A 57671-nucleotide genomic window follows, 5' to 3' on the forward strand; every position below is an offset into this window, starting at 1 on the left:
TAGGCTGGGTGGGCAATCTGGACTTCCTGAGCTCCCCGAACGGCTATCTGATCAACCTGAGCGAGGCGGGCACGCTCACCTACCCGGAGAGCTTCAACGGTCCTAATGAGGAAGCCTTCCGCAGCAATGAGGGCATCGAAGGTCGCAGCACTGGACAGTGGGAGGTAGACCCGCATCAGTATGAGCACAGTATGAACCTGATTGCTTTAGTCACGGATGCCGAAACGGGCAACCTGCTGCACGAAGGGGACGAGGTCGGTGCCTTCATCAACGGTGAGGTACGCGGCAGCGCGCAGCCGATCTACGTTGAGGCGGTGGATGCTTACCTGCTCTTTATGACCGTCTACGGCAACGCCGAGGGGGGCACGGTCACCTTCAAGTACTACGACGGTACAGACGGTGAAATCAAGGCCGTGGAAGAGTCCTTTGTTTTCATTGCAAACGACATCCTGGGCACGGTCAACCTGCCGGAGCCGCTGACGCTGCAGAGCGTGACGGATGCTGCTGCCCTTACCGGCACGGCGCCCCGCTTCGAGCTCTTCCCCAACCCGGCCACAGAGCGGGTGTACCTAAGCTTCGATGCACCTGCTGCTGCTGAGATTATCGTGGTCGTCAGCGATGCAACGGGCCGGGAAGTGGCACGTATCGAGACAGAAGCTGCTGCCGGAGGCAACTTGTTGGAATGGCGGCCTAATAACCTGGCTGCCGGGCTGTACTTCGTTACCCTGCACAGTAATGGCCAGGTACAGTCTGCGAAATTGAATCTACGACCTTAAATAAGCCTGCTGCCTGTCGCGGGGTTACCTTGCGCGGGCAGCAGCTCAAAAGCATCATCCAATGCGATATATATATTTTATCCTATTGATGGCTGTTGCCTTCAGGGCATCCGCGGGCCCGCCCGACTGGACAGCACCGGAGCCCGGGGTGTACGGCTACTCGGCAAGCATCAATGCAGCCCTGGTCATCGATGGAGCGCTGACGGCGAATGCCAATGACCTCATTGCTTTCTTCTCCAACGGGGAGCTGCGGGGCGTGAGCACGCCGGTAAGCATAGGAAATCAGGTCTTCCACCTGTCTACGGTTTTCTCCAATACTGCTATAGGGGAGGAGCTACAGGTGCGGGTCTACCATGCGGCTACCGATGGGGTTTACATCGCGCAGCAGCCCTACGCTTTCGTCCATCAGGGCGTGAGCGGCAGTTTTGATGCGCCCTACGAAATTGAAGTCTTCACAGACGGTGATGCGCCCATCGGGCTTCAGGCATTGCCGGCACAACAGACCTTGCAGGGCGTGCCCTTCGCGCCCCTGGGCCTGCAGCCTTTTCTGGAGCGGCAGGACAACGACGGCATTACCTGGTCGGCGGATTTCAACCCGCACGTCCTGACCTTTTTTAATGGGGCAGAGCTGACGCTGATCCCAACAGACCCCGCCTGGTTTGGTTCCACCACAGTCACGGTGCGCGCCACCGAGCAGACGCCCAACGCTTACTTTGCCACCGCAGAACTCAGCGTCACCGTTGAGGAAGCCTACGCCGGGCCGCAGTGGGAGGATATCCCAACACAGAGCGCGGAGCCGCAGGCCGGCTTTGAGCTGCTGAGCCTGCCCGGCTTCGAGGCGGGCTATGGCGGCCCCTGCCTGGACTACAGCCTGACGCCTGTACTGGCTACGGCAGGCAGCCAGCCACAGTTGCCCGCCAGCTGGAGCACTCCTCTTTTGCAACAGCCGTTCAGCATGAACCTCTCTGCCCGGGCACAGTATACGCCTTGGCTGCCGTTGGGCGATGAAGCCGACCGCCTGGCTTTCTTCATCAACGGCCAGCTGAGCGGCACAGCCGCCCCGGAGCTGGTCAACGGGCAGGCGTACTACTTTGCCACCGTTTACCATGCCATGCCGGAAGGGGAAATGGAGGTGCGCTACTACAGCGCAGCCCACGAAGCCCTCTTCACCTTGCCTGTCACGCTCAGTTTTGGCGGTAACGGCCAGCTGGGCAGCCCGGACGAGCCGCTGTTGCTCGATTTCTCCCCTTTCTTCTTTGAGCTGGACGAAGCCGGGCAGCTGGGCATCGCCCCACAGGACACGGCCTTCCGGGGGGCGCACCCGTACACCTTCCTGGCAGCAGACTGCGACTATCCGGAGGCGCTGCAGGACACGGTGTCCACGCAGCTGTGCTACGATATTGACAGCGATCAGGACGGGCTGTGCAATACGCTCGACCCGGCGCCCTTCGACCCCTGCTTCCCGGATTACGAAGCGCCGCCCCTGCAGGTGCTTGATAGCAATGGGGACACGCTCACGAGCAAAGGCATGCTTGAAGTGGGCACCGACTCCGGCGATTGCCACTACTCGGCTATCTGGCGGGCTTTTTCCATAGAAGACTGCTCGGGCGTGACGGTAGAGGCTGCCCTGGAAAACCAGAATGGCCCCTCGGCCGGGCAGCTGGAAACGGTGCTGCTTGATGCGGCCACCGGGCAGTATGCCCTCTACCTCACCGTACCTCAGGGCACCTACGAGCTGGAAGTCGTTGCCACCGATGATTATGGCAATGCGGAGGATTTTACCTACACTTTTATTGTAACAGATGAGGGAGCGCCGCAGCTGTCCTGCCTTGATGTAGAAGTAGCCCTGAGCTACGACGGCACCGGAGAGCTGCTGGCCGACGAGGTGCTGGACTTTACCAACAGCAGCGACAACTGCGGGCTGGACTACAGCACGCTGATGATCAGCCAGACAGCTTTTGACTGCAGCGATCTGGGCATACAGAGCCTAGAGCTGACGGCCTCTGACATACATGGCAACAGCAGCAGCTGCACTGCGCAGGTGGAAGTGCTCATCAGTGAGGACATCCCGCCGCCCTGGGGCACTGCCGATATCGGCATGGTGCCGGGCAGCAGCGCCTATGCTTATGACCCCTGTGCCACGGGCAACCCGTCCAAAGGGCATTTCACCCTCAACAGCCCGGGCTACAACCCCATTTCGGGGGGTACGGACCAGCTGGCGGGCGTGGTAAAGGAGCTGTGCGAAGGGTCCGGCATCCGCGCAGAGGTACAGTCGGTGGGCCCGGATACGTATGCGGGCATATTCATGCGCAACAGCAGCGCGGCCGGGTCGCCCATGGCGGGGCTGTTCACCAACCTGACGCCTGTGCTGCGCTGGGAGAGTCGCCTTCAGCCGAACGGCAGCAAGAGCTTTACGCCCTTTCAGGCGGTAGCAGCCCCGGCAACGCTGGGCATGCGGCGGCACAATGGCCTGCTGCAGGCTGTGTACCGCACCCCCGGCGGGAGCGGCTGGCAGTTGATCACACAGATACAAGACCACCTGGAGGAGTGTGTGGAAGTAGGCTTTGGCGCCTTCAGTAACGACCCGGGCGGAGCGGCTACCGCCGTTATTGGCCCGGTGAGCACCATAGGGGCTCCCAACAGCACCGAATTTGGGGGCAGCCCGGCCATGGAGCTTACAGGCAATTCTGGCACCGGGCAGCTGGCGCTTTGGCCCAACCCGGCCTCCCGGTCGGCCACTTTATCGCTGGGCGCACCGCTGGAAGCACCGGCGCAGGCCCGCCTGATGGACGGGCTGGGGCAGGCTGTGAGGGCCTGGTCTCTTGAGGCGGGCTTAACGGAGCATCCGCTGGCCGTAAGCGGCCTGCCGAATGGCTTATACTGGTTAAAGGTTGACGGGCAGCCGGGCGCACAGCGGTTGCTGATCAGCCGGTAAGGCCGCAGCGGCCATTCAAAAGATACCGAAAGGGGACAGTGATGAGCACTGCCCCCTTTTGTTTGTCATAATAGCATGTCACAATAATGTTTACCCCGTGCTATGGATCGTTCACGGCAATTGTTAAGGCATTCGCCACATATTTCAAATTCCCTTTCTCTTCTTCTGTAAATTTGAGTTATCGAAACGATCCCACCTACCGATTAATGAAGCTAAACCCAGATGGGCCATTTCAAGTAGAAGGTCCATACAGTTGGCATACTTAACCTTTAGCCTTAAGAATTTTATGGGGAACCTTTACGCTACAGCCCTTAACGGGTTGTTAGGGCTGTAGCTTTTTCACCCAAAAACAAACACTACACATATCCCGGTAATTAGACATTAGGGGAATATGCACGGGCGTTTATCGCCGATGAACAAACACCACATTCAAACACAATAACAACACGAACGGGATTAATTAAGTGCCTTAGGGCCTTCAATGGATATTTAGGAAAAAGGCTGCGGTAATCCCCGCAGCCTTTTCTATTGTGCCGACAGAGCGTATATCGCTAAGGCTTGCTTTTACTGCCCCCGAAACCAGCTTTTACCCCTCAAAGTGGAAGGAAAGCGTAAAGGTCCGGGAAAGTATCTTTTCCAGAACGGTAGACTCCTCGATATTTTCATTATAGATCAGCGTATTGCCGATGCCATGGGATATCTTGATTTCAGGAGAAAAGATGAAGAATGGGAAGAAGAACTGCACGCCTGCGCCATACTCCAGTGCGAATTCATTGGGGGCTATGCGCACGAGGGTCTCCGCCTGCCGGGTTTGCGAATCACTGGCCACATCAAAGGCATACTTCACACCAGCAATGACAAAAAGCCGCATATCCTTGTAGGGGGCCGACTTGTAGCGCAGGTGGAAAGGCATTTCCACGAGGACAGACTCTACCCGCCGTTCAGAAAAATTAGACCGCCGCCCAAAACGGGTGTAGCTAATCGTCCGCTCAGCAAAAGATAGGGTGGGGAGGAAGCGAAAATCGAAATGATCGCCCATTTTCAGGTTGGTGACAATACCAAGATTGAAGCCCGGCCCTGAGGCGGACTCGACCACGCGGATGGAGTCGCTTTGCAGGAACTGATCAGAGTTGAAGGGCGTGAACCGGGAGGAGTTGTACCCCAGCGTAATGCCGAAATAGTAAGGCTTTTGCTGGAAGTCAAAAAAGTTGTAATTGCCGGTAGGCTGGGCAGACATTTTCTGAGCCGGCAGCAGAAAAAGCAGGGCGCAGGCTAAGCCTAAGCTTTGCCACCGGAATAAATCGCGCAAACGCCAAGAGTTAGTGGTATGCATTGATTTGATTTGAAGCCAATTTTGCTAAGAATGTCGGTAAACTGTTCGCGGTCAGGAAATGCCTGCACCGATTCGTAAAGGTAACTGTAAGCCCTGGGGTCCTTAGAAGTCAGCCGGCCCACGGTGGGCAGGATGTTCCGGAAATAAAAGTTGTACAGTTGCTTGAACGGGAAAACCCGGGGTTTGGAAAACTCCAGTACCACAAGCTTGCCGCCCGGCTTTAGCACCCGATGCATTTCTTCGAGCCCCTTTTCCAGGTGTTCAAAATTGCGCACACCAAAAGCAACGGTGATGGCATCAAACGTATTGTCTGAAAACGGCAAATTCTCTGAGTCGCCCTGCTGCAGCTCAATGGTGGTGCTTAAGCCACGTTTATCGATTTTAGTCCGGCCAATTTCAAGCATCTCATTGGCAATATCAATGCCGATGATTTTCTCAGGCTGCAATTGCCGTGCGGTCTCCAGTGCCACATCTGCCGTGCCGGTAGCCACATCGAGCACCACCTTAGGCGCATCCTCCTTCAACAGCTTGATGGCCCGCTTGCGCCAGTACACATCAATACCCAGAGACAACAGGCGGTTCAGGAAATCATAGTAGGGCGCGATGCCATCAAACATCTTCGAGACCTGCTCTTTCTTACTGCCCGACTGATCATACGGCTTTACTTCCTCTGCCATAGTAATTTCAAAATTTTTGCAAAGATATATTTTGGGAAGGGAGTGGCCGTCATAGTAAAGCAAAATCCTGTTTTTTTCTTATCTTTGCCTGTCTTTGAAAAAAGGGCAAGAAAATACAAGAATAAACCGCTTACATGTCTTTGAAACAGCGAATTATCCCCGTTAATATCGAGGACCAAATGAAGTCGGCCTACATCGATTACTCTATGTCAGTAATCGTTTCCCGGGCGCTTCCGGATGTACGGGACGGCCTCAAGCCGGTGCACCGACGGGTCCTGTACGGTATGTCAGATTTAGGGCTAACCTACAACAAAAGCTATAAAAAGTCAGCGCGTATCGTTGGAGAGGTGCTGGGTAAATACCACCCTCATGGTGACTCTTCCGTATACGACACGATGGTCCGTATGGCACAGCACTGGTCTCTGCGCTACCCGCTGGTAGACGGTCAGGGCAATTTTGGCTCTATGGATGGCGACAGCCCGGCCGCCATGCGTTATACCGAGGCTCGCCTGGAGCGTATCTCTGATGAAATGCTGGCAGATATCGGTAAGGAAACCGTCGATTTTGCCTTCAACTTTGATGATACGCTGAAGGAACCAACGGTACTGCCTGCCAGAATCCCAAACCTGCTGGTCAACGGCGCCTCTGGTATCGCTGTAGGTATGGCGACCAATATGCTGCCGCACAACCTCACAGAAGTGGTCGATGGCATCGTGGCGCAAATTGCCAATCCGGATATTACCATCGAAGAATTGATGCAATACATCAAAGCGCCGGATTTCCCAACCGGTGGCATTATCTATGGTACGAGCGGTGTGCGCGAAGCATTCGAAACCGGCCGTGGCCGGGTCGTGGTCCGGGGCCGGGCCGAGATTCAGGTGGCTGATAATGGCAGAGAAACCATTGTGGTAACAGAAATCCCCTATCAGGTCAATAAAGCCAACCTGGTCGCCAAGATCGCCGAGCTGGTGAATGACAAAAAGATCATCGGTATCAGCGATATCCGGGATGAGTCCGACCGCGATGGCCTGCGCATCGTAGTGGATGTGAAGCGGGATGCTATGGCCAGCGTTGTGCTGAGCATGCTGTACAAGTACACTGCTTTGCAGACTTCCTACGGTGTCAATAACGTAGCCCTGGTTAATGGCCGGCCTGAGCTGCTCAACCTGAAAGATATCATCGCGGAGTTTATCAAGTTCCGCATCGAGGTTATCGTGCGCCGTACGCAGTATGATTTGCGCAAAGCGATTGCCCGTGCGCATATCCTGGTCGGCCTGCTCATTGCGCTGGACTACATAGATATGGTCATTGACCTCATCCGTGGCTCTGCTACGCCGGAGGATGCCCGCAATGGTTTGATGGCAGGAGCCTTTATCGAGGATATGGATAAGTTCTGGAAGCAGTTTGGCCCGCTGATTGAGCAGGCGGACACCGATGAATATCCGAGAGAAGAGGGCAATGCGCTTTCAGAAGCTCAGGCGCGCGCGATTCTGGATATGCGGCTGCAAAAGCTGACTGGCCTGGAGCGGGATAAGGTGAAAGAGGAGTACGATGAACTGCAGGAGCGTATCGCCTATTTGAAATCTATCCTGGAAAGCGAAGAGCTGCAGCGTGAAATTGCCGCAGAAGAATTGCAGGAGATCAAAGAAAAATACGGAGATGAACGCCGTACTGATATCACAGCTGCGGATGGCGAAATCAGCATTGAAGACCTGATTGCCAATGAGGAGGTTGTGGTTACGATTTCCAGTTTAGGCTACATCAAGCGGACACCGGTCTCTGAATACCGTAAGCAAAGCCGGGGCGGGCGTGGCTCCCGTGGCAGTAAGACCCGGGATGCGGATTTTGTGGAGCACTTGTTCATTGCAAGTACCCACAACTACCTGCTGCTCTTCACGGAGTCCGGGCGTTGTCATTGGTTAAGAGTCTATGAAATACCGGAAGCGAATAAGACCTCAAGCGGCCGGGTGATTCAGAATATCCTGGCTATTCCAAAAGACGATAGTATCAAAGCCTATATTAATATTCAGGACCTGACGGATGAGGAGTTCATCAACAATAACAATATTGTTTTCTGCACCCGCAATGGCCTGATCAAGAAGACGCTGGTCGAAGCCTACTCCCGTCCACGGGCAGGTGGCATTAACGCTATTACCATCAACGAAGGCGATCAGCTGATAGAGGCGAAACTAACCAACGGTAACCAAGAGGTATTTATCGCCAGCCGTTCCGGGCGGGCGATCCGCTTTGAAGAATCCAAAGTGCGGGCTATGGGCCGTACCGCTGCCGGTGTCCGGGGCATTAGCCTGAATGAAGATGGCAAAGATATCGCGGTAGGCATGGTCATCATTGATCCGGAAGAAGCCGAAACAGCCATTATGGTCCTTTCTGAAAAGGGGATGGGCAAACGTACGTTGTACAGTGACTATCGTTTGACCAACCGCGGTGGTAAGGGGGTCAAGAATATGCAAATCACAGATAAAACAGGTGGGGTGTTCTCCATCAAAGCAGTGAGCGAGGATAGTGACCTGATGATCACCACTCGTGATGGCATCGTGATTCGTATGGCCGTTAGCGATATCAGGGTGATGGGCCGTGCCACACAGGGTGTGCGCCTCATTAAGCTGGATAAGCACGATGAAATGGCCGATATCGCCGTGATTCATAAGTCAGAGGATGAAGATGAGCCAACGACGCCTCCGGCATTCGATGAAGAGGAATAGGAACTGGTTTTAACATTTTGTAAATACCGATTCTTTCCGGAAATTCGTCTAATAGAGTGAAAAATTGGGGATTTTGGGGTCTTTTTTGATCTTAAGCCCCGTTTTTCGGGTTATTTGAATACAAACCAAAAATGAAAATTGCATACAACATGAAAAAACTGATCTTAGCACTGACTGCTGTATTGATGGTATTTGCAGTACAGGCACAGGACGGTAAGAAGGCGGTTCGTAAGGCATCAAGTGCTCTGGGTGCTTTTAATCTGGACCCTACCAACAACAAAGAAAAGCTGCAAGAGGCTATTGACCTTATCGAGGAGGGCGCTTCAGATCCGGAATCCTCAAAGGAGGCCAAAACTTTCCTGACTAAAGGTGAGATCTACAATGAAATCGCGAATCAGTATCTGATTGCAAGCCAGCTAGGAGACACGGTAGCAGCGAAAAAACTTCCACAAGTTGACGATCCTGCTATGATCGCTGCTGAAGCTTTCCTTAAGGCTTATGAGCTGGCCGAGAAAAAATGGGAAACCAAAGACGCTACCAAAGGAATGGCACAGGCTCAGGGCCACCTTTCCAACAGCGGTGTGATGGCTTTTCAGGATGAGCAGAACTATGAGAAGGCTTACAATGACTTCAAAATGGTGCTTGACCTGCACAAGGTCCTGACTGATGAGAAAGAGGATAGTAACCTGAAGAGCGAAGACGACTACCTCAATCAGTTGTACATCACCGGGCTTTCTGCGATCAACGCTAATGAGATGGACGCAGCAAAGGGCTATTTTGACCAGCTCTACGAAAAGAAATATGACAAGCCTGTCATTTACGAATCGCTGTACAAAATTACAGCAACGGATGAATCCAAAATGGACGAAGCCTATGCCTATCTTGAAGAGGGCCGTAAGCTGTTCCCGGACGATGTATCTCTGCTGTTCGCAGAAATCAACCACTTCCTCCGTATTGGCAAACTCGATGTGCTGATTACCAAGCTGCAAACGGCTATTGAAAAAGAGCCGGACAACGTTTCGCTTTACTCTACTTTGGGTAACGTCTACGACAACCTCTACCAAAAGGCACTAAAGGCCAACGATGAAGCAGCCGCAAAGGAGAACTTCGACAGCGCAATGAAGTACTATCAGCAGGCGGTCAATAAGGACGCCGATTACGTTGATGCGATCTACAGTATCGGTGCCCTGTATTACAACAAGGCAGCGGTTATGACACAGGACCTCAATAAGTACGCTGATGACTACTCCAAGGAAGGCCTGAAGAAGTACGAAGAGCTCAAGAAGAATATCTTCGAGGAGTTTGATAACGCACTGCCATTCTTCCAGAAGGCGGAGTCGATTAACCCAAGCGACTTGAACACGCTGATTGCCCTCAAGGAAATCTACGCACGTAAAGACGACCTGGAGAAGTCCAATGTCTTCAAGGAGCGTATCGACCGCATTCAGGCGGGTGAGACAATCGAAGATGCCTACTTTGATAAGTAAGTTAGCTTTTATAGGGTAACATAAAATGCCCGGGCAACGCTGTTGTTGTCCGGGCATTTTTTATACGTCGTCTTGCTGGTCAATGGCCCGAATGACCCGGCAGGGGTTCCCCGCGGCAAAGCTATCTGCCGGAATATCACGGGTGACCACGCTCCCGGCTCCAATCACTGCCCGGTCGCCAATCGTCACGCCAGGGCACACGATAACACCGCCCCCCAGCCACACATCATCCCCGATGCGGATCGGCTTGGCATACTCTTTTCCACTGCTTCGGGCTTCTGCGTTCAGCGGATGAGTAGCCGTGTATAGCTGCACATTGGGGGCGCACATGACCCGGCTGCCGATGTACACCGGTGCCACATCCAGCACCACGCAGTTGAAATTGAAAAAGACCCGCTCGCCGGCATAAATGTTATAGCCGTAGTCACAGTAGAACGGCGGTTCAATCCAGAGGTCAGGCTGACTGTTGGGCAGCAGTTGTTGCAGAATTTCCTGACGCTTGTCTTTTTCGTCATCCCCGGTCTCGTTCAGGGCTTTGAACAAAAGGCGGGCTTTTTGGCGTTCTTCAGTGAGGGTCGGGTCAAGGGGTACATACATTTCCCCGGCGATCATTTTCTCTTTTTCTGTACGCATGTTGTAAAAAATGAGGAAGTGAAAGAAATAGGCAGACGCTATTGCCTGATATTTTTTACCTTGCGCAATTTCTGAAAATTTTGATGTAACCAATTAATACAGTTCGATAATCATGAAGCGTCCAGTTCGGGTTTTTAAATTTGGAGGATCCTCACTCAAAGATGCAGCGGCTATTCAAAATGTAGCTAATATCCTTCGTGACTTTAAAGACGAAAGCCTGGTGGTGGTGGTTTCTGCAATGGGCAAAACGACCAATGCCATGGAAACCGTAGTCGAAGCCCATGCCGCTCAGAACGGTAAAGCCTTTGATCTGCTCAACGAAATCAAAGCCCAGCATTACCGGATTATGGACGAGCTTTTCCCTTCTCAAAATGAGGAGGTCTATGCTGCGGTTAATGATGTATTCGTAGAAGTGGAGTGGGTGCTGGAAGAACCGCCGCATGACAACTACGACTACATGTATGATCAGATTGTCTCGATCGGCGAACTGGTCTCCTCCAAAATTGTGAGTGCTTTCCTGAATCAAATGGAATTGCCGACCGCCTGGCTCGATGCAAGAGACGTGATTCTGACCGACGATATCTTCCGGGAAGGCTGGGTACAGTGGGAACAAACACAGGAACGCGCCACAAAACTGGTAACCCCACTACTGGAAAAGCCGGGCTTTGTGCTGACACAGGGCTTCATAGGCAGTACTACTGAAAATTTCACCACTACTCTCGGACGGGAAGGCTCCGACTATACCGCTGCGATTTTTAGCTTTTGCATGGATGCCCAGGATATGACCATATGGAAGGATGTCCCCGGTGTCCTGACGGCAGATCCCCGAAAGTTCGAGAATGTTACCCTTCTCGACCGCCTCTCCTACAAGGAAGCCATCGAGATGACCTACTACGGTGCTAAGGTCATTCACCCCAAGACCATCAAGCCGCTTCAGAACAAGAGCATCCCGCTGATGGTGAAGTCTTACATCAACCCGGAAGGCGCGGGCACCTATATTTCCGATGAGGTAGAGGATAACTATCCGCCAATGGTCGCCATCGAAGGCGATCAGGTATTGCTGCAGATCAGCACCCGCGATTTTTCCTTCGTTGCAGAGCACCACATCCGGGAACTGTTCAACATTATCGCTGATCTTCGCATTCAGGTGAATATGATGCAAAACTCAGCCATCAGTTTCAGCCTGTGCGTCAATGATGTGGACGATAAAGCCGACCGTTTCGCCCAGCGCATTGAGCAGGACTTCAAAGTGATGATGGACCGCGGGCTCGAACTCATTACTGTTCGGCATCATCAACCCGCTATTATGGAAGAACTGCGCAAAGGCAAAATTGTCCTGCTGGAAGAACGCATTAAGGACACCACCATTCAAATGGTAGTGAAGGATGTGCCGGTCATGCGCCGTAAGAAGGTGCCCACAGCATAAACTTGCCGGAAAGTGGTTTTTATCGGATTGACTCCCAACCCTCCGGGCTGGTTTTTCGTCTGTACACGAAAACAATCATCCGATGAAAGTCCTAAAAATTTTGACTGCCGTGTTGATCTTCTCCACCCTTTTTGGGGCTTGTGAGCAGTCAGAGGGCGATGGATTAATCCTTTGCCCAACAGGAACCTGTGAGGATCATGTACAGGTGAGTGACGACCTTTATGAGGATGGGCCGGACGACGAACACATGATTTCCAACGCCTTCATTTTTGACGATTGCCTGGACGTGACCTTCCGATACGGAGGTGGATGCGGAGAAGTGGAAGCTCACCTGTTTGCCAGTACAGGTGAAGGTGAGAGCCTGCCACCCACCCGTTTCATCAGGGTAGGTTTTCAGGACGATGATGACTGCGAGGCGTTGCTTGTCTACACCAAGACTTTTGACTTGACGCCTCTTCGCTCCGGGGCGCATTCTACCGTCCTTCTTCAGTTGGAAGGGTACGAGGAAGTGCTTGAATATAACTATTAAAGAAAAGCCTTAACTTACTGAATAAAAAAGACTGCACATGAAAAAACAACTTCCCTCGCTGTTCCTGCTCTTAGTATTGGCTTTATCCTGCGGGCAGGGGCCTGTGGAGACCGCTTCCGAAACACCGGCAAGCCCCGAAGAAGCCAACCGGCCGGTGGGTGCCGCTTACGACAGTCTGCTCGCTCAGGAGCTGGGTGCGGATGACTACGGTATGAAGGTCTACGTGATGGCTTTTCTGTACCGGGGAGAGGCTACAGGACTGGATTCCCTGCAACGGGCTGAGCTGCAGCGCGCCCATCTCGATAATATTACCCGCATGGCAGAAGCCGGCGACCTGGTCCTGGCCGGCCCGTTTATGGATGGGCAGGATCTTCGGGGCATCTACGTATTTGACGTCAGAACCGTTGCTGAAGCGGAGGCGCTGACCAATACAGATCCGGCAATTAAGGCAGGGACGCTGCGCATGGAACTCCGGCCCTGGTATGGTTCGGCAGCCTTAATGAAAGTCAATGAGCTGCACGAACAGGTGGCCAAGATTGATATTTAGCAAGGGTCAAAAGATAGGGCCCAAAAAGTCGACTAATCCTTCTTTCCAATGTTTATCCCCTAACGGCTTGACCATCAGGGAGTGTTTCACTGAGCGCCGCGTCAGCCCCATAGACTGCTCACCGGAGATCATCATCCACACGCAGGGGTTGCTTACAAGCTGGAAACCATTGTCCAGGTAAAGCTGGTGCTGACTGGCTAGCAGTACCAAAAAGTCTATCTGATGAGCCTGCCCAAGTGCGGAGAGTTGATTCAAAAGGTAGCTCGCTATGCGCCGGCGTTGAAAAAGTGGATCCACACAAAGATCAATGACCCCAAAAACAGGATATACCTGCCCTGCATTGTGCATGAGGCGGTGCTCAACAGCCATGTGCGCCATCAAATGACCTTCCTGATAGCCGAGATAGCGGAAATCAGGCAGCTGCCGGTAGAATGTCCGGTCCGGATAACCCGGGAAAGCCATCTTCAACAGCTGTTGAAGATGCTGATGCTGAAGGTTGGTCAGCGCAAACTCTTCCACCCGTTCCAGTTGTATTCCCTCAGGTAATTTAGTAGTACTCACTCAATAACGATTTCAGTTCCTGCTCATCAAGTTTGCGGCGCAGCTCGCCCTCTGCGGCAATAGATATTTGCCCGGTTTCTTCTGAGACGATAAAAGCCGCTACATTCGCCCGCTCCGTGATGCCCACTGCTGCCCGGTGCCGTAAGCCCGCACTGCTCGGCAGGTTAGGGTTTTCGGATACCGGCAGGACACAGCTGGCAGATTGCAGCCGGCCATTGCTCACAATAACAGCTCCATCGTGCAGAGGGCTGTGTTTATTAAAGATACTTTCCAGCAAGGGCTCCGTAATATCTGCATCCATAGCCACTCCGGAGCTGACCAGCCCGTCAAGGTCAAGATTGCCGGCCAGTACGATCAGTGCTCCTGTTTTGCGCTTGCTCATGCGCACTATTGCAGAGCGCAGGGCGCGCAACTGCCGCACTTTTTCCTCCGTACTTTCCAGGTTGCGATCCAGAATCCGCCCCAGAAAGTTAGAGCGTTGCCGAAGTGTGGTATTGCCCAGGAATAACAAAAAGCGCCTCACCTCAGGCTGGAAAATAATGATGATTATGATGACGCCCACGCTCACAAACTGGTCCAGAACTGCCGAAAGCAGGTCCATTTCCAGCTGATTGACCAGCCACCATACCACATACAGGGTTAGTACCCCCACAAAGATATTGAAGGCAATATTGCCGCGCAGCAACTTGTAAATCTGGTACATCAGGTACCCGACAATGATGATGTCGAGCACATCCCAGATTCTGACTGGCAAAAAACCAATATCGAAGAGGTAAATCATGTACGCGGTTTAATCCCGTACGGGCGTTTTCAAGTGGTACAATAGAAACGCCATTATATCTGCTGCTGTTTCATCAAATGCTTGTGCCTGCGGTACCGGGTAAATGATTGCCGGTGCCTGGGCAGTTTGTTGATACTGTAACGCAGCACCCATTTTCCAGGTATGCACAGGCATTACAACATCACTGTTGAGATGTGCAGCGAGCATCGTGGCCGGATACTGGTCTGCCGGTAGTTTATGCACAGGCGAATAGGCGAAAATAGGATCAAACTGATTGGGGGCATCGGGGGCTCCAAATTCAGGTAGCCACTTCCACCCGGACCCAAACTCCGGATAACGGAGCAGGTCATAGAGCCCGTCAATGCCTGCAACAGCTCCGAAGAGATCAGGGCGTTGCGCCAGGCTTGCACTGGCAATCAGCCCGCCATGGCCTTCGCCGTATACCCCAAGGCGGCTTGCCGTTGTGTATTGATTGGCGATCAGATACTCGGCAGCTGCCTGGAAGTCGTCAAACGTATTTTGCTTATATTCCCGCTGTCCTGCCCGGCGGAGTTTGGTGTTCAGTGCACTGCCCCCTCTGAGGGCGGGAATCGCACAAATGCCGCCCTGCCTCAGCATGAGCTGTGCCATCAGCCGTTCCTGCGTATTGTACATGGGCGCAAAAGGCCCCTCCTGACGCCCGCCGGCGAAAATAAGGGTGGGGTGCTGGCCATTCAGCTTTAGCTCTCTCGTGTGAATCACGTACATGCTGATTGGTGTCCCATCGTAACTTTCCAAACGCACCAGGCGGGTTTCAAAATTACCGGGCTTCAGGATAGTGACGGGGGTATGGAAAGCCGTCATCCGTTCTGCTTCAAGATCGAGGTGGTAAACCTGAGGCGGCTCCAGAATATTACCATAGCTAATGAAAACATTTGGGTCATCATACTGACTGCTGATATCAAGTATATGGCCGTTTTCAGGCAGTTTCGGGCGTTTGAGCAGCTTACCTTTCGTATCGTATATCGCCATGGCGCTGCCGGCTTCTCCCTGATATACAGCCAGAAGGTTGCCATTTACCCAATGCACGGATGACAGTGGTGAGGAGCTTGCCGGCAAAATAGTCTCCCAGTAGTTAGGGGCAGACAGATCTGGGTCAACCCGTATCAGGCGGCGGTTCGGGGCATCAAGGTTGGTAATAAGATAAAACCCGGCTGCATCAGCTCCTGCCCATTCCAGTTGATGTTCCAGCCCCTCAGCAATGGTTGTAAAGCCCGCGTCTGTTTCCCCGGCAGGCCGCCCGTATATCGCCTGATGCCCATCGGCATCAGTGGACAGTAGTACCAGGTAGTCCTGCACCGGGCTCAGGTGCACCTCAAACCTGAACCTGGGGTCGCTGCGATCTGCATAAATGAGCTCGTCTTCTGATTGGTCAGTGCCCGGTCGATGGTAGCAGACCTGCTGGAAAAGATAAGGCTCGGTGGGGCTGCCCGGGCGGGCGTAGCGGCTGTAGAAAAAACCGCTGCCGTACCAGGTGATATTGCTGTGGCGAACAAACCGAAGGGTGTCTGAAATGAACTTCTCTTGCTCAAGATCGAACAGGAGAAGATCTTCCCATTCAGAATGGGCTAAGGACCGCTTCAGGGCCAGTAATGTGCCATCCGGAGAAGGTGTAAAGCTGGTAATGTCAGATGCGGTTGGCCAGCCCAGGCTTTGCGGGTTGATTAGTTGTTTTTCCGGAGCATTTAGGCTGTCTCTACGGAAAAGGCCTTTGCACACGCCTCGCTCTGACTTGAGGTAATAGTAGGCACCTTTGATAAGCCGGGGCGGGCTGATTGAGGTATAGTCGCTCAGCTGTGCGATTTCCTGTCTCAGTAAATCACGCCCCGGTAGCTGACTGAGATAGGCACGGGCTACCTCTGACTGGGCGGCAGTCCATGCTTTCGTTTGCGCAGAATCGGATTGTTCCAGCCACTGGTAAGGCGCGGGCACTTTATAACCAGAAAAATCATTGATCGCGGCTGTATCTCTTGGCGTATCGGGGTAGCTAACCGGGATGTGCGGAAAATCATAAGCCTGATCTGGTGAGCTGGATTGACAACCAAATAGCAGCAATGCTGTGCAACATAAAAGCAATAAGCCCGTATTTTTCATTAGGTTATAATTTTGGTTTGTCCTTTTTGCCTGACCCGAATCTCAATTAATAGCTATCTTGAGCTTTCCAGGCTGCAGGCTGGTGATTGTGTCCCGGGCTTGACTCGTACCCGGTTGAAACATTGGGGCTACATGGGCCATCCATAGCAGACAGCAAAGCCGTAGCCTGCCCGTTTTATTCGTTTCGCTATTAGCAATATAGGGAGGAAAGCTCAATCTTTCAGACCATTTGCAACGGCATAAAAACTTCATAGCATGCAAATTAAAGCATTTTTCGCCATCCTGATGTTTTCCGGGCTGCTAATCAGCAATGCTTATGCTCAGGATGAGGTTTTATATGATGAAAAAGAACGGCCTTATGTGCTGAATAAGGAAGGCAAACGTGCGTACCTCGTGCCTATCCCGGAAGGAGAAGCAGTGGGCCCTGACCATGCTGTACTTGACGTTGAGGTAACTCCTCTGCCCGGAGCCACAGTTATCACTTCTGAAGATTTGCGCCGTATTGCAGACCGGAAAGCTCAACTTGCGCAGCAGGCTGCTGCAATCGCCCGTCAGCGTGCAGACGAGGCACGGGACCATACCCTTTCTCTTCAGGAGCAGCTGGACTCAGCTATGACAAGGGAAAATAATACAGAACAAATCCTGCAACTGGAGGAACGGCTGAAAAATGCCCGGGAAATCGAATCGATTGCCATCAGGGAGGCCCGTATGGCACAGCAGGAAGCCGCTAATGCCAGGCAGATTCGAGATAATCAAACCTATGTGGAAGCTTATCAGCGCGAGCAGGACCGCAAAAGGCTGGAACTGCAGCAATTTGAAGGGATGGATGTGATCTCTTCGGATTCCTACGAAAATGTACTGCTTGATGATGACTACCGCCCCTTCGGCCATACCAATGAAGTGGTGCAATTCCCCAACTACAACTGCGTCTTTGAGTTTGAGGGCGTCAACTCCGGCGGAAAGTACCAGGTCAGCCAAAAGGAAGAGTTGTTGTTTACTCATACCCCAACCGAGCGCCTCCGGCCAGTGTTGGGAGGAAAGGAGTACCTCACCTGCCGGGCAGCTTTCAATCAGCTGGGCGGCTACCGGTATATCTCTATGGATTTCACCTTCGCCATGGACAATGCCAAACAGTTGTACGGCACGATTCAGAAGAGCTCCTTCCTGGTGATGATGACACTCAACAATCAGTATGTTAAGCTGCTGGCCGGCAACGGGAGCAGTGGTGTGCTCAACGAAAAGACCGGTGAGCTGACCTATCGGGTTATCTATCCGATAGACCAAAGCCAAATGAATTTGCTGAAACGTTTTGAGCTGGATAAGATCATTCTGGGGTGGAGCAGTGGCTATGAAGAGTATGAAACTTACCATCCGGGTCTGTTTATGCATCAGATTCAGTGCCTGGAGTCTCGTTGATTGGCTATATTTGCAGCCCGCAATAATCATGATACCCGCTTATGGACGTTAGAACCCGCGAAGAAGAACTGAGAGCCGTGCAAATGCTTGGGCTGAAGCTGCCTACCGATCCCCGTTGGGTCAATATGGCGGAAATGGAACTTGAGGAAATCCTTACCGATCACGCTTACTGCGAACAGAAGGCCGCCACTTCCTGCATCTCCCTGATTCAGGGCTACCCGGAACATGAGGACCTGGTCCGGGAACTGGCCCCCATCGTTACTGAGGAGTGGGGGCATTTCCGCATGGTCCTCAAAGAGTTGGACAAGCGTGGGCTTAAGCTCGGCCGTCAGCGCAAAGACGAATACGTCAATAAACTACTGGCTTTTCACAAAAAGGGCGGAAGCAGAGAAGACCGCCTGCTGGATAAACTCCTCACCTGCGCACTGATTGAAGCCCGCAGCTGTGAACGCTTTCGCCTGCTTTCCCTGAATATCCGGGAAGAAGAATTGAAAGAGTGGTACCACAAATTCATGGTGGCTGAAGCCGGGCATTACCGCTTGTTTATTGACTTAGCCAAACAATACTGCGATGAAGCCAAAGTCCGTGCCCGCTGGAAGGAATTCCTGGAGCGCGAAGCAGAGATTATGGAAGAGCTGGACCTGCGGGGCGACCGCATGCATTAGTCATTATCTCTGTGCGGCAGATTTTCTTTTCTCAGCAGATATGCTTATTATCGCTTTCCCTACCATAAGACCAAAGCAGGAAATCCGGTAGCATAGCTGCACAAAGACAGTGCGCGTGCCGTTTCCTATCCGAAGACCGCAATGAAATCATTGATGATGGCAAAGGGGCAGGTGCTATCCTGTCCTGTACCCAAAAGGTCTGTGATTTTAGGCAATTCCATCTTAAAACCGCACTAATTTAACTTCATGCCGCAGCAAAACAAGACACCGCAGGACCCCCTCTGGTTTAAGGACGCCATCATTTACGAACTCCACATTAAAGCCTTTCAGGACAGCAACGCCGATGGGATCGGCGACTTTAACGGGCTAATACAGCGGCTGGATTACCTGCAGGACCTTGGTATTACTGCTATCTGGCTCTTGCCCTTTTATCCGTCACCTCAACGGGACGGCGGCTACGATATCTCAGATTATTACTCCATCAATCCCGACTACGGCACGGTCCGGCAATTTAAAACACTGCTGGATGAAGCCCACAAACGCGGGCTGAAGGTGATTACAGAGCTGGTCATCAACCATACCTCCGATCAGCACCCCTGGTTTCAGCGCGCACGCAAGGCACCGGCCGGCAGCCCCGAGCGCGACTATTACGTTTGGAGCGAAACGACCGACCGGTACAAAGATGTCCGGATCATTTTCCAGGATTTTGAAAAGTCTAACTGGACCTGGGACGATCAGGCACAAGCCTACTATTGGCACCGCTTTTACAGCCATCAGCCCGACCTGAATTTTGACAATCCCGCCGTGCAGGGGGAAATCTTTAAGATGATTGACTTCTGGACGGACATGGGCGTAGATGGCTTCCGCCTCGATGCCATCCCTTACCTGTTTGAACGGGACGGGACCAATTGCGAAAACCTGCCGGAGACCCATGTTTTCCTGAAAAAACTTCGCGCCCACGTTGAAGCCCGCAACCCCAACGTTATGCTTCTGGCAGAAGCCAATATGTGGCCGGAAGACTCTGCCTCTTACTTCGGGGATGGGGACGAATGCCATATGAACTACCACTTCCCCATCATGCCCCGCATGTTTATGGCGATTAAGATGGAGGACCGGTATCCGATCATCGATATCATCGAACAGACACCGGAAATTCCGGAAAACTGCCAGTGGGGCATTTTCCTGCGCAACCACGATGAGCTTACGTTGGAAATGGTGACCGATGAAGAGCGGGACTACATGTACCGGGCTTACAATAAAGATTCTGCTTCCCGCATCAATCTGGGGATCCGTCACCGCCTGGCCCCACTGCTGGACAACAACCGGCAGAAGATTGAGCTGATGAATTCCCTGCTCCTCAGCCTGCCCGGCACGCCGGTCCTGTACTACGGCGATGAAATTGGCATGGGCGACAACGTCCACCTGGGCGACCGGGACGGGGTGCGTACGCCTATGCAGTGGAATGTGGACCGCAATGCCGGATTTTCCAATACCCATCCGCACAAACTTTACCTCCCCCTGATCAACGACCCCGAGTACCAGTATTCCACCATCAACGTGGAGGTACAGCAAAACAATTCCTCATCGCTGCTTTGGTGGATGAGGCGCATTATTAACGTGCGGCGACGGTACAAAGCCTTCGGGCGTGGGGACATCAAATTCCTTTCGCCGGAAAATGCGAAGGTGCTGGCTTTCACCCGTTCGTTTGAAGACGAGCATTTGCTGGTTATTGCCAACCTGTCGAGGCATGCCCAGGCAGTCGACCTCGAGCTTCCCGAGTTTGAGCGCTATCAGCCAATCGAAACCTTCGGGCAGGCACAGTTCCCGCCCATTACCCGCGGGCAGAATCGCTTCACTATCGGGCCATTTGGCTACTATTGGTTTGAATTGGAACCGGCCTACCAGAATGGCCGCTCCAACGTTAATATACCGGAGTTGCAGTGGAGCCCTGAGCGATGGACGGATTTTATTCAGGACAAGAAGTACCATCCGGAATTCCGGGAGGTGGTACGCAAATTCCTTAGCCGGACCCAGAAATACAACATCGATGGGCGTAAGCTGGACAGTGTGGAAATCGTCAAGGTAGACCCGCTTCGCTACGAAGGTGGCCGTTCCCTGCTGATGATCCTGCGGACCCACTACACGGAAGGTTTTCCTGAGTTGTACTTCATGCCACTGGCTATGCGCAAAGGCGACTATCAGCGGCAGCCCAACGCTCCGGCAGCCAATCAAATTCTTTGCTGCCTCACCGGCATGGAGCAGGAAGGCTATATTTTTGAAGCTGATGAGAGCACCGGTTTCCGAAACTACCTGCTGCGCTATCTGCTCGAAGACAAAACAGAGCTCCCTGAAGGCTTTAGCTTCCAGCTGAGCAATCGTCTGAATGGCGATACTTCCGATCAGCCGCTGCCGCCCGCCCGGGTCATTGCCACTCAAAGCAATCACCGGGCCCTGGCCTTTGGCGACCAGTACTTCCTGAAGGTGTTCCGCCGGTTGGAAGACACGCCCAACCCGGAACTGGAAATCAACAAATACGGGCATGACTCTGACTTGCCGGTGCCAGGCTATTTGAGCCACCTGGAGTATCAGGACAAAAATAAACACCCTTATGTCCTCGCGGTCCTGGAGCCTTATGTAGCCAATCAGGGTACAGCCTGGACGTATTTTTATGATAATGCCAGGCGCTTCCTGGAATACATCAGCGTGGAGCGGGAGAACCTGCCACCTTTGAACGAAGGAATTCAGGCACAATTCTTTGGGGATATCCCCCTGACCCGCGCCCACTTGCTGGGGCAAACCGTGGCGGCCTTCCACAAAGGGCTAACAGAAAATGACCTGCCTGACTTTCAACCGGAGGCCTTCTCGCTCCACTACCAGCGGTCGCTGTTTTCGGCATGGAACTCTCAATTGCGGTCTGGGTTTCAGTTAATGAATAAGTCCAACCGGATGCCCGACCACCAAAAGGTCATGCTGCTGGAGCATAAAAAACGAATCACAGACGAGCTGCGCCAGATTTACGACCACAAACTCGATGCAGTAAAAATCCGGGTACACGGCGACCTGCAGCTGGAAAAAGTCCTGTTTACGGGTAATTCCTTTGTGCTGTTTAATTTTGAAGGGGACCGGACGCGCAGTTTTAGCGAACTTCGGCTCCGGAAGTCTCCTGTCCGTGACCTGGCCAGTCTGTCGAGCTCACTCTACTATGCTGCTCTGGGAGCTCTGATTACCCAGATTAAGCCCGTGCAGCCCAACGAAAGTCAATTGCTGGCGTATGCAGAGGCCTGGTATGATGCGATCCACAGTGCCTTCCTGGAAGGGTATTTGCCAGTGGCCCGGGAGGCCGGGCTCCTGCCATCCTCAGATGAAGACTGGGAGCTGCTCATGCATACTTTCCAGTTGGAGCGGCACCTCTACGAACTGGGCTTCGAGCTTCAACAGAACCGGGGATGGGAAGCTATTCCTTACTGTGGGCTGCTGCGGCAAATTGGTGCAAAAAGATAGGTGAAAGGTGCAGGTTTTAATCAAATGGTGTAACTTTATTGGCGATAGAGTTCCATTATTTTGTTGATAACCTATTGTTATGCCAGACGAATTATTGCTGAGCCTTCTGTTTTTGCTCATCGGGCTGTTTGCTGGTGGGCTGGTGGGCTGGCTTGCTGCCAAATTACGGTTTCAGCGCGATACTTTCTCTCAGGAGGACGTAGATGCGCAATACGTACATCGCAGCTTGTACCAACAGCTGGAGCAGCAGTCCGATGCGCAACGGGAAGACCTGTTTGAGCTACAGGAAGCCTACCGCCTGGCATCCGAAAAAGCTGCCCGCCTGGAGCAGGCTAACCTGCAGCTGGAAGATACCCTTCGCCACCAAAAGGAAGAGTCGGTGCAGTTGCAGCAACGCTTCCAGGCTGAATTTGAAAACCTGGCCAACCGCCTGCTGGAGGAAAAGAGCCGGAAGTTTACCGTACAAAACCATCAGCAGCTGGATCAGTTGCTGTCCCCACTCAGGGAACGTATTAAAACCTTTGAGGAGGGGATCGAAAAGCGGTTCGTGGAAGAAACCCGGGACCGCATCAGCCTGAAAAAGGAAATTGAAGGGCTGCGGGCACTCAATCAGCAACTGAGCGAAGATGCCAACAACCTGGCCAGCGCACTCAAGGGAGACAACAAAGCGCAAGGCGACTGGGGAGAAATACAGCTGGAACTCCTGCTGGAAAAAGCAGGGCTACAGAAAAACGTACACTTCCAGGTGCAGCCTACTTTCCGGGATGAAAATGGCAAAGCGAAACGCCCTGACTTTATTATCAATCTGCCAGAAGATAAAACCCTGATTATCGACTCCAAGGTTTCCCTGAAAGCCTATGACCGCTGCTTCAGTACCGAGGACAAACAGGAAAGGGAGCGCCATCTGAAAGCCCATATTGACAGCATACGGCGCCATATCCGTGACCTTAGCAGTAAGAATTACACCAATCTGTACCAGGTCCACACACCGGATTACCTCTTGCTTTACATTCCCATAGAACCAGCTTTCGCCCTGGCTGTGCAGCAGGACCCACAGCTATTTGTGGATGCCCTAGATGCCAACGTGGTGGTCGTATCGAATTCCACCTTACTGGCCACGATGCGCACCGTTAGTTATATCTGGAAACAGGAGAAACAGAAAAGTAGCGTGTTGGAGATTGCCCGGCAGAGCGGTATGCTCTACGATAAGTTTGTCAACTTTGTGGATGACCTGAAAGGGGTGGGGCAGCGCATTCAACAGGCACAACACGCCTACGATGATGCCATGAACAAACTCGTGGATTCAAAAAAGTACGGTGACACATTAGTAGGCCGGGCAGAACGCATCCGGGAACTGGGGGCCCGGACTTCCCGGCAGCTGCCTGAAGATATCGTGGAAGCTGCCCGGTCATCTGAGCTGGAGCCTCCTAAATCTGACGATGATTGATCTCTGAACCGTGGGGCCAGAAGTAGATGGTTTTCTTGTGGTAGTTGATTGCAAAGCGGTAACGTGCCAAAAACTCCAGCCCCAGAATACCATCAATATTCGAGGATATCCCTTTTTTTAGGGTAGCGAAAACGAAGGTGGTCGCATCAAAAGGCCGGTCTTCGATTTCCATTCCTGACACTGGTGCTTTGTCGAAGTAGTCCGGCATATTGGCAAAGTCCAGCAACTTTTGTTGCGTCGCCCGGCCCAAAACTTCTTTGGGAAGTTGTGGCAGGAGGTGCTCCCGCATCAGGTTGTAACGGCCACCGATGTCCAGCCCCAGCCGATAGGTTTTCCCACCAATTTCAGCTTGCAGTACCGGCAGCCCCTGTTCAAGGTCAAAAGGCAGGCTAAACTGTGGTTTGTGTTGTTCGTGCAGCCAGGTGTCCCTGCGGTCATAGAGCAGGACGACCTGATTGCGGAAGTCAAACATAACTTCAGATTGCCGCAACAGCTCTGCCCCAATAATCCCCATGATCTCCTGATTGGCCGTTGACTCAAGATGGCTGATGTTCATCGCCACGGCTTTCATGTCCTGACGTTCCATGCCTGCCCATTCAAATTGGTCCACACTTACCGGAATACCGCTAAACACAGACCGCTGCTGTTGGGCCGGAACCCTTACCAGGCCATTTACTTGTTGGGGGTTGACTACCGATTGGGGGAAGCCGGTATCCAGGATAAAGCTGCCCGTTTCTCCATTCATACGGGCTTCTACAATGACCATGTTATTGACCAGGCGAAAAGGTATCTTTTTGAAGTCGTTGCTTTGTGGAAGTACAGTATGGCTACAGAACGCAGCAAATATTAGTGTGGTAAGTAGTTTCTTCATCTCTTCTTATCTTTTCCACACGTTGCCCTGTCCAAAAACACCAGCAGGGTAACGTTAAATTAATAGTAAGTTAACATACAGTTAACATTAAACGTTTGTCTGTGGAGATAAGTTTCCTGTTCAGCAATATTTCCCATATTTGCGGCAGAACTTAATGAAATGGGAAAGCGACTTGCAGAATTTTTGCTCGGGTTGTCCGGCTGGCGCCTAAACCCTTCCGTGCCTGAGGAGGTCAGCCACTGCGTAATCATTGCGGCGCCGCATACGTCCAACTGGGATATCTACTATGCCCGGCTGGGTTTTTACGTCATGGGCGTGCCCCTGAAGTTTACCATCAAACGGGAGTGGATGCGTTTTCCGCTCAACCTGATTATTGGCCCGCTCGGAGGCTTAGCCATCGACCGCCGGCCGCGGGGAGCTTCCGGCGAACGGCCCAGCTACACTCAGTTGATGGCAGAGCTGTTGGAAAAGCACGATAAAATTGCCATCATGGTCACACCGGAGGGGACCCGCGCAAAGCGCGATAAGTGGAAAACAGGCTTTTACTACGCTGCCCTTCAGGCCAAAGCACCCATATGCCTGGGCTATCTCGACTATGTCAAAAAAGAAGCTGGTGTTGGCGGCACGGTTTATCCATCCGGTGACATCGAAGCAGACCTGAAAAAAATCATGGATTTTTACAAAGATATTTCTGGTAAGCACCCGGAGCAGTTTGCGCTGGATCAGCGGTATGCCGGATAGTGGCCAATAGCCATCAAATTATTCTGCTGAATGGTGCAGGACAGGCTGGCGGAAGACTTGGGTGCCCACATTTGCGCGAAGCAGGTACCAGCCCCGGGGCAAGGATGGAGGTATGGGTAAACGGACCGGTTGATCGGAGCGCAGGCGCATTGTCCTTTGCAAAATTAGCCGGCCATCCACACCAAGTAATTGTATCTCTGCCTCTGGCGCAGCAGTAGTAACTTTCAGTTGCAATTGGCTTCCAAAGGGGTTGGGCCAGGCTTGCAGTGCATTTCCGGTTCTTTTCGGCGCATCTGCACTACTGATCAGCGGTTGCTCCTGAATATCCACACAATAATCTTCCACTTCTCCAAAGTGGATATGAGGCTCACAGGGCTGGGGGCGCATGCTGCCAAAACCGGCCCATTTAAGGCTAATACGCATCAGGGTATTGCCGGTCGCTGCACCGTCAGGGATAAACAGTTCTGTGCCCAGACTGTCATATCCCGGAAGTAGTATGGTATCTACCAAGAGCTCAGCAGTTGGTGCAAAGTGCCCGTCCTGATTCAGGTCAATCCAGATCCGAATGTATTCCGGATAGGCGATATGCTGAAACCCCGGGCGTACACTAACCGGGACGATCTGCCCACGTGAAGCTGAAAAGCCCGCTCCCGGAAATAAGGGGTTACCTTCATTCAGCCCACTGTGGTGGTATTGTGTACCGAAACTCACCGCATCGATCCATTCCGTGCCGGAGGTACCACCGTAGGAAGTACAGTACTCAAAGTCGGTACAACTACCGCAACCTGTGGTCACAAAACGTAAACTGGAAAAGCTGTTGCTGTCTTCTGCACAAGTTGTAGTCAGGTAGGCTTCGTAAGCGGTGCAGGGGGAGAGCCCACTCAGCTGCAGGCTATGCCCACTGTGGGTGGTGTTGAAAATCCAGCCTGAGTCATCCTGCACCCGAATTTGGTAGGCCGTATTGTTTTCAGAAACTTCCCAGCTTAGGGCGGCACTGGTATTGCCAACTGATGTGGCAGTGAGTTGGGCAGGAGGAAGGCAGCATCCCTGCGTGCGTACCTCAGCTATCGGAGATACTGAAGTCAGGCCGTCTGTACATTGGCGGACCAGCCTGACTTCATATCCGGTGCAGGTGTCCAGGCCGGTCAGCAGGAATGGGGAAGATGCATTAGGGGCTGATTCCCATTCGGCAGAACCAGCAGGGCGCCAATCGAGGGTAACCGAAAGGCTGCTGTCTGCGGTAGTCCATTGGGCGAGGGCTTCCTGTGTTCCATTGGGGGTAAGGTTCAGATTGTAAACCGGAGCACAAGGGGCACAGTTGAGCGCAAGCTCCTGAAGGGCCCGGAAGGTATTAAGCCGTCCTCCGGTAACTGTTTGTCCGGCCATAGAAGGCAGGGCATCCGTGGTGTTGAGCAGTATAGACTTGGCTTCCAGTGCTGCAGCGCCGGGATCAGTATGGGCAAGGCTGCTTAAGTCAGGGCAGGTGGCACTGTACAGCAACCCGATGGTGCCTGCGGCGATAGGGCTGGCAAAGGAAGTGCCGGAGCTCCAGCCGTAACTTCCGCCCGGGTGTGTGGTGAAAACTTCTTTTCCAGGTGCTGCCAGGTCTACAGACACCGGGCCATAGGCACCTGTGCATTCATCCATGCGGTCAGAAGCAGTGACGGTAATCAGATAGGGGCTGCTGCAGGCGGTAGGCATATCACCTACTTCGTCAATGTTCCAGCCTGAGTTGGAAGTAGCGGCACAATTTAGGATACCTGCTTCCCCCAGGTCATCGTAAATCTGACACCAAACCGGCGCTTCCGAGGGAGAAAGGCCGTTGACGCCCCATGATGTATTAGTGGCTACTACAAATGCGCCAGCTTCCCCTTGTGTTTCGTTGTAGCGTAGTCTTTGTTCCAGTACATACGCATAGGCGGCGATAGCATCTGCTTCAGTTTGGCTGCTGCCGGCTACCACCATGATTTTAATCTGAGGAGCTATGCCTGTGCCTCCGTTGCCATTTTGCCAGGCGGCACCAATCATACCTGCTACCGGTGTGCCGTGGTGCCCCTGATGGATGTGGTCGCTTTCCAAAACAGGGTTCCAGCCATGGTAATCGTCTACGTAGCCGTTTTGGTCGTCATCGATATGGTTATTAGGTATTTCCTTCCGGTTATGCCATAGCTTAGGGGCAAGGTCAGGGTGGTTGGCCTGAATGCCATCGTCCAGCATAGCGATGACGATGGTGTCCCCAAATGCTGTAGCCGGGCCATAGGAGGGGAGGCTCCAGGCTAGTTCGGCGTCTACATCTGCATCGGGCACGCTGTTTTGGGCGGACAGGTTTTGCCATTGCCACTGCTGCGGAAAGAACGGATCAGCGGGTATAGTGTCCCGGATTTGCAAGCGGTGGTTGAGTTGTACAAGGTTTACGTCAGGAGATTTGGAGAGCTGCTGAATGGCTTCGGCCGGACCGTAGTGCAGGGTGTCATAAGCCAGCAGGTGTATGAAAGTACGCCGGGAAAGCGTTTTTTTGTAAACGAAGCCTGTGGGGAAAGCGTCTTTGTTCAGGGCCTTTTCGCTGTTCAACTGCACGATGAGTTCACCGGGCACACGCTGTCCGTAAGCGGAAGCAAATAGCACGCAACAGATCAGAAAACAGTAATTTTTTTTGCGCCGGGCGCATCTCATAGGCCAGTCAGATTTTGTGAACACAACAAAACAAAAAGGGCGGCCGTTATGCTGCTGGGCTGATTTCTGTCGATAAACCCCTGTTGATGCTTAGAATGCGACATTTTGAAAAAGTGTTCAACAAAAGCAGTAGGGGGAATATGGCACAAATTGTGATATTTAATTTTTCTTTACCTTTGATTGCAGACTTTCGGCATCCTCAAATCCGAAATTGAAAACACACGACTATGAAACTATTGCTCAATGCCCTAACGGCAGCCTTTTTATTGACAGCTATTTTGCCGGCAGAGGCACAACTGGGGCGGGCGAACAAAGACTACGAATTAGGCGCCTTCAACCTGGCTGTCCGTTCTTACCTGGAATTGCTGGAAAAGCGCCCGGCTAATTACGAAGCTATGGTGAAGCTGGCAGACTCCTACCGGTACCTCAACCAAATGGAAGAAGCCCGTAGCTGGTTCGAGAAGGTCATCCGCGAGCATCGGCTGGAAGGCGAACAGATGTTTCAGTATGCGCAGGTGCTAAAGGCGCTGGGGAGCTACGAAAAGGCTGAACAGTGGTTCCTTGCCTATGCCCGTGCCAATAAAGATGACCAGGAACGGGGCAACCATTTTGCCCAGAGTTGCCGCTTTGCCCGCAATCAGATCGGGCAGTCCTCCTCCTATTTGGTAAGCAATGAGTTTATCAATTCCAATGCCTCAGATTTTGCACCAACCTTTTACGGCGATCAGGTGGTTTTTTCTTCCGCGCGCAATAACCGGCAGCAGCCGGGAGCGTCCTGGACCGGGCGTTCTAATAATCAGCTCTACATGGCCCGCCTGGGGGGCAACGGCTTCCTGGAAGCCGAAGTGCCTCTGCAGAGCCGCATGCGGGAAAATTTCGTCAACCTCGGCCCGCTTACCTATGGGCCTGAATTGAGGGAAGTGGTCTATACCAAAAACAACTTTATCGATGGTACCCGCCACATGCCAACCGGAGGGCTGGAATTAAGCATGGCCATGTCGCCCATTAATCAGAATGGTGAATGGACAGAGGAAATGCCTTTTCCCTACAACGGCTCGGGCTTCTCCACTGGCTGGCCTAACATCTCTCCGGATGGAAATACACTTTATTTTGCTTCTGACCGTCCCGATGGCTTTGGTGGGTTCGACATCTACGTCTCCTACCGGATGGGCAACACCTGGAGCGCACCTGAAAATCTCGGCCCGGTCGTGAATTCGCCCGGCGATGAGATTTCTCCTTTCCATGATGGAGACTATCTGTACTTCTCCAGCAACTACCATCAGGGCATGGGAGGGTACGATATCTTCCGTGCTGAACAAGCCAATGGCCGGTATGCCAGGATTTTCCACCTCGGCAATTTAATCAATAGCAGCCGCGACGATTATGGCTTCATCTACGATGGTTTCCGCAACCTGGGCTATATGGTGTCCAACCGCCCTGGTGGGCGCGGGCATGAGGATATCTATAAAGTTTTCAAATCGGCTGACAATATTGTGTTGAAAGTTCGCAACGCCTCCGATGGCACGCCTATCCCTTACGCTACTATCGACTTCATCAATTGTGGGGAAGGGCTCTTCAAGGCAGACAGCCGGGGGCAATACAGCTTTCAGGCGGTCGAAGGGCTGGACTGTGAGATCGTAGTCCGTGCTGATGGTTACTCCGATGCGGTGTTTCGGGTGTCTACATTAGGCTTACGCCAAAACCGGGAGCATGATATTATGCTGGCTAAGCAAGGTGAGCAGTACGGGGGGCAGGTGCTAAACTATCAGTCGCGTATGCCGGTGGCTGGCGTACAGGTTACCGCTACCAATCTGGCCACTAATACCAGTATGGAAGCACAAACTGATGCCAACGGGGAGTATGCCCTGGCACTCAGCCCTAATTCGGCTTACAGCGTGCGGTACTCCCGGCCTGGTTTCCGGGACATCAACCGCAACATCAATACCAATGAAGGGAATGACCGTTCTATTCTGGGGGTTATTTCCATCCTGCCAACCGACTCAGCCCCTGCAGCCCCTATGCAGCCCGGTATCGATACCCGCCCGGGTACTCAGGCAGAAGGCCCTGAGGATGCCTTGCCCACCACAAGTGGCTTTTCGGTACAGGTAGCTGCCTTAAGCAAGCCTGGCCTGGATCAGTTTAGCGAGCTTACTTCAATCGGGCAGGTCTATTCCAAGGTAGAGAATGGCGTATACAAAATCAGAGTGGGCGTGTTCAGCACCCGTGCTCAGGCTGATCAGGCGCTAAAGTCTATCAAGACAGAGGGCTATAAGGAAGCCTTCATCGTTACCGAGCAGGGCACCGGGCAGAGCATCCGTCCCAAAGGCTATGATGCACCGGGTACGGGCTTTACCCCAAGAGGAAATACCCCTCCACAGTCCTATAATCAAAACCCTCCGGCACGTGCCGCTGAAGCCCGGCCTGCTACCGGTGATTACATGATCCAACTGGCCGCCTATCAGGATATCCGCTGGTTTGACCCGGCTACAGTTCGTGGTCTGGGGGAAATCCGGCAGTCCCGAAGAGATGATGGACTGACAGTCATGTATCTCTCAGGGTATACGACTATGGAGCAGGCTATTCGGGCCTGGCAGCAAGTCAAGTCTAACGGTTACAATACCGCCTATGTCGTCCGGGATACGAATGGCAGCCTGGAGAAGGTTTATCCATAGGATTTCTCAGGTACTCGATACCAGCAAATGCCCCGGGAGACAAAGATCTGCCGGGGCATTTGTAGGTTTAGGGCGGGGCGCTTACTCAAAATGCACCTTTACACCGGCAAAAAAAGTCCTCGGGCGTACTGGTCCGTACACGTACCCGGCATCGCGGTCAGCCCCCCGGTCAAAGTCTTCCTGGAAGCTGTTGAAGATGTTTTGGACGCCCCCGAAAATATCAAGGTGGAAGCGGTCATCGAGCTTCAGTTCGTAAGTGATCTTGGAGTTTAGCTCAAAAAATGAAGGCGTGCTTTCCAATACGGTAAATTCAGTTTCCGGGTTTATGATATGCGGCACGTCCATGGTACCTGTAAAGATACCGGACAGGGACAGCTGCAGGGGCTGTACCGGATTGTAATTGGCCATGAAATAGCCATAAGCTGCAGGGGTACGTAGCAAGTATCCGGAGGAGACTATACTATCCTGATTGGTATCATTGACTTCTTCCGGTGCCCAGATTTCTTCCGGCGTGTCATACTGCGCAGTTTGCAGGGTGCCACCCATTTGAAGCATCCATTTGGGGCCGAAAGCAAGGTTGGCCTCAAAATTGGCTCCGGCTACAGTAGCACCGTCACCATTGCGCTTGGTCACGGTAGCGACGCCGCTTGGGAGTTCCATGGCATTAGCCGTGATGAAAGGATTGTCCAGCCGGGTAAAAAAGCCATCCACTACAAAGTTGGATTCAAAGCTTCCCGCGCGGTAGGTGTAATCCAGCGCTGCACTGTAGCTGTGCGAACGTTCCTCCTGAAGGTCTGGGGATAAACGGGTGAACAGGGCTGCTCCCCCTACGGTTTCAATATGCAGATCCTCGTCAAAAGCCTGCGGCGCCCGGTAGCCCTGAGCGTAGGAAAGCCGTAGCTTCAGGTCCGGATTGATGAAATACATAGCCGTCGCTCTGGGCACAAAAATGCTGAAGTCCTGGTCTGCCCTCAGGTCTTCCACGCCAAGGCGGTACATACCGTCAATTCGGAGGTTGTCATATCGCCCCCCCGCCAGCAGCGACCATTTGTCCGTAGGCTTCCATTCTAACTGTGCGTAGGTGCCCCAGGTGCTTACCTGTTGGTCGATCTCCCGGTTGTAGCCGGGCATGGCGTCCAAAACATCATTGTATTGATACTCGGTTCCGGCGGTAAGCATCCATTCCGAACTGATGTTGTAGGTGTATTGCACGCCAGATGCCAGCGACAGATCCTCCGATTCGCCATAGGCATTGAGCGCCAGAATATCGCTTTCAGTCAGCGTATCCTGAGGGCCCAGCACCCGGCCCCCGCCACCGTAATAGCTCTGCCGGTTGACGTGAGTCGCAGAACCGTAAAGTGCAACTTTGTGCCGCTTGTCTCTTGAAAACTGCTCGTATGAGAGCCCGCCCCCCAGAATGTGGTGGTCCAGTTGCTCAGTAATATCTGTTTGGTGGGGTGGCAGGTCAAATTGGTTGCCTCCTCTCCTGAATTCGCTGATATTGAATAAGTTGACTTTGATCTTGCTCAGCTCCGTAGGGTTGTAGAAGGCATCTAATCCAAAGGTGGTGTTTTGTAATTGCGTGATTTCGGAAAAACCATCACCATTGGCATCCCAGGGGTCGCGGTTGCGGTTGAAGGCGAAAAAGCTCATGCCCTTTTTGAGTTGTTCGTCCACTACAGTCCCATTGGCAGAGAGGGTATACTCAGGTGTTTCACCGTTGATTAGCGACAGGTTTGTGCCTGCCTCAAAAGTATTGTCCGTAGGGTCTTTGGTGATGATATTGACCGTGCCGGCAATCGCATTGCCCCCGAATAAGGCGGAACCACCGCCCCGGACTACTTCCACCCGGTCAACCATATTGGAGGGGATCATCTCCAGCCCGTAGACCCCGGCGAGGGCGGAGAAAACCGGGCGGCTGTTGATGAGAATTTGGGTGTACGGTCCATCCAGCCCATTCATTCTTAATTGAGTAAAGCCACAGTTCTGGCAGTTGTTTTCCAACCGCAGCCCGGGCGAAAAGCTCAGCCCTTCGGACAGGCTCAGCGATTGGGTTTGTTCAAAAATTCGGTCATCGATGCGGTTGACCATAACCGGCGCGCGGTGAGCCGGTACGCCATTTCGGGTAGCCGAAACCACGATGTCCTCCAGCCGCAGCACATCTTTTTCCAGCTCTACCGACAGGGCTTGAGTTTGCCCCTTTTCCAGAAATAGCTCCACCTCTTTAGTACGGTAGCCCAGGTAGGAAAAGCGGAGGCGGGCGGGGCCGGCCGGCAGGTTGGTCAATTGGTAATTGCCGTGTTCGTCAGTAACAGTGCCATTGGAAGTGCCTAATAGTAGTACCTGTACGCCCGCGAGCGGTCCGTCGCTGCTTATAATCGTACCGGACACCCGGCTGTCCTGAGCATGTACTGACAACACTCCAAGGAGCATAAAACTCATACAAAATCCAATCCATTTATCCATTTTGCTTTCTGCTTTTTATGGGATACTACACCTTCAAAGTGGGATAGGTTCGCGGATTGGCTTTGTTTTTTAGCAAAATCTAATAAAGTTATGTGTTTAGCTTAATAAAAAATTTAGATGAATCTAAAAAAAACCTGCGAGTTGTTTTTTAACCGCAAAGTGAAAAAACTAATGAAAGAATCAGGTGGCTTACCCGTAAAAACAGCTATATCCAAAGATTCTTTGTTTGTTTTTTTTAGTTTTATAAAAATATTCCTTTTTGGATGAAGCAAGGCTGTACTAAACGACCCAGTGTACTCCGCTCCCTTTCCATTTTCCTTATATGGTGCTTAATTGGGGCCCATACGCCCGTTTATAACCAGGACTTTATCATTGATGATGTCAATCTGCGGCCGCTCAATGGGCGGATTGCACAGACAATCTTTAAAGATGACCTTGGGTTCATCTGGATTGGCACCAATGCCGGGTTGTTTCGGTACGATGGGTTTGATGTCAAGTCTTTTTTTAATATCACAAATGATTCCACCTCTATTTCTGCCAATCATGTGCATTCGATTTGCCAGGATGATGACGGAATAATGTGGATGGGGACCTTAGCCGGCGGGCTCTGCCGGTTTGATCCCAAAACAGAAGCCTTTCGGTCTTTCCAGGCGGATCCGGATGATGAGACGTCCATATCGAACAATAATATTTTCGGGCTTGACATCGACCAGGACGGGAACATTTGGATGGCGACCAATGGCGGAGGGATATCCATACTTCCTGCCAGCGAAAAAAGTAAGCCTAATCCCAAATTTGAAACCCTGGAAGTGCTGACTGGCACCCGTTTGTTCTCCATCATGGTAGACAGCCGCAACTGCTTTTGGACAGGCGTTACAGATGGTAGCATCATAAAAGGGCATATCAACCGGAAAGACCTTAAGGCCTCTAAGATTGAGCGGGAATACGACTGTGCGGGCCCGGGCGATTCACCGCAGCGGGGCAATTTTATTTATAGTATCGCTGAAGATGAGGCTGGGAATGTCTGGGTAGCCACTACCCGGTATGGCGTAAAGAAGATCAGCCCCGGGAGCCTGGAGATGCAGCACTGCGGGCTTGTGAACCCCGGTTCGCCCCGTGCACCGGAAAATTACATTGCTTCTCTGGAAGCTCATCCGGATGGCTTCCTGTTGCTGGGAACGGAGAGGGGAGGCTATCAATTACGAGAAACAGTATCAGGAGCATTTGAGATTGAACTTGTAAAGGGAACAGAAGACTATCAGGTCAGTTCTGCCTAAATGGACCGTGAAGAGAACCTCTGGGTGGCCCTTAGTGAGGGGCGCATCAAAAAACTGACCTTGAACAGGAAAGTCGATTTTGTGCCTACCAATACCGAAAAGGATGCTTTACAGGGAAAGTGGGTGAAGTCTCTGGTGCAGGCTCCGAATGGCCGGTTATGGCTGGGTACCTGGATCAATGGCGGTTTGTTTGAATGGGATGTCAATCCTTCAGAAAAGCCGGAACAATCTGAAATAATCAGGTTGCTGCAGGAAGGGTTGGATGTGGCTCAGCTTTATCTGGACCCTGATCAGGAGTTATGGATTAGCACTTTTGATGACGGGCTGCTGCGCTGGAAGTATGGAGATGAAAACCCAAGGCCTGTCCCGGTAGGCACGAGAGAACAGGAGGGGTTAAGCAGTAATTTTGTGCAGGGAGTCATCAAAGACCCTCATCGAAAAGGGTATTGGATTGGAACGGAAAAGGGGCTGGATTACTACGACCCGCAGGCACAGTATTGGGAGCACTACAAGCAGGACCCATCCAATCCCGGTTCACTTTCAGATAACCGCATACAAAGCAATGCAATGGCCTTTGATGCAGACAACCGGCTTTGGCTGGGGACATGGGGCGGAGGAATCAATTGCCTGCTGCCTGGCGATACGACATTCCGGGTATGGAAAACAGAACGGGGAGACCCGCGCACGATTCCCAAAAACGAAGTGACCTCTCTGCTTGTAGATCACTCCGGCGCCCTTTGGGTTGGTACTTTTGAAGGCGGTCTGGCAAAAGCTATAGCCAGAGATTCGGCCGGGCTGCCTGCGGTTTTCCGCCGCTTCAGTATTTCGGATGGCCTGCCGGGCAACCGGATTTTTTCCCTGGTTGAGGACCAGAAGGGGCGCATATGGGGGAGTACTAATTTTGGGCTGTTCAGCATCGATTCCACGTACACCATTCGCAGCTTCGATAAAGAGGATGGTATTGGCGTGGTGGATTTCTTCTTCTGCGGAGGGCGCGCCCTTGAAGATGGGCGGATTGCCTTTGGTGGCACCTTTGGCATGGTCGTTTTTCATCCGGACAGTTTAATGAGCAACAACTACAAAGGCAAGGTAGTGCTCACGGATTTCAGCATACCCAATAGCGCTACTGTGATGGACAGCGCGATCACCTATCTAAACGAGATTACCTTGTCTCATCCGGACAATGCCTTTACCATTGGCTTTTCTGAGCTGAATTTCCAGCAGTACAATTATCGCAACTTCACCTATAAGTTATCAGGCGTAGACGAAGACTGGAACCGGATGATTGGCCAGAATCAGGTGACCTACCTTAATTTGCCGTATGGAGAATTTACTTTTGAAGTATTCAGTGGTGACCGCTCAGGAGAAGGGCGGCAGTTGAAAGTGAAGGTCATTCCACCATGGTGGAAAAGCCGTCCATTCCAGTTTTTAGTGGTTTTGCTGGGGCTTATTTTGCCATTTCTGCTTGTTCTGCTGCATAACCGGAATGTGAGGATTCAAAATACGAGGCTGGAAGCAAAGATCAATCAGCGGACTGAAGAAATCGAGGAGTTGAATGAACTGCTTCAAAACCAGAATGATGAATTGGAGCGGCAGGTGCAGGCCCGTACCCAAGCCCTGGAGGAAAACAACCGCAGCCTGATGCAGAAGAATGCCGAAATGGAGCGTTTTAACTACATTGCTTCCCATGACCTGAAAGAACCCCTGCGCAACATATCTAGTGCCTCCGGCACTAGAAAAGCGTATTTTATTTCTTTCGGTCAAAGCCTTGGAATTTCCACTTCAGAGGCTTTGCCAGATAGGAATTGTAATATTCGGTAAAGTTTTCGATTCTGGCTATCAAGCTTTCAATAGAATCGAAGCTTTGATGATTAAGTGCTTTTCGCTGAAGGTGCCCAAACCAGTTTTCGATGGGATTGAGCCATGAACAGTGCTTAGGCGTGAAAAGAAATCGAATGGCATGATGGTCAACTTCGAGGAAAGCTTTACGAGTGCTCTTTGATTTGAGTACCCCACTTTTGCCTTTAACGCCCAAGTCTCCCACATAACCAATTTGAGAAGCCACCCACTCGACCAAAGATGCTGACATATGGGTGTTGAGCTGGTCAACAAGAAAGACGGCCTGTTGGCCTTCCTGCAACACAGCAGTAGTACGCTGAATAAAGCATAGAAAGTCCAGTTCGGTACGAGTAGGATGAATGCGGTAACTGATTAGTTGTCCGGTAGCGACATCCTGAGCCGCCATCAGCGTGGTAGTGCCATGGCGTTTGTATTCATACTCTACACGCCGGTCTCTGCCTGGCCTAAGAGGCTGGCTCTTACGCTCTAATGCCTGGATGCCTGTTTTCTCGTCTACACTGAACAGGCGTATGTCCTTGTTCAGCCCTGAGATGACCAATAGGATTAGCTTGCAGATCGTTCGTACCCGTTGGGCGAAGGCCTCCCAATCGTCGATGTGGGGGAAGAGCCAATAACGGTTCTTATGCGGACGTACCTCCCGATTTTTTTAAAATGTTCCTCACATGACTGGGGGAAATCTTATCTACTATTTTTTGTTCCATGGCCATTTGGGCGAGCGTGTCTCTAGTCCAGGCCCCTTGAGGAAGCCCATAATCAGAGGGCTTTTTACACGCCAGAGCGACAATTTGTTCCTTTTGCGCTTGAGTGATGCGTGGCTTCACCCCGCTACGTGCACGGTCAGAAAGGACTAAATCCATTTGTTTGCCTAGTTCATGGTCGCTGATTGGTTTTCCAGCGCAATCCACTTCCAGGGCTTCGAGCCGCCCCTGATTGTCTGCCCATCGAGTATACCAGCGTATGCCTACATCCGCACGCAGCCCTAGGTCCTTAGCTGAGCTAAAGGCACTTTTGCCCTCTAGCATACCGTGGAGGAGAGCATAGCGTTGATGCAGCCGATGGCTAAGATGACCTTGCTTTAGGCGTTTGCTTACCAACGAACGCTGTCTTGGACTTGCTTCTAAGGGTGGGAGTGCTTTTGCCATACTTGAATTATCTTTATGATTGAGCATAAAGATAATTCAAATACTATAATCTAGTGCCGGAGGCACTAGTTTTGCCGGCCTGCTGAGCCGGCACCTGCCTAATCCCAAGGCTCAGGCCCGGGAGTACCTGCAGATCATCCAAAGCAATGCGAAGCGGATGAACACGCTGATTGAAGACCTTCTGGAATACAGCCGGGTGGCTAATATTGATCATCTTAAGGAACGGGTGGATTTGCATGCCGTTTTGGAGGAAGTTCGCACTTTAATCAGGGAAGGAGAGCCCACAGGAGGCGCGATCGTTGAGACAGAAAAGCTGCCCGTCATTACCGGCAATAAAACTCAACTCTTTCTCCTGTTTAAAAATCTGATTTCTAATGGGCTGAAATACAATTCGGCTCCTGATCCGGAAGTACAGTTGAGTTATGAAAAAAGCAGCTGCTGGCACATCCTGAAGTTTGCAGATAATGGTATTGGTATTGAGCCCCAATATCAGCAAAAGGTATTCGAAATGTTCACCCGGCTTCACGACCGGTCGAAGTACGAGGGTTCAGGGCTTGGCCTGGCGATATGCCGGAATATAGTCCATCGGCATAATGGGACCATTGAGTTGGAAAGCCAGATAGGCAATGGGAGTGTTTTTACGGTGAAATTGCCAGTCGTGGGGGAGGAGGGGTGATCCCGGCAGTGTTGGCTGCGCCCTTCCTTTGGGCTCCGAGGTCAAAAACTTAACCTAGGAAAATCACTACTAAACCAGTTTGTGCTACAATTTGCGAACCTTCCAAAAAAATGTAGTTTTAAGTCCTAATTTTAAGTCATGTTGAAAGCTACATTAGACCAGCTCAAAGAGGGATTTCCTGCGATTTCAAAAAATATCGGACAGTATCTGGCAGAGGGAGGCGCGTTCTGTCTAGAAGCTCACGGGCACAAGTCTGGTGTAGCTCTGGAAATCCTGGGCGATTATCCGAAAACTGTTGAGCTCTATTGGAGCAATGTTGTAGATACACAGGTTACAAGAGCTTGGAATGACAGTCAAGAAGCAACTGAATACGGAGCCGTAGCAATTGCCATTGTCATTCTTTCTAAACTGACATCTTATTCCATTATCGAACGATCTTTCAAAGGAACAGGTTTTGATTATTGGCTTGGTGATGGAGAATACGACGAAAATTTGCTACCTTTTCAACAGCGAAAGGCAAAGCTGGAAGTTTCAGGTATCTGGAAAGAAGCAGAAACCAATACAGTTGATTCCAGAGTTAATCTGAAACGTCGGCAAATTGATTCTCATGGTGAGGATAATTTTCCAGCAATAATCATTGTAGTGGAATTTGGAACACCCAAAGCAAAAATGATCGATCAATGAATATTGTAACAGTGCTTCACAATAAGGCTATGGAGTTTGCGGATGAGGCCCTTCTGGCAAAGATGGAAGGGAATCGAGATGTTTCCCATTCTTTATTTGAGAAGGCCTTTTCCCTTGAGAAGGAGGCTACGACGTTAATCGATCAAAAAAATGATTCCTGGTATATTCTGGTTCGAAGTGCTGCTTCTCTGGCACTTAATTGCGGTAGGTTTCAGGATGCAGAATCATTAATTCAAATGGGCTTATCTGGCACTCCTCCCAGTTTTATTGTTAAGGAATTGAAAGACTTGAGCAATACTTTGTCAGATGCTAATAAGAAAAAAGTTAGTGAAGTGGACGTGATTGGAATAATAACCTATGCTAATGCTGAAGAAAGTCAAATCCGGTTGCAAGATCTAAAGTCCAAGGAAATTTATATCATTTCTGTTCCCAGCCACTTAATCAACGAAATTGTAAAATCCTATTGGGCAGATGTGGTTCAGGTAAAGGCACAGAGAAAAGCAACGGGTATCATTGTTTTGAATGAGATAACTAAGGCGGCCTAGGTAGCCTTAGCAGTGGACATCAGGACTTGATTCTAACTTCGACATTGCTAAGGTTGAAATAAACACAAAACATAATAGGGTTTTCATTAAGGTAGGCTATTGCCCTTCCTTTGGGCTCCAAGGTCAAAAACCTGCAGCCTGCTCGCTGCGCTCGTGCAGGCTATTGCATTTGTCTGCTCCTGCAAAAGGGTTTTGCACCGCTGCCAAATACAACAGCCTGCACCCCTCTGGGGCACAGGCTGCTGCTTTCTCTGGTGATCCCGGTAGGGTTGGCTGCGCCCTTCCTTTGGGCTCCAAGGTCAAAAACCTGCAGCCTGCTCGCTGCGCTCGTGCAGGCTGTTGCATTTGTCCGCTCCTGCAAAAAGGTTTTGCACCGCTGCCAAATACAACAGCCTGCACCCCTCTGGGGCACAGGCTGCTGCTTTCTCTGGTGATCCCGGTAGGGTTCGAACCCACGACCTGCGGATTAGAAGTCCGCCGCTCTATCCAACTGAGCTACGGGACCGGTACTGGACTGCAAATAAAACAAAAAATTAGTATAGTTCAGCTTCTATATTTACTTTTTCCCGCCTTTTCAATCCTTTTAAACCGTAGTTTTGATGGATGAATTCCCAAAGGCGTTCTTTTTCTGGTAAGTTGCCAATGCTTTTAAGCTCATCAAGTTCATGCTTCACTTCATTGAGCCGAAGGCGCTTGTCTGTTGCCTTCTGATCAATGGCCTTTGCAATATGTTCCGCAGAAGCAAGAGCGTCTTTTAGCTCCTTCCAGCTTAATCCTATGGGATGATGAAGGGGAGAGGTGAGATCCGGGATGTCTTTCAAAGTCCTTGCAGTAACCATGCCGCCATTGTGTGCCGCTGCACACCGCAGTTTATAAAACCTCTGCCATTTGGTCAGGTTTGTTCCAAAATCGAGATGAAAAAGCAATTGTGCATATTTAAGAGGTTCAGGCAAGGAAGACCTGCTCAAAATAGGCCGACCAATAGCATTCCCTATGGCATCGAGCTTTTTCGCGTTTTTGCTCTTATACCCATTGCTGTATAGATGCCAAAACGTTATTTCTTTTAGATAGCTTTCAAGATTAGCAGCACAAATAACCAGTAAATGAAGCCTTGACCGATTAAGGTATTCTGGCGCCCACTGTTTGGTTTCTTCCACAGTATGGAAGTGTCGCATTGCAGGAATATCCATATTGAGAGCATTGAGGGTCTGGGTTGCTTTGTCTTTCATTTCCAGTACCTGCCCGAGTGCTTCGTGGCTGATCACCTGTGTCCAATATAAACGGTTGAGCTCATATTGCTTACCCTGAAACCTCCTGAAGGCAAGACTTGGAGCCCATTCTTTTGTCATTGAGGAGGTTGAAGGTGGGGTGTTTTCAAACATTACTTTTCTTAGAATGTTAATTCAATGGTGTAAATCTATTAAATAAAGATAAAGTGGTCAATTAGAGGTCAGATCAATAGTGAAAAAAACTTTATCAATACAATTAGCTTATAATTGGACATCCCGTGAAAAAAATCGTTAAGAAGAAAAGAATCTACTTTTCCTTCGCATTCCTCCTCCTCCTCATTTATGGATATGACTTTATGGAAATGCGGATCAGTACGCCCACTTACCAGAAAATTTTGGCTGAAAACCCACTTGGTCTGCAGGCCGAATTTGGTACACTCTCTACTGAGGACCGTGAATTGCGTTATCTGGAAATTGGGCAGGACTCCCTTCCCTTAGTCGTTTTTATCCACGGTGCGCCCAGTTCTTCTTCTTTTTGGCGGACTTTTCTAAAAGACACGAGCCTTTTGGCAAAAGCCAAGCTGATGGCAGTTGACCGGCCAGGCTATGGTTATTCCGGTTACGGAAAGCCTGAAATATCAGTAAAGAAACAGGCGGCTCTGATCGCCGAAGTGATCAGAGAAAAGCGGGGGCAGCATCCCTCGGTTATTCTGCATGGTTCGAGTTACGGTGGTACCGTGGCGGCTCGTATTGCTATGGATTTCCCGGACCTCGTTGATGGAATTCTGCTGCAATCGGCATCTCTCATGCCCGGTAAGGAAAAGACTTTCACCTTCACCCATATCACTAAGCACTGGCCATTTCGCTGGCTTTTGCCTGGCTCCATTCACGTGGCAAACATGGAAAAGCTGAGCCATAAGATGCAGCTGGATTCGATGGCCGGGCTATGGGATCGTATTAAAAGCGCAGCTATCATCCTGCACGGCGATGCCGACAACCTCATCTATCCCGAAAATGCTATATTCGCCAACGAGCGGCTGGTCAATGCGTCGTTTTTAGAATTCAAACTGCTGGAGGGGCGCAAGCATGACCTGCTTTGGACCAAACGGCAATTGCTGGAGCAGTCGCTGGAGAAACTTATACAGATCACTTCCGGAAAATATGCCGGAATAGACGGATTATCTTCCGTGCAGGACTAAACAATGATCAGCTAAGCGCATGAGCCAGGTAAAAATCGAAGAAAGTTGGAAAGCAGTCCTGGAGCAGGAGTTCCAACAACCTTATTTCCAAAGTATTGCCACTTTTTTGAAAAAGGAAAAGGCCGCCGGGAAAAAGATTTATCCGCCCGGAAGTCTCATCTTCAATGCCTTTAATACCACGCCTTTCGATAAAGTCAAAGTAGTGATTTTGGGGCAGGACCCCTACCACAACCCGGGGGAAGCTATGGGGCTGTCATTCTCAGTGCCTAAAGGCGTCCGGGTGCCGCCTTCCCTGCGCAATATTTACAAAGAACTGCAGTCCGATCTTGGCATTGCTCCGCCCAGTCACGGCGACCTGACGGCATGGGCAGCGCAGGGCGTCTTCCTGCTGAACGCCATGCTGACTGTAGAGCATAAAACGGCCGGCGCACACCAGAAAATTGGCTGGCAGGATTTTACAGATGCGGTCATCCGTAAATTATCAGAAAAGCGCGAGGGGCTGGTATTTATGCTGTGGGGTGGTTTTGCCCGCAAGAAAAAAACGCTGATTGACGCGGACAAACACCTGGTCCTTGAAGCTGCACACCCTTCTCCGCTTGCAGGAGGTGCTTACTTTGGCAGCGCCCACTTTTCCAAAGCCAATGAATACCTCAAGTCGAAAGGTAAAAACCCTGTCGACTGGCGAATCAGCGAATAAACCCGCTCGCTGGCAGGAGTCAGATTGTCGCGATCCTTTGTATTTTTTTGGCTTGTTAGGCATCCATCGATTCTATCTCGGACATTTTTACAGATGTTTAGGCATGGAGCGTTCGGTATCCGGGCAAGTGTAGACTCCTTCCGAATCCTTTTTAGAGATTTACGGTCTGTGTACGAGTTGCATGATGATTATGCGCAATACGAAGTGGTCACCGACGATAAATGTCGGGATCTTGGATTTGTGACATCGCGGGCAAACCACTTAATCGTCAGTATAAACCTTGCAGGAAATGAGTTTACTGCGGAGTGATTTTTAGCTTGCTAAGAATGGTAGAGTGGTCCAGCGCTTTGACCTGCCCGGGGGGCAACCCGCTAAGGTTCAGCTGTTGAATCTGGGTACGGACAAGGCGCAGTACCGGAAACCCAACCGCCGCACACATCCGCCGCACCTGACGATTCTTACCCTCAGTCAGTTGGATGGACAGCCAGCTATCCGGCACGGTTTTGCGGAATCGGACGGGCGGGTCGCGTTCCGGGAGGGGAGGAGGAGAGGTGAAAAGCTCTACTCTGGCAGGCCGCGTGCGGTGGGTTTGCTTTTTGATGCGTATGGCAACGCCCTTTCGCAATTGAGACAACGCTTCGCGGTCCGGAATACCTTCGACCTGCACCCAGTAAGTGCGGGGGTGCTCAAATTTTGGGTCAAGCAGCCGGTGGGTCAGTGCCTTGTCATTGGTAATGATGAGCAAGCCTTCGCTGTCCTTATCAAGCCGCCCTACCGGATAAACATCCCCGGGGAAATCATAGAGGTCCCCGAGCACGCGATGATCAGGGTGCTCCCGCGTAAACTGACTGAGCACCCCGTAAGGTTTATTAAGGATATAGTATCGGAGGTCGGACATTATACGTTGAAACGGAAGTGCATGACATCGCCATCGGTTACCACGTACTCTTTGCCTTCCACTGCCATTTTGCCAGCTTCCTTGACCGCCTGCTCTGAGCCCAGGCTTACATAGTCGTTGTACTTGATAACCTCGGCCCGGATGAAGCCTTTTTCAAAATCGGTGTGAATGACGCCTGCTGCCTGTGGGGCTTTCCAGCCATCCTGAATGGTCCAGGCACGGACTTCTTTAACACCGGCAGTAAAGTAAGTGATGAGGTTGAGGAGCTTATAGGTGGCACGAATCACCCGGTTAACACCCGGCTCGTCCAGCCCCATGTCGTTTAGAAACTCAAGGCGCTCTTCTTTGGTTTCCAGTTCAGCAATATCAGCTTCAATAGCCGCACTGACGAGAATGACCTCCGCAGGCTCACCGGCTACAGCCGCTTTAAAACGCTCGGAGTGCTCATTGCCATCATTCACAGCGTCCTCTTCCACGTTGCACACGTAAAGGATAGGTTTAGCCGTAAGCAGGAACATCTCCTTCAGCAGGGCTTGTCCGGCTTCGTCCAGCTCAATAGCCCGGGCAGGTTTTTCATCCTCCAGGTGGGCCAGTATTTTCTGGCTAATTTCCAGGTTCCTCAGGTCTTCCTTATTATTGCTTTTAGCCTGCCGCTTGAAGCGGTCTACCTGTTTTTCGACAGTCTCAATATCCTTGAGCAGCAGCTCAGTATCAATTGTTTCCTTATCGCGCACCGGGTCTACATTGCCATCCACGTGGACCACATTGCCTTCATCAAAGCAGCGCACCACATGCACTATCGCATCCACTTCCCGGATATTGGCCAGGAACTGATTGCCCAGGCCTTCCCCCTGACTCGCGCCTTTGATCAGGCCGGCAATATCAACAATCTCAATCGTGGTAGGCTGTACCTTTTGTGGATTGACCAGCTCCGCCAGTTTGTCAAGGCGGGGGTCAGGAACAGTGATGATGCCCACGTTGGGGTCTTTGGTTGCGAATGGATAATTGGCTGCCAGTGCTTTGGCTGAGGTCAGCGCATTAAACAGGGTAGATTTTCCAACATTGGGAAGCCCCACGATACCCGCCTTTAGTGCCATATGCTGTATTTGATTGAAAGTAAACGTAACTGGCAACCGGCATTACCGCCGCCTGCCCAATATTTAACAAGGCCGCAAAGGTAAGCAATTGGTTAGAATAAACCGTGCAGCTCTCCGTTAACCTGATTGACAATATTGCCCATATCCTCCGGATTGCGCATAAAGTCAATATGATCAGCGTTGATGACGAGGAGCCTTCCCTCTTTGTAGCTGCTGATCCAGTTTTCGTAGCGTTCGTTGAGCCGCTTGAGGTAATCCAGGCTCATATTGCCTTCGTAGTCCCGGCCACGCTCCTGAATATGCTCCACAAGGGTGGGAATACTGGCTTTAAGGTAAATCAGCAGGTCTGGCGGCTGAATCTGTGAAGACATGGTCTTGAACAGATCAAAGTAATTTTGGAAGTCCCGGGTGGACATCAGCCCCATATCGTGCAGGTTGGGCGCAAAGATATAGGCATCTTCGTAAATGGTGCGGTCCTGTACTACGGTGCGGTCACCGGACAGGATTTTCAGGACCTGCTGGTAACGGTTATTCAGGAAAAACACCTGCAGATTGAAGGACCACCGCTGCATGTCTTCGTAAAAATCGCTCAGGTAGGGGTTGTCGTTGGCAGATTCGTAGTGGACATCCCAGCCAAAATGATGGCCCAATTTTTCTGAAAGGGTGGTTTTGCCCGCTCCGATGTTACCCGCTATAGCAATATGTTTTATATTTGGCGGCGACTTCGCGCTGTTTTCGCTCATTTTCTTCAGGATTTCCTGCGAAAATATAAAAGATAGCGGAAATAATCGGGACCAATCCGCTCCTTCGATGGTAAATGGTTGTTTACCGATGATTTAGCGCCAAACATCTAATATTTTATCATGAAAATTGACGAGTCCTTAATATTGAAGCTGGAACAACTGGCTCGTTTGCAATTATCCACTGCTGAGCGCACGGCCATTCAGGAGGATTTGAACCGGATCCTGGAGATGGTCGAAAAGCTGGAAGAACTGGATACCGAAGGCATTGAGCCCCTGACCTACATCAATGAGGACGTAAATGTCCTGCGGGAAGATGTGGTACGCGGGCAAACCGGTCGTGCTGATGCGCTCCGGAACGCACCGGATCAGGACAGCGAGTATTTTCGGGTACCCAAAGTGATACCTTCAAAAAAATAAAAATTTATGCAGCCCATCATCGCCGTTAAGGGACTTACCAAAACCTATACCATGGGTACCACCAAGGTCCATGCCCTGCGCGGTGTAGATCTGGATATCCAAGCCAATGAATACCTGGCCTTAATGGGGCCTTCCGGTTCGGGAAAGTCTACCCTGATGAATTTGCTGGGCTGCCTCGATACGCCTACAAGTGGCGAATACTGGCTCAACAGCACGAATGTATCCACTATGGACGATGATGAGCTTGCCGAAGTCCGTAATAAGGAGATTGGCTTCGTTTTCCAGACCTTCAACCTGCTCCCGCGATTGTCAGCTTTGGAGAATGTAGCGCTGCCTCTGGTATACGCCGGGCAATCCAAGTCTGCCCGTCTTGACCGCGCCCGTGAGGTCCTCACTGAAGTAGGGCTGGGCGACCGGGTGGACCATAAGCCCAATGAGCTCTCCGGCGGTCAGCGGCAGCGGGTCGCTATTGCCAGGGCGCTGGTAAACAGGCCTTCCATCATTCTCGCGGATGAGCCTACCGGTAACCTCGACACGAAAACCTCCATTGAGATTATGGGCATCTTCGAGCGCATCCATGAAATGGGCAACACCGTGATTCTCGTCACCCACGAACCTGATATTGCCGAGCACTGCCATCGTATGGTCCGTCTTCGGGACGGTGAAGTGGAAGTCGATCAGCGCAACGAAAATATTGTTAAAGCCAGCGATCCTACCCACCGCTACAACCAAGAATGATATTTTTTTAAAACCTCCGGCTCCTGCTGCTTGTTGACCCATGAAAACGACAACCAATTATGGGTTTCAAAATCTATACAAAAACAGGTGATGCCGGCACCACTGGCCTTTTCGGTGGCAAACGCCTGCCTAAGAGCCACCTCCGAATTGAAGCATACGGTACTGTTGATGAACTGAATGCGCACATTGGTATGGTCCGGGATCAGTTCACAGAGCCTGCTGTACGGGCATTGCTCAAAGACATTCAGGACCGCCTGTTCACCATCGGGGCCAACCTGGCTTCCGATCCGGATAAAGATATGCCCGTGCCCGATATTCAGGCTACCGATATTGAAGCCCTGGAAAAGGCTATGGATGAAATGGACGAAGTGCTTCCTGAACTAAAGAACTTCATTCTGCCGGGTGGGCACCCTGCCGTTTCGAGTGCGCACATCGCCCGCTGTGTCTGTCGCCGGACAGAGCGACTCGTGGTAGCCCTGTCTCAGGAATCCCGGGTAGAGCCTGTTGTTGTGCAGTACCTCAACCGCCTGTCGGACTACCTGTTTATCCTGGCCCGTTTTATTGGCTACTCCAAAGGGATTGATGAGGTGGTGTGGGCACCGCGTAAAAAAGGTTGACCGGAGCGCGCCGCCCTACATTGAGCAAAGGCGTGGTTCATAAGCCCTAAAACCGTATCTTTACCCCTATGAGTGCATGGAAAACGACGATAGAAGGGCTTCCTACATTGGTCAAATACCTCATGGTGGCTGGTGTGGTAGCCATCATCAGCTTCCTGTTCCCGAACAATGTAAAGTTCAAATACGAATTTGACAAGGGGCAGCGCTGGCGCTATGAGGACCTTCGGGCACCCTTTGACTTCGCTATTCTCAAACCGGACCAGGAAATTGAACAAGAGAGAGCCCGTATAAAGGATAGCTTTTCACCTTATTACGAGCAGCTGCCTTCCATCACTGAAATGCAGATTACGGGCTTTGAGGACCGGTTTACGGCGCAATTGGAGGAAATCAACGAAGAGCAGTTTCCGGATGTCACCCGCAATCCGGATAAATACCGTACCTACGGCAAAAACCTGCTGCAGGATTTGTATAAGGCAGGCATCGCAGAGCTGGACAAAGCGCACAAAGACAAACCGGCGGACTTTGTAGTGAATGTGCTTAGGGGCAATACCACTCACCCCCAGACTTTGGAAAACCTGACTACGGTGCCGGAAGCAGAAGCCTCTCTGTCGGAGTCCTTGCCGTACAGTAAACTGGCGGAGTCTGACTTTCTCTACGGCCTGCTGGAGTCGTCTATCGCTCCCAATGTTATCTACAATGACACTCTTAGCCAGCGCTTGCTGGCAGAAGAGCTAAGCCAGGTGGGCCTCTACCGGGGACGAGTATCCAAGGGCGACCTCATCGTAACCGAAAACGGCTATATCACTGAAGAAATCTATCTAAAGCTCCAATCCTTCAAAGCCAAGTACCGGGAGGAAGTAACGGAGGAGCAGTCTTATACTGGTGTTCTGGCAGGATACGCCCTGCTGTCCACTCTTATTATTGGCATCTTCCTGTTGTATGTGCGCTTGTATGCTCAGGCGGTCTTCTCCCGCTTCAATAAGCTGGTCTTCATCATGCTCTGGCTGGTGGCGTTCAGTTATCTGGTGTACGCAGTAGAACAGGTGGCATTGCTCAGTACCTACATGATCCCGTTTTGTATCGTACCGATTGTCATCAAAAACTTTTATGATGAGCAGCTGGCTTTATTCACCCATCTGGTGGTGATATTACTGGCGAGTTTCCTGTCTTCTCTGGGGTATGAGTTTACTTTCCTTCAGATTCTTGCCGGTATTGTCGTACTGCTCAGCGATGTGGACACGAGGGACTGGACCCGGTTCTTCTATTCCATCCTGTATATTTTTGTAGTGTACCTGCTCGGATATGTCGGGCTCTCACTAATTCAGGAAGGTAATTATCAGGATATTGACTTGTCGGTATTGTCCTGGTTAGCGATCAGCGCGTTCATGACCCTGCTGGCCTATCCGCTCATCCCGTTGCTGGAACGGTTCTTTGGTTTTACTTCATCGATCTCGCTGGTGGAGTTGTCTGATATGAACCGGCCGTTGCTCCGGCAGTTAGCCAATAAAGCACCGGGCACCCTTCAGCATTCCCTTCAGGTCGCTAACTTATCAGAAGAAGCCGCCCGTGCCATCGGTGCAAACCACCTGCTGGTGAAAGTCGCTGCCCTGTACCACGATATAGGAAAGACCCTACAGCCTTCCTTTTTTATTGAAAACCAAAGTAATAAAAGCCCGCACCTGGATATTTCTGATAAGGAAAGTGCTGAAATCATTATCAGCCACGTCACAGAGGGCGTGAAAATGGCTAAAAAAGCCCGCCTCCCCAACGTTTTAATCGACTTCATCACCTCCCATCACGGCACGACCCGGGTAGAATACTTCTACCGCAATTACATTAAAGATCATCCGGACGAGGAAGTGGACGAACAGGATTTTCGCTATCCCGGCCCCAAGCCCGTCACCAAGGAAGAGACCATTCTCATGCTGGCGGACAGTATAGAGGCGGCTTGCAAAAGCCTGAAAAACCCAACAGAGGAGGCACTGCTGGAACTGATCGATAAAATCATAGCCGGTAAAATGGCGATGGGGCAACTGGAAGACTCTGAGCTGACCTTCTCTGAGCTGGAAACCTGCAAAACGGTTTTTCAGCAACTCATGCGCAGTGTACACCATGTGCGCATTGAGTACCCGGAAGAGCAGCAATCTGAGGAATAGCTCCCAATTTTTGCACCCGGATGATCAGGGATGGCTTGTTACCTTTGCCAATGACTTAGGCTTTAGAAACACAATCAATTGACTATATGAAAATTTGGTATTCTCTTTTTTTCTGTTGCATCACAGTAGCCGCCCTGCAGGCACAACCCGACCGATGGCAGCAGGCTGCAAAATATACGATGGATATCGACTTTGATGTCAAGAAACATCAGTTCGATGGTAAACAAACATTGGTCTACACCAATAATTCACCAGATACCCTGCACCGGGCCTTTTATCACCTGTACTTCAATGCGTTCCAGCCGAACAGCATGATGGATGTACGCTCCCAAAACCTGAAGGACTCGGACCCACGGGTAGGAGGCCGGATTGGTGAGTTGGAGCCGGATGAGATCGGCTACCATGAAATCAACAGCCTTACCGTGGATGGGAAAAAGGCCACCTTTGAAGTCGTGGGCACCATCCTGGAAGTACAATTGCCTCAGCCCATTCTGCCTAATTCGAAAGCCGTTTTTGAAATGGAGTTCGAGTCGCAGGTGCCGGTACAAATCCGCCGTTCCGGACGCGATAATGCCGAGGGGATTTCCTACTCCATGGCTCAGTGGTACCCCAAGATGGCAGAATACGACTATCAGGGGTGGCATGCCAATCCCTATGTAGGCCGGGAGTTTTACGGCATCTGGGGCGATTTTGACGTGACCATTCATATCGACAGCGAGTACATCATCGGTGCTACGGGCTACCTGCAAAATCCGAAAGAAATCGGTCACGGGTATACCGATAAAGCTGTGAAGGTGAAAAAAGGCAAAAAACTTTCCTGGAATTTTGTCGCTCCGGATGTGCACGACTTTGTCTGGGGTGCCGATCCTGACTATACCCATACCACCTACGAGCGGGAAGATGGTATGGTGATGCACTTCTTCTACCAGGAGAACGAGCGCACCAAAGAGAACTGGGAAGCCCTGCCCGCTATCATGGACGAGGCATTTGCATTCATCAATGAAAACTACGGGCAGTACCCTTACGAACAATACTCCTTCATTCAGGGAGGCGATGGCGGTATGGAATATCCAATGGCGACCCTGATTACCGGCGAGCGCAGCCTGCCCAGTCTGGTAGGCGTATCGGTACACGAGCTCATGCATAGCTGGTACCAAATGCTGCTGGGTACCAACGAAGCCCTGTACGCCTGGATGGACGAAGGCTTCACCAGCTGGGCCAGTAGTAATGTGATGAACCACCTGCGCGAAAAGGGTTTGATTCCCGGCGAAGCTTCCGATAATCCTCACCTGGGCTCCTACATGGGCTACGCTAATTTCTCCCAAAGCGGGCTGGAGGAACCCCTGATCACCCATTCGGACCACTTTAATACTAATTCCGCTTACGGCGTGGCTTCCTATGTGAAAGGCGCTGTTTTCCTGGAGCAACTCAAGTACATCATCGGGGAAGATGCCTTCGATCAGGGCATGCTCCGCTACTTTGATACCTGGAAGTTCAAGCACCCCAACTCCAATGACTTCATCCGTATCATGGAGAAGCAATCCATGATAGAGCTGGACTGGTACCGCGAATATTGGATTAACACCACACATACCATAGACTACGGCATTGAGAACGTGAAGGTCGATGGGCGTACCGCCGTAGCTGTACTGAACCGGGTAGGCATTATACCTATGCCTGTGGAGGTGGAAGTGGTGCTTACCGATGGCACGAGCAAGCGGATACTCGTGCCGCTGCGTATCATGCGTGGCCACAAACCACTGAATGATATGGAGCTGGCTGAAGACTGGCCATGGACGCACCCTCAGTATGAGCTGGACCTGGGTGTGAAAGCCAAAGACATCGAAAAGGTGGTGATCGATCCCGATTTTGGCATGGCCGATATTGACCGGGAGAACAACACTTACGAAATGATCAGCGACGAATAAAAAACCATCACCGGGCGGTGGCATTAACCGCCCGGTTTTATCCCCTACTTACTATGCATCCTATTCATAAGCAGCTACAGTCCATTGCTTCCTTTACAGCCGGAGACGACACCGAAATCCGGGAAGTCCTGCACCCCAAGAACGATGGAGTTGACTTTGGCTTCAGTCTGGCACACGCCGCTTTGCAGCCCGGAGAAGCTTCCCGGCCACACGTCCTGCACGGGCGTTCAGAGACTTACATCATAGTGCAGGGACAGGGTAAGGCCTTCGTTGCCGGGCAAATCATGGAAGCCCGACCAGGCAGCGTCATTTTCATTCCACCCGGAGCTGAGCAATACATTAAAAACACGGGCGAAGAACCGCTCCACTTCTGGTGCGTGGTCTGCCCACCCTGGACCGCAGAAACAGAAGAGGTCGATTGATGTCCTGTTGCTTACGCCCTTTGCCCTACCTCTCCGCGTCTTTGCGAGCCCTTTCTCTTGTACTCTTTGCGCCCTTTGCGCTCCCCCTCCGCTTCTTTGCGTGCAATCCATACCCCAAAGCCCAAGCCATATTCACCCCGCATTTTGGAAAAAAACGTTATTTTTGCAGACCTTTGACCGCCAGTGAAGCGAGTCTGAATTTTTACTGGCTGTCGGCCCACCACTGTTGCCAGGCCCCACATGTTGAGCTATTTACGAATCAATTCCAGGTCAAGCCGCCGGAAAAAAAGGATGAATGAGAATTCTTCAGCTGTGTAAAAAATTTCCTTTTCCGCTAAAAGATGGTGAATCTATCGCCGTGACCGCCCTGAGCCGGTCAATGAAAGCACTTGGGCACGAAGTGCATCTGTTGGCTATGAATACGAGCAAGCACTATTTTCCAAAAGAGAAATTGCCAAAGGCTTTTAATCATTACGCCAGTATTCACGATGTGAAAGTCGACAACCGGGTGAAGCCTCTGCAGGCATTGTGGCACCTTCGGGGTACAGCGTCCTATCATATTGCCCGTTTTTGTTCTTCTGACTTTGAAAAAAAACTAGTAAAACTGCTCCGGCAAACCGAGTTCGATGTTATACAGCTTGAAACACCCTATTTATCGCCCTACATTCCGGCTATTCGAAAATATTCGGATGCGGTAGTGAGCATGCGGGCGCATAACGTAGAATTTGAAATCTGGGAGCGCATCAGCCAAAATACAGCCCTCTGGCCCAAGCGATGGTACCTCCGCCATCTGACCGGGCGGCTTCGGCAATACGAAATCAGCCAACTGAAAGCCTATGACCACCTGGCCGCTATTACCCGGGGAGACCTGGAGCGTTTCCGGGAACTGGGCTACGAGGGGTCAGCTACGATCACGCCAATCGGGGTGGACAGCCAATCTTATCAGCCAGACTATTCCAGTTTTCAGAAGCCATTGTCCCTTTCTTTCATTGGTTCTCTGGACTGGATGCCTAATCTGGAAGGTTTGCAGTGGTTTTTGGACAAGGTCTGGCCGCTGGTACAGGCGCAACAGCCGGGCCTGACGCTCCATATTGCCGGTCGGAATACGCCCAAATGGCTATACCGGATGAACCGCCCGGGAATCGTAGTAGAAGGAGAAGTCCCAAGTGCAAGCGCCTTCATCAATCAGCACAGCCTGATGGTGGTGCCTTTGCTTTCCGGTAGCGGCATGCGTGCCAAAATTCTGGAAGGTATGGCTCTGGGCAAAGCGGTCCTTAGTACGCAAATGGGGATGGAAGGCATTAGCGCGGAGCCAGGTATCCACGCCCTGATCGCTAACAGCCCTGAGGAATTCGCCCGGCAGATAGCAGAAGCTTCCAAGCTTCAGGAGCAAAAAGAACTCGAAACCCTCGGGCGTGAAGCCCGCCGCTTCGTACTGGAAGAGTATGACAGCATGGAGGTGGCCCGCCGTTTGGTACAGGCTTATGCGGAATTAAGCGTTGAAGCGCTCTGATGCATGGGGCAATGGGCGCTACATATCATGGTTGGGCTGAGCGCACTGGCGCTGTTACATACATACCTGATTTACCCTTCGCTGATGCGCTGGCTGGCACGCGGGAAATCACCCAATCAGGATGTCTACCATCCCGAATCTAACTGGCCGCAGGTAGCGGTGATCATGTCGGCCTACAATGAGGAAGCAGTTATCGAAGAGAAAATGGCTCACCTGCTTGACCTTCGTTATCCGGAGGGGCGGCTGTCCATTTTTATTGGTTCGGACTGTTCAGATGACCGCACAAATGATATCATTGCGCCCATCGCTGCGGAGAAAAAGCACATCCACTTTTTCCCGTTTCAGCAAAGGCGGGGCAAACCCGAAGTTATCAATGAACTGGCAGGGTACGCCCGGCAGCAATTTGTATCGGACGGTATCGACCCCATTTTTGTGGTAACGGATGCAAGCGTTATGCCTGCTCCCGAGGTGCTGTTCAAGCTCGTACAGCACTTCCAAAATCCGGAAATCGGGCTGGTCGATGCACACATATTGCATACGGGTATGCAGCAACAGGGCATTTCCGAAGCGGAGAATACTTACATCTCCGGTGAGGTCCGCCTGAAACACTACGAAGGGCTGGTCTGGGGTCGAATGATGGGCCCCTTTGGCGGCTTTTATGCGATCCGGGCCCGCTATTTCAGCAGAGTGCCTCCAACCTATCTGGTGGATGACTTTTACATCACCATGCGTATGTTTGAGCAGGGCGGGCTAGCCATTAACGAACTGGACGCCATCTGTTACGAAGCTGTTTCTCATGAAATACAAGAGGAATACCGCCGGAAAGCCCGTATCTCAGCCGGCAATTTTCAAAACCTGACGACATTCCCGCATTTGTGGTGGCCACCGGTAAATCCGCTGCAGTTTGCGTTTTTTTCTCATAAAGCCCTTCGGTGGCTTGGCCCGTTTTTCCTACTTTTGATCCTGGCGGGCAGTGCTGTCCTCGCAGCATTGGGCAACTTATTCTGGCAGTGGTTGTTTGCCGTATTGACGGGTGGTATCATCCTGGTGCCCGTCCTGGATCAGCTGCTTCGGAAAGCAGGCTTGCATTGGCTGCCCCTGCGGGGTGCCCATTATTTTTTGGCAATGAACCTGGCTTTGCTTACCGGTTTTTTCAAATTTATTAAAGGAGTACGCTCAAATGTCTGGCAACCAACTAAACGTAACTAAGCAACAGGGTTTTCAACTCAATACCATTGATGAGGCCATCCGTGATATTAAAGCGGGAAAGGTAATCATTGTGGTGGATGACGAAGACCGCGAAAATGAAGGCGATTTTATCTGTGCAGCCGAGTGTGTGACGCCAGAGATCATTAATTTTATGGCCACTCATGGGCGTGGGTTGATCTGTTCGCCTATTGATGAAAAGCGGGCAGATGAGCTGGACCTCAAAATGATGGTCTCTTCCAATACCGCCCTGCATGAAACGGCTTTTACCGTATCGATCGACCTGATTGGGCATGGTTGTACTACAGGTATTTCGGCTTACGACCGGGCTACCGGTATCCGAAAATTAGTGGACCCGGCTACCAAGTCTACTGATTACGCCCGCCCGGGGCATATTTTCCCGCTGCGGGCCAAGACCGGGGGCGTCCTCCGCCGTACCGGGCATACTGAAGCAGCCATCGACCTGGCTCGTCTTGCCGGCTTTGAGCCAGCAGGTGTACTGGTGGAGATCCTTAACGAAGACGGGACGATGGCCCGCCTGCCGGAACTCATGAAAATTGCAGAGCGCTTCGACCTCAAAGTCATCGCCATCAAAGATTTGGTGGCTTACCGGATGCGCAACGAGCGCCTGATCAAGCGGGAGCTATCTGTTTCCATTGATACCCAATACGGGCCCTTCGAAGTCATCGCATTCCGCCAACTCACCACGGATGATATCCACCTGGCTATAAAAAGAGGCGACTGGAAAGTAAATGACCCCGTCCTGGTACGTGTGCATTCCTCTACCGAAACTGGTGAAATTTTGGGCGGTCTTTTCAATAGCTACGGTGTACAGCTGCAAAAAGCCGTTGAGATGATTGCTGAAGAAGATCAGGGTTTGCTGCTCTACATGCGCCACAGCGAGAAATCAGATGCTATTCTTCACCACCTTGCAGATTATCAGAAGCGGCAGTATAATGGCGAAAACCCTGAGCTCAGCAAACGAGCCGAAATGACCCAGCGGGACTTTGGTGTAGGTGCACAAATCCTGCACGATATGAATGTGACCAAGCTGCGGCTCATCACCAATACGCCCCGTAAACGGGTGGGACTGATCGGGTACGGTTTGGAAGTAGTGGAGAATATTACGATGTAGGTATGCGGTACGAACGCAAGTACCGCATAGAGCATGCTCACCCGCAGGTGGTCCAGGTGGTCATCCGGCAGCACCCGGCGGGCTTTCGGCCGCTGTTCCCACCCCGGCAGATTAATAATTTATATTTTGATACGCCTGATTTTGCTGCTTTTCAGGATAATGTCACCGGTACGCCCCAACGCCTGAAGTATCGCCTTCGCTGGTACGGGGACGATTTCTCCTGCATCCGCAATCCGGTGCTGGAGGTAAAAATCAAAGACAATCTGGTAGGGTGGAAAAAGCATTACCCCTTACCGGAAGGCAGGTACAGTGCTTTGGACTGGGAAAAGCTGGTCAGCCTGTGCCGGGAAACCCTGGGAAAGGGACTGGACTTACAACCCGTTTTGTTCAATACTTACCAGCGTTCTTACTGGGGGGCACCCGCGCTGCCTTTCCGGCTCACAATGGATACCGGGCTGCGGTTCGGGCCCTATCAGGCGCACCGGGAGCCTGCCCTGCCTTTTACGGATTCCGCTACTGTAATTGAAGTCAAATACGATCAGCAGGAAGACGAGGGTACGGCATTCATCCTGCAGCACTTGCCTTTCCGGTTGAGTAAGAACTCCAAATTTGTAACCGGCATCAACCTCTGTTACGGTTAAAACTTAGGGCAAAGCACCACCTCGTCCTCGTACTCGCCCAGATAAGCCAGAGAGAGCTCAAAAGCGCCCCGTTGTTTGCGCAGGGAGCCTATACCGTCAATGCGGGCATCATAGCTCAGCCCCAGCAGGAAGTTGCTGAACTCAATACCTACCATGCCCACAACGGCATCGAGCATGAAGTTATCCAGCTCGTCCCGGACCGGGCGTACCCAGCCTCCGGTATGCAGGGCTACGCCTGAAATTTCATCAATCAGGAAGCGGATATTGCTGCCCGCATTAGCCGCCAGGTGAGGGCCCTGTGCATACAGCAGCGCCCGTGGCTGAATCTGAATACCCAGGCCTACCGGGATATTCACATTGACATAAGCGGTGTATTTGCGGTGCAGAAAGTCGGAATTGCCCAGTTCGGGCTGATCCTCGTTATAAAAGAAACTGATCTGCGGCTCCAAAATATGGTGCATTGCGGCACCCGCATAGACAGAAACACCTTTCTTGGGCGCATAGGTGTAATTAATACCCGCCGAAATATCGCCATAGGCAAAGTTATTGGCAGGAAGGATTTCAGCGCTTGGATTGGTATACCCATCATCGCCACCGAACTGATCTTCAAAATTGAAGCGCTCGTAGCCGAAGTTGCGCTGTGCCAGCCCTGCCTGGAAGCCGGCGCTTAAGAACTGATCGTTGGATTTGCTCAGGCTTTTGTGAAAAGCCCCGGCGACATTGATCTGATTATTGGAAAAGCCGAATTTTGGTACCCGGTCATTGTAAAAAACCACACCCACACCAAAGGCATCCTTATACCGCTTGCCGATGCTGTTGAGCCCGAAGCGCAGGTCAACTGCTCCGGCATAAGTCTGATACGGGTTTTGGTCCCGGTAGACGAGCGCCACCCGGTATTTCCCGTTGAAGGTGCCGCTCAGAGCCGGGTTAAGGGTGAGCGGTGCTGCAAAGAATTGAGTAAAGTGCTGGTCTTGCGCGGTAAGGCGCAGGCCACTCAGCAAAGTAAAACAAAAAAGGAGCAGGAATAGCTTCTTCATAGAATCGGTTCATGTGATTGTGCGGCCAAAGTTAAACAGGCCGCCGGACTAAAACGAGTATTTCGCGCTGATAAGTCAGAAATAGGAACGGAATTGGCTGATATTTATTATTTTTGAAAATATCTTGATTTCCGTAAACCCGCATGCATGCCCTCTTACGCTATTTGCCCATTGAGCAACGTGCCTATCCGGAGCAATTCTTCGGACAAGAGCGAGATCGTGTCCCAACTACTGTTTGGTGAGCTGGCTGAGGTGCTGGAAACCAAAGGCCGGCAATGGGCAAAAATACGCTGTATCTGGGACAATTACGTTGGCTGGGTGGCTGCCAATCAGCTCAAAGCCATTACACCCAGTGAATTGTCGGTTTTCCGGGAGCACTTTGCCTACAGCCTGGAGCTTTTTCAACCTCTAATGGCGGATAATGAAGTGATACCTGTGGTTATGGGCGCACGTCTGCCCAACTTCGATGGCATGCGCTTCGCACTTGACAATACGGTCTATACCTTCAGTGGCCAGGCAGTTTTTCCGGAGCACATCAAGCCTTCTGCCGAATTTATCCTCAAAATTGCGCGGCGTTATCTGCATGCGCCCTTCCTCCACGGTGGGCGTTCCCCCATGGGTATAGATGCTGCCGGCTTCACACAAATGGTGTTCAAAATTGCCAATATTGCTTTGCCCCGTGAAGCAGCCCAACAGGTCTACATCGGTACAGCCGTAGATTTTGTAGAGCAGTCTATGCCTGGTGATGTGGCTTTCTTTGAAAACCGTACCGGGCGTATTACCCATTGCGGTATCATTTTGCCGGATGCGGAGGTCATTCA

47 protein-coding genes and 1 tRNA gene (1 of these 48 running past the window's edge) are annotated in these 57671 nt (G+C 51.6%); 31 read left to right on the forward strand and 17 right to left on the reverse strand.

The window, feature by feature from the left end:
* The coding region (locus IX84_RS18455; RefSeq protein WP_044224111.1) for a T9SS type A sorting domain-containing protein at positions 1-776 on the forward strand (776 nt) is incomplete at its 5' end.
* 61 nt (positions 777-837) lie between these two features.
* Positions 838-3711 carry a T9SS type A sorting domain-containing protein gene (locus IX84_RS18460; RefSeq protein WP_044224113.1) on the forward strand — a complete coding sequence of 958 codons (2874 nt, stop codon included), beginning with the start codon at positions 838-840 and terminating at the stop codon, positions 3709-3711.
* Positions 3712-4297: 586 nt separating this feature from the next.
* On the opposite strand, the gene porT is transcribed toward IX84_RS18460, so the two are convergent.
* On the reverse strand, positions 4298-5020 hold the full coding sequence (gene porT, locus IX84_RS18465) for a type IX secretion/gliding motility protein PorT/SprT (protein ID WP_238578304.1): 723 nt from the start codon (positions 5018-5020) through the stop codon (positions 4298-4300).
* Positions 4990-5721: a bifunctional demethylmenaquinone methyltransferase/2-methoxy-6-polyprenyl-1,4-benzoquinol methylase UbiE gene (gene ubiE, locus IX84_RS18470; RefSeq protein WP_044224354.1), complete on the reverse strand. Its 732-nt coding sequence runs from the start codon at positions 5719-5721 to the stop codon at positions 4990-4992. The genes porT and ubiE overlap by 31 nt, the downstream gene beginning before the upstream one ends.
* Before the next feature lie 134 nt (positions 5722-5855).
* Here ubiE and gyrA point away from each other — a divergent pair, with 134 nt between their 5' ends.
* Complete coding sequence (gyrA, locus tag IX84_RS18475) at positions 5856-8444, forward strand: DNA gyrase subunit A (RefSeq protein ID WP_044224115.1); 2589 nt, start codon at positions 5856-5858, stop codon at positions 8442-8444.
* Between the two features lie 149 nt (positions 8445-8593).
* Positions 8594-9931 (forward strand): tetratricopeptide repeat protein, encoded by a 1338-nt coding sequence (locus tag IX84_RS18480; protein ID WP_160213824.1) that lies wholly within the window; start codon positions 8594-8596, stop codon positions 9929-9931.
* A gap of 60 nt (positions 9932-9991) precedes the next feature.
* Here the strand turns inward: IX84_RS18480 and IX84_RS18485 are convergent, their stop codons facing one another.
* Entirely contained in the window at positions 9992-10564 is a 573-nt protein-coding gene (locus tag IX84_RS18485; RefSeq protein WP_044224357.1) for a sugar O-acetyltransferase, read from the reverse strand.
* Between the two features lie 112 nt (positions 10565-10676).
* Here IX84_RS18485 and IX84_RS18490 point away from each other — a divergent pair, with 112 nt between their 5' ends.
* From IX84_RS18490 to IX84_RS18500, 3 genes are all read left to right on the forward strand, one after another.
* Entirely contained in the window at positions 10677-11990 is a 1314-nt protein-coding gene (locus IX84_RS18490; RefSeq protein ID WP_044224119.1) for an aspartate kinase, read from the forward strand.
* Between the two features lie 82 nt (positions 11991-12072).
* Positions 12073-12519, forward strand: coding sequence for a hypothetical protein (locus IX84_RS18495; protein ID WP_044224121.1), 447 nt, complete (start codon positions 12073-12075; stop codon positions 12517-12519).
* A gap of 37 nt (positions 12520-12556) precedes the next feature.
* On the forward strand, positions 12557-13066 hold the full coding sequence (locus IX84_RS18500; protein WP_044224123.1) for a YciI family protein: 510 nt from the start codon (positions 12557-12559) through the stop codon (positions 13064-13066).
* A 6-nt stretch (positions 13067-13072) separates the two neighbouring features.
* Here the strand turns inward: IX84_RS18500 and IX84_RS18505 are convergent, their stop codons facing one another.
* Genes IX84_RS18505 through IX84_RS18515 form a run of 3 tightly spaced genes read right to left on the reverse strand, consistent with a single transcriptional unit; the run spans position 13073 to position 16541 of the window.
* Positions 13073-13627: a GNAT family N-acetyltransferase gene (locus IX84_RS18505; protein WP_052516195.1), complete on the reverse strand. Its 555-nt coding sequence runs from the start codon at positions 13625-13627 to the stop codon at positions 13073-13075.
* Positions 13614-14408, reverse strand: a complete 795-nt coding sequence (gene cdaA, locus IX84_RS18510) for a diadenylate cyclase CdaA (RefSeq protein WP_044224125.1) — start codon at positions 14406-14408, stop codon at positions 13614-13616. Before cdaA ends, IX84_RS18505 begins: the two co-directional genes overlap by 14 nt.
* 9 nt (positions 14409-14417) lie before the next feature.
* Positions 14418-16541, reverse strand: coding sequence for a prolyl oligopeptidase family serine peptidase (locus tag IX84_RS18515; protein WP_044224126.1), 2124 nt, complete (start codon positions 16539-16541; stop codon positions 14418-14420).
* A 255-nt stretch (positions 16542-16796) separates the two neighbouring features.
* On the opposite strand from IX84_RS18515, the gene IX84_RS18520 reads away from it, so the two are divergent.
* From IX84_RS18520 to IX84_RS18535, 4 genes are all read left to right on the forward strand, one after another.
* Positions 16797-17957 carry a hypothetical protein gene (locus tag IX84_RS18520; protein WP_044224128.1) on the forward strand — a complete coding sequence of 387 codons (1161 nt, stop codon included), beginning with the start codon at positions 16797-16799 and terminating at the stop codon, positions 17955-17957.
* A gap of 41 nt (positions 17958-17998) precedes the next feature.
* Positions 17999-18622, forward strand: a complete 624-nt coding sequence (gene miaE / locus IX84_RS18525; RefSeq protein ID WP_044224130.1) for a tRNA-(ms[2]io[6]A)-hydroxylase — start codon at positions 17999-18001, stop codon at positions 18620-18622.
* Between the two features lie 246 nt (positions 18623-18868).
* Positions 18869-22123, forward strand: a complete 3255-nt coding sequence (gene treS, locus IX84_RS18530) for a maltose alpha-D-glucosyltransferase (RefSeq protein WP_044224133.1) — start codon at positions 18869-18871, stop codon at positions 22121-22123.
* A 79-nt stretch (positions 22124-22202) separates the two neighbouring features.
* A complete protein-coding gene (locus tag IX84_RS18535) occupies positions 22203-23570 on the forward strand; it encodes a DNA recombination protein RmuC (protein WP_044224135.1) in 1368 nt (455 codons plus the stop codon).
* On the opposite strand, the gene IX84_RS18540 is transcribed toward IX84_RS18535, so the two are convergent.
* Positions 23551-24441 (reverse strand): pepsin/retropepsin-like aspartic protease family protein, encoded by an 891-nt coding sequence (locus IX84_RS18540; RefSeq protein ID WP_152605137.1) that lies wholly within the window; start codon positions 24439-24441, stop codon positions 23551-23553. The genes IX84_RS18535 and IX84_RS18540 overlap by 20 nt on opposite strands.
* Positions 24442-24600: 159 nt before the next feature.
* On the opposite strand from IX84_RS18540, the gene IX84_RS18545 reads away from it, so the two are divergent.
* Positions 24601-25182: a 1-acyl-sn-glycerol-3-phosphate acyltransferase gene (locus IX84_RS18545; protein WP_044224139.1), complete on the forward strand. Its 582-nt coding sequence runs from the start codon at positions 24601-24603 to the stop codon at positions 25180-25182.
* An 18-nt stretch (positions 25183-25200) separates the two neighbouring features.
* On the opposite strand, the gene IX84_RS18550 is transcribed toward IX84_RS18545, so the two are convergent.
* Positions 25201-27855 carry a S8 family serine peptidase gene (locus tag IX84_RS18550; protein WP_044224141.1) on the reverse strand — a complete coding sequence of 885 codons (2655 nt, stop codon included), beginning with the start codon at positions 27853-27855 and terminating at the stop codon, positions 25201-25203.
* Positions 27856-28082: 227 nt separating this feature from the next.
* Between IX84_RS18550 and IX84_RS18555 the strand changes: the two genes are divergently transcribed.
* Entirely contained in the window at positions 28083-30527 is a 2445-nt protein-coding gene (locus IX84_RS18555; protein ID WP_044224143.1) for a carboxypeptidase regulatory-like domain-containing protein, read from the forward strand.
* 81 nt (positions 30528-30608) lie between these two features.
* On the opposite strand, the gene IX84_RS18560 is transcribed toward IX84_RS18555, so the two are convergent.
* A complete protein-coding gene (locus IX84_RS18560) occupies positions 30609-32993 on the reverse strand; it encodes a TonB-dependent receptor (RefSeq protein ID WP_044224145.1) in 2385 nt (794 codons plus the stop codon).
* A gap of 263 nt (positions 32994-33256) precedes the next feature.
* Here IX84_RS18560 and IX84_RS18565 point away from each other — a divergent pair, with 263 nt between their 5' ends.
* On the forward strand, positions 33257-34270 hold the full coding sequence (locus IX84_RS18565; protein ID WP_044224147.1) for a ligand-binding sensor domain-containing protein: 1014 nt from the start codon (positions 33257-33259) through the stop codon (positions 34268-34270).
* The gene (locus IX84_RS18570; protein ID WP_044224149.1) at positions 34271-36091 is read left to right on the forward strand and encodes a ligand-binding sensor domain-containing protein; all 1821 of its coding nucleotides are present in this window, start codon (positions 34271-34273) and stop codon (positions 36089-36091) included.
* Here the strand turns inward: IX84_RS18570 and IX84_RS32180 are convergent.
* The gene (locus tag IX84_RS32180; protein WP_202965271.1) at positions 36018-36668 is read right to left on the reverse strand and encodes a transposase; all 651 of its coding nucleotides are present in this window, start codon (positions 36666-36668) and stop codon (positions 36018-36020) included. The genes IX84_RS18570 and IX84_RS32180 overlap by 74 nt on opposite strands.
* 82 nt (positions 36669-36750) lie before the next feature.
* A complete protein-coding gene (locus IX84_RS31205) occupies positions 36751-37272 on the reverse strand; it encodes a helix-turn-helix domain-containing protein (RefSeq protein ID WP_052516199.1) in 522 nt (173 codons plus the stop codon).
* Positions 37273-37354: 82 nt separating this feature from the next.
* Here IX84_RS31205 and IX84_RS18585 point away from each other — a divergent pair, with 82 nt between their 5' ends.
* The 3 genes from IX84_RS18585 (at position 37355) to IX84_RS31210 (ending at position 39177) form a co-directional block, all read left to right on the forward strand.
* Positions 37355-37948 (forward strand): sensor histidine kinase, encoded by a 594-nt coding sequence (locus IX84_RS18585; protein ID WP_262501659.1) that lies wholly within the window; start codon positions 37355-37357, stop codon positions 37946-37948.
* A gap of 138 nt (positions 37949-38086) precedes the next feature.
* Positions 38087-38632 (forward strand): hypothetical protein, encoded by a 546-nt coding sequence (locus tag IX84_RS18590; protein WP_044224152.1) that lies wholly within the window; start codon positions 38087-38089, stop codon positions 38630-38632.
* Positions 38629-39177 (forward strand): hypothetical protein, encoded by a 549-nt coding sequence (locus tag IX84_RS31210; protein WP_052516203.1) that lies wholly within the window; start codon positions 38629-38631, stop codon positions 39175-39177. Before IX84_RS18590 ends, IX84_RS31210 begins: the two co-directional genes overlap by 4 nt.
* A gap of 428 nt (positions 39178-39605) precedes the next feature.
* Here IX84_RS31210 and IX84_RS18605 read toward each other — a convergent pair.
* A tRNA-Arg gene (locus IX84_RS18605) sits at positions 39606-39682 on the reverse strand.
* A gap of 28 nt (positions 39683-39710) precedes the next feature.
* The gene (locus IX84_RS18610; protein WP_044224156.1) at positions 39711-40526 is read right to left on the reverse strand and encodes a hypothetical protein; all 816 of its coding nucleotides are present in this window, start codon (positions 40524-40526) and stop codon (positions 39711-39713) included.
* Positions 40527-40684: 158 nt separating this feature from the next.
* On the opposite strand from IX84_RS18610, the gene IX84_RS18615 reads away from it, so the two are divergent.
* Positions 40685-41605 carry an alpha/beta fold hydrolase gene (locus tag IX84_RS18615; RefSeq protein ID WP_052516204.1) on the forward strand — a complete coding sequence of 307 codons (921 nt, stop codon included), beginning with the start codon at positions 40685-40687 and terminating at the stop codon, positions 41603-41605.
* 19 nt (positions 41606-41624) lie between these two features.
* Entirely contained in the window at positions 41625-42302 is a 678-nt protein-coding gene (ung, locus tag IX84_RS18620) for a uracil-DNA glycosylase (protein WP_044224158.1), read from the forward strand.
* A 295-nt stretch (positions 42303-42597) separates the two neighbouring features.
* Here ung and IX84_RS18625 read toward each other — a convergent pair whose 3' ends face one another.
* From IX84_RS18625 to IX84_RS18635, 3 genes are all read right to left on the reverse strand, one after another.
* Positions 42598-43200, reverse strand: a complete 603-nt coding sequence (locus IX84_RS18625; RefSeq protein WP_044224160.1) for a pseudouridine synthase — start codon at positions 43198-43200, stop codon at positions 42598-42600.
* Positions 43200-44297, reverse strand: coding sequence for a redox-regulated ATPase YchF (gene ychF, locus IX84_RS18630; protein WP_044224162.1), 1098 nt, complete (start codon positions 44295-44297; stop codon positions 43200-43202). The genes IX84_RS18625 and ychF overlap by 1 nt, the downstream gene beginning before the upstream one ends.
* Positions 44298-44389: 92 nt before the next feature.
* The gene (locus IX84_RS18635; protein ID WP_044224165.1) at positions 44390-45040 is read right to left on the reverse strand and encodes a deoxynucleoside kinase; all 651 of its coding nucleotides are present in this window, start codon (positions 45038-45040) and stop codon (positions 44390-44392) included.
* Positions 45041-45160: 120 nt separating this feature from the next.
* Here IX84_RS18635 and gatC point away from each other — a divergent pair, with 120 nt between their 5' ends.
* The 10 genes from gatC to IX84_RS18690 all read left to right on the forward strand — a co-directional run bounded on the left by gatC (position 45161) and on the right by IX84_RS18690 (position 55813).
* Positions 45161-45457 (forward strand): Asp-tRNA(Asn)/Glu-tRNA(Gln) amidotransferase subunit GatC, encoded by a 297-nt coding sequence (gene gatC, locus IX84_RS18640; protein WP_044224167.1) that lies wholly within the window; start codon positions 45161-45163, stop codon positions 45455-45457.
* A 6-nt stretch (positions 45458-45463) separates the two neighbouring features.
* A complete protein-coding gene (locus tag IX84_RS18645; RefSeq protein ID WP_044224169.1) occupies positions 45464-46195 on the forward strand; it encodes an ABC transporter ATP-binding protein in 732 nt (243 codons plus the stop codon).
* A gap of 59 nt (positions 46196-46254) precedes the next feature.
* Positions 46255-46812 carry a cob(I)yrinic acid a,c-diamide adenosyltransferase gene (locus IX84_RS18650; RefSeq protein WP_044224171.1) on the forward strand — a complete coding sequence of 186 codons (558 nt, stop codon included), beginning with the start codon at positions 46255-46257 and terminating at the stop codon, positions 46810-46812.
* Positions 46813-46880: 68 nt separating this feature from the next.
* Complete coding sequence (locus IX84_RS18655) at positions 46881-48968, forward strand: HD family phosphohydrolase (protein WP_044224172.1); 2088 nt, start codon at positions 46881-46883, stop codon at positions 48966-48968.
* Between the two features lie 86 nt (positions 48969-49054).
* Positions 49055-50896 carry a M1 family metallopeptidase gene (locus tag IX84_RS18660; RefSeq protein ID WP_044224175.1) on the forward strand — a complete coding sequence of 614 codons (1842 nt, stop codon included), beginning with the start codon at positions 49055-49057 and terminating at the stop codon, positions 50894-50896.
* Between the two features lie 53 nt (positions 50897-50949).
* Positions 50950-51318: a cupin domain-containing protein gene (locus IX84_RS18665; protein ID WP_044224177.1), complete on the forward strand. Its 369-nt coding sequence runs from the start codon at positions 50950-50952 to the stop codon at positions 51316-51318.
* Positions 51319-51613: 295 nt separating this feature from the next.
* Positions 51614-52831: a glycosyltransferase family 4 protein gene (locus IX84_RS18675; protein WP_044224181.1), complete on the forward strand. Its 1218-nt coding sequence runs from the start codon at positions 51614-51616 to the stop codon at positions 52829-52831.
* Positions 52832-52834: 3 nt separating this feature from the next.
* Complete coding sequence (locus IX84_RS18680; protein ID WP_044224183.1) at positions 52835-54040, forward strand: glycosyltransferase; 1206 nt, start codon at positions 52835-52837, stop codon at positions 54038-54040.
* Positions 54012-55172, forward strand: a complete 1161-nt coding sequence (gene ribB / locus IX84_RS18685; protein WP_044224185.1) for a 3,4-dihydroxy-2-butanone-4-phosphate synthase — start codon at positions 54012-54014, stop codon at positions 55170-55172. Before IX84_RS18680 ends, ribB begins: the two co-directional genes overlap by 29 nt.
* Before the next feature lie 2 nt (positions 55173-55174).
* Positions 55175-55813 (forward strand): polyphosphate polymerase domain-containing protein, encoded by a 639-nt coding sequence (locus IX84_RS18690; RefSeq protein WP_044224187.1) that lies wholly within the window; start codon positions 55175-55177, stop codon positions 55811-55813.
* On the opposite strand, the gene IX84_RS18695 is transcribed toward IX84_RS18690, so the two are convergent.
* Positions 55810-56850, reverse strand: a complete 1041-nt coding sequence (locus IX84_RS18695; RefSeq protein WP_044224189.1) for a PorP/SprF family type IX secretion system membrane protein — start codon at positions 56848-56850, stop codon at positions 55810-55812. The two genes, IX84_RS18690 and IX84_RS18695, sit on opposite strands and share 4 nt — an antisense overlap.
* Positions 56851-56997: 147 nt before the next feature.
* On the opposite strand from IX84_RS18695, the gene IX84_RS18700 reads away from it, so the two are divergent.
* Positions 56998-57671, forward strand: the 5' portion of a protein-coding gene (locus IX84_RS18700) for a C40 family peptidase (RefSeq protein WP_044224191.1). Its footprint extends 178 nt past the window's final position; the window shows 674 of its 852 coding nt (coding positions 1-674); it begins with the start codon at positions 56998-57000; the stop codon falls past the right edge of the window.

Origin of the sequence: Phaeodactylibacter xiamenensis, from assembly GCF_000759025.1 — a bacterium.
Taxonomy (GTDB): Bacteria; Bacteroidota; Bacteroidia; order Chitinophagales; family Saprospiraceae; genus Phaeodactylibacter; species Phaeodactylibacter xiamenensis.

Coding starts and splice junctions, on each gene's coding strand:
- IX84_RS18460 (WP_044224113.1), top strand. CDS start 838: ATGCGATATATATATTTTATCCTATTGATGGCTGTTGCCTTCAGGGCA.
- ubiE (WP_044224354.1), bottom strand. CDS start 5,721: ATGGCAGAGGAAGTAAAGCCGTATGATCAGTCGGGCAGTAAGAAAGAG.
- gyrA (WP_044224115.1), top strand. CDS start 5,856: ATGTCTTTGAAACAGCGAATTATCCCCGTTAATATCGAGGACCAAATG.
- IX84_RS18480 (WP_160213824.1), top strand. CDS start 8,594: ATGAAAAAACTGATCTTAGCACTGACTGCTGTATTGATGGTATTTGCA.
- IX84_RS18485 (WP_044224357.1), bottom strand. CDS start 10,564: ATGCGTACAGAAAAAGAGAAAATGATCGCCGGGGAAATGTATGTACCC.
- IX84_RS18490 (WP_044224119.1), top strand. CDS start 10,677: ATGAAGCGTCCAGTTCGGGTTTTTAAATTTGGAGGATCCTCACTCAAA.
- IX84_RS18495 (WP_044224121.1), top strand. CDS start 12,073: ATGAAAGTCCTAAAAATTTTGACTGCCGTGTTGATCTTCTCCACCCTT.
- IX84_RS18500 (WP_044224123.1), top strand. CDS start 12,557: ATGAAAAAACAACTTCCCTCGCTGTTCCTGCTCTTAGTATTGGCTTTA.
- cdaA (WP_044224125.1), bottom strand. CDS start 14,408: ATGATTTACCTCTTCGATATTGGTTTTTTGCCAGTCAGAATCTGGGAT.
- IX84_RS18515 (WP_044224126.1), bottom strand. CDS start 16,541: ATGAAAAATACGGGCTTATTGCTTTTATGTTGCACAGCATTGCTGCTA.
- IX84_RS18520 (WP_044224128.1), top strand. CDS start 16,797: ATGCAAATTAAAGCATTTTTCGCCATCCTGATGTTTTCCGGGCTGCTA.
- miaE (WP_044224130.1), top strand. CDS start 17,999: ATGGACGTTAGAACCCGCGAAGAAGAACTGAGAGCCGTGCAAATGCTT.
- treS (WP_044224133.1), top strand. CDS start 18,869: ATGCCGCAGCAAAACAAGACACCGCAGGACCCCCTCTGGTTTAAGGAC.
- IX84_RS18535 (WP_044224135.1), top strand. CDS start 22,203: ATGCCAGACGAATTATTGCTGAGCCTTCTGTTTTTGCTCATCGGGCTG.
- IX84_RS18540 (WP_152605137.1), bottom strand. CDS start 24,441: ATGAAGAAACTACTTACCACACTAATATTTGCTGCGTTCTGTAGCCAT.
- IX84_RS18545 (WP_044224139.1), top strand. CDS start 24,601: ATGGGAAAGCGACTTGCAGAATTTTTGCTCGGGTTGTCCGGCTGGCGC.
- IX84_RS18550 (WP_044224141.1), bottom strand. CDS start 27,855: ATGAGATGCGCCCGGCGCAAAAAAAATTACTGTTTTCTGATCTGTTGC.
- IX84_RS18555 (WP_044224143.1), top strand. CDS start 28,083: ATGAAACTATTGCTCAATGCCCTAACGGCAGCCTTTTTATTGACAGCT.
- IX84_RS18560 (WP_044224145.1), bottom strand. CDS start 32,993: ATGGATAAATGGATTGGATTTTGTATGAGTTTTATGCTCCTTGGAGTG.
- IX84_RS18565 (WP_044224147.1), top strand. CDS start 33,257: ATGAAGCAAGGCTGTACTAAACGACCCAGTGTACTCCGCTCCCTTTCC.
- IX84_RS18570 (WP_044224149.1), top strand. CDS start 34,271: ATGGACCGTGAAGAGAACCTCTGGGTGGCCCTTAGTGAGGGGCGCATC.
- IX84_RS31205 (WP_052516199.1), bottom strand. CDS start 37,272: ATGGCAAAAGCACTCCCACCCTTAGAAGCAAGTCCAAGACAGCGTTCG.
- IX84_RS18590 (WP_044224152.1), top strand. CDS start 38,087: ATGTTGAAAGCTACATTAGACCAGCTCAAAGAGGGATTTCCTGCGATT.
- IX84_RS31210 (WP_052516203.1), top strand. CDS start 38,629: ATGAATATTGTAACAGTGCTTCACAATAAGGCTATGGAGTTTGCGGAT.
- IX84_RS18610 (WP_044224156.1), bottom strand. CDS start 40,526: ATGACAAAAGAATGGGCTCCAAGTCTTGCCTTCAGGAGGTTTCAGGGT.
- ung (WP_044224158.1), top strand. CDS start 41,625: ATGAGCCAGGTAAAAATCGAAGAAAGTTGGAAAGCAGTCCTGGAGCAG.
- IX84_RS18625 (WP_044224160.1), bottom strand. CDS start 43,200: ATGTCCGACCTCCGATACTATATCCTTAATAAACCTTACGGGGTGCTC.
- ychF (WP_044224162.1), bottom strand. CDS start 44,297: ATGGCACTAAAGGCGGGTATCGTGGGGCTTCCCAATGTTGGAAAATCT.
- IX84_RS18635 (WP_044224165.1), bottom strand. CDS start 45,040: ATGAGCGAAAACAGCGCGAAGTCGCCGCCAAATATAAAACATATTGCT.
- gatC (WP_044224167.1), top strand. CDS start 45,161: ATGAAAATTGACGAGTCCTTAATATTGAAGCTGGAACAACTGGCTCGT.
- IX84_RS18645 (WP_044224169.1), top strand. CDS start 45,464: ATGCAGCCCATCATCGCCGTTAAGGGACTTACCAAAACCTATACCATG.
- IX84_RS18650 (WP_044224171.1), top strand. CDS start 46,255: ATGGGTTTCAAAATCTATACAAAAACAGGTGATGCCGGCACCACTGGC.
- IX84_RS18655 (WP_044224172.1), top strand. CDS start 46,881: ATGAGTGCATGGAAAACGACGATAGAAGGGCTTCCTACATTGGTCAAA.
- IX84_RS18660 (WP_044224175.1), top strand. CDS start 49,055: ATGAAAATTTGGTATTCTCTTTTTTTCTGTTGCATCACAGTAGCCGCC.
- IX84_RS18665 (WP_044224177.1), top strand. CDS start 50,950: ATGCATCCTATTCATAAGCAGCTACAGTCCATTGCTTCCTTTACAGCC.
- IX84_RS18675 (WP_044224181.1), top strand. CDS start 51,614: ATGAGAATTCTTCAGCTGTGTAAAAAATTTCCTTTTCCGCTAAAAGAT.
- IX84_RS18680 (WP_044224183.1), top strand. CDS start 52,835: ATGGGGCAATGGGCGCTACATATCATGGTTGGGCTGAGCGCACTGGCG.
- ribB (WP_044224185.1), top strand. CDS start 54,012: ATGTCTGGCAACCAACTAAACGTAACTAAGCAACAGGGTTTTCAACTC.
- IX84_RS18690 (WP_044224187.1), top strand. CDS start 55,175: ATGCGGTACGAACGCAAGTACCGCATAGAGCATGCTCACCCGCAGGTG.
- IX84_RS18695 (WP_044224189.1), bottom strand. CDS start 56,850: ATGAAGAAGCTATTCCTGCTCCTTTTTTGTTTTACTTTGCTGAGTGGC.